The organism is Nocardia sp. NPDC057440 (genome assembly GCF_042802915.1).
Lineage (GTDB): Bacteria > Actinomycetota > Actinomycetes > Mycobacteriales > Mycobacteriaceae > Nocardia.
Map to the genome: position 1 here is coordinate 91,674 of NZ_JBHVDF010000018.1, position 57,093 is coordinate 148,766.

Consider the following 57,093-nt stretch of genomic DNA (forward strand, 5'->3'; position numbering starts at 1 on the left):
CACTTTCGCTGTGCGGGTGGCCCGTTTGTGCTTCTATATCCGCCCCCCCCGCCGCGCGGGGGGGGGGGGGCCCCCCCCCCCCCCGGGGCGGCCCCCCCCCCCCCCCCCCCCCGCTCTGCTGTGCGCTGTCGGGTTCTATCCGCCTTATACGGCGTCGCCCGGGGTGACCCGCGGCTTCGGCGCCCGCATCTTGCGGATCTGGGATGCGCGCACGAAGGCGTACCAGCCGAGCCGGTAGCCGGTGTCGGTGCTGTCGGGGAACCGCTCGCGGACCCGGTTGTTCACGATCCGGCCGAGCAGGAAGCCCTCGGCGATCATGAATGCCATCATGACCAGCATCGCCAGAGTGACGATGGTCTGCAGCGCGGGCGCGACGAACATCGACAGGATCAGCACCAGCGCCATCGGCATGAACAGGCCGACGAGGTTTCGCCTGCCGTCGACGATGTCACGCACAAACGCGCGCACCGCGCCTTGATCGCGTGGCAAGAGGTATTTGTCCTCGCCTGCGAGCATCCTGGCGCGCCGCTCCTGGGCGGCGAGACGCCGCTCCGAGGAGGCCGCTTTGCGGTCTTCCCTGCTGCCGCGAGTGGCCTTGCGCCGGGCGCGAGCCTCCTTCGCGGTGAGTGGTGCGGGAGCGACCGGACCGCGGCGCTTGCCTTGCGCGTCACGACGTTTCGGAGTGGGACGGCCCTTGCCCTCGGTGGCCGGGGCCGCCATCCGGGTGGAGCCCGCGGCCGAGCCGCCGTCCGAGCCCGCCGTCACTTCGGCGCTCTCGTCGGTGGTGCTGGACTCGCCGCGACGGAACAATTTCACAGCGACCAGGCTATTCGATGCGGTACGCGGCAGGAAATGCGGTCGGTTCCGCGAGCGTGCGGGGGGTGTCCGGCGTGCCGCCGCTCACACAGCACAGTCGTGTGCTCCTCCCGCGGGTGATGATGGCAAGATAGGGAATAGCAGCCTGCGGAACGGTGTTGACAGCCACGAGCCGTGTGCTGTTCACGGGTTGAACACAGCTGTCCCTAGGAGAGTTCATGACTGTGCAGAACGAGACCGAAACCCACGGTGCGACGCTGACCGAAGCGGCCGCTCTGAAGGCGAAGGCGCTGCTCGACCAGGAGGGTCGCGACGACCTGGCACTGCGCATCGCGGTGCAGCCCGGTGGTTGTGCCGGCCTGCGCTACCAGCTCTTCTTCGACGACCGCTCGCTCGACGGTGATCTCGTCGCCGAATTCGGTGGCGTCACGCTGGCGGTCGACCGGATGAGCGCCCCCTACGTGCAGGGTGCCTCGATCGACTTCGTCGACACCATCGAGAAGCAGGGCTTCACGATCGACAACCCGAACGCCACCGGTTCGTGCGCCTGCGGCGATTCGTTCAACTGACGACGGAGAGCGGCTTCTCCTGCTGACGAGGCTGGGCTCGCACGCATCCGGGCGCACCATCGGTGCCGCCGGATTCGCGTGGCGGGCCCACCGTCGGTTGTGGGGTAGCTGAGCCGCTGCTGTCGAGCAATCCCCCTTGACACCCGGGCGGCGGTTGATGTTCGACGGATGTTGTTGTTGATACGGTGAAGTCGTCGCCGGGTGTTCTACCTCGGCGTGTCTTCCTGTCGACAGCTAAGGACCGCGAGCCTCGTGACTATCGCAGTATCGGCATCGATTGCCACCGACCACCTGATGCGTTTTCCCGGACGGTTCGCCGACGCGCTGTTGGCCGACCAACTCGACCATGTGTCGCTGAGCTTCCTCGTCGATGATCTGCAGATCCGCCGCGGTGGGGTCGCGGGCAATATCGCCTACGCCATGGGCCTGCTGAACCGGACGCCGCTGCTGGTCGGCGCCGTCGGCGCCGATTTCGCCGAGTACCGCGCCTGGCTGGAAGCCCACGGTGTCGACTGCAGCGGCGTGAAGATCTCCGACCGGGCGCACACCGCGCGGTTCGTCTGCACCACCGACGACGATATGGCGCAGATCGCGTCGTTCTACCCGGGCGCGATGAGCGAGGCCCGCGACATCAATATCGGCGATCTCGCCGCGGAACACGAGCTGGAGCTGGTGCTCATCGGCGCCAACGATCCCGACGCGATGCTGCGGCACACCCAGCAGTGCCGTGAGCTCGGCATCCCGTTCGCCGCCGATCCGTCCCAGCAGCTGGCCCGCCTCGACGGTGATCAGGCCATCCAGCTGATCGACGGCGCCGCTTACCTTTTCACCAACAAGTACGAGTGGGCGCTGCTGCTGCAGAAGACCGGGCTCAGCGAGGAAGAGGTCGCGCGCCACGTCGGCATCCGCGTCACCACCCTCGGCTCGAACGGCGTACAGATCGTCGACCGCGACGGCACCGAGGTGCGAGTGTCGGTGGTCCCTGAGACGAACAAGGTCGAGCCGACCGGAGTCGGCGACGCCTTCCGCGCAGGCTTCCTCACCGGCCATACCGGGGGTCTGAGCCTGGAGCGCAGCGCCCAGCTCGGCTCGCTGATCGCCGTCCTCGTCCTGGAGACCATGGGCACCCAGGAGTGGACCCTGAACAAGGATGATGCCTTGGAGCGCCTCACCAAGGCGTACGGCATCGAAGCCGCCGACGAAATCAAGCCCCTGTTGTAGGCGGGTCCTGGCCCACCCGGATCACGATCCGGCGTGGGCCCGGGTGAATTCGCCGAGCTGGGCGGCATCCAAGTGATCGACCAGGTCGGTTTCGCCGATCGTGCCGATCAACCGCCGATCCTCGATCACCGGGAGGTGCTTGATGTGGTGACTGTTCATCTCGTCGAGCACCTTCGTGAGGTCCGAGTCGGAGGTAACCCAGCGAGGGGTGCCCGAACACAGATCGCCCACTGTGGTCCTGGCCGGCGGCAGCCCTTCGGCGACGCACCGGACGACGATGTCGCGATAGCCGATGACGCCGCACATGCGGTCGTTGTCGTCGCCGACCACCAGCGCGTCGACATCGCGTCTGGCCATAATGCGCGCGGCGTTCTCCACGGTCTGCTCCTTGGAGACCCACTGAGCCCCTGACTTCATGATGTCCCTGGCCGTGGTCACGACGGCACCTCCTGACTGACCGGCCTGCCCGCTCACCCTGAGCAATTCATTCTCTCCCTGCTCGGGCATGCTGTATAGCTTTCGAGCGAACGTCGGGCGCACCGGCCGGTCAGGTGCGAAGAGTTACAGCGAGACCGGGTAGGCAGGCTCCTGGATATCGGGGGTGATGCGGTTCTCGACGAAGATGCCGTGCCAGATCATGAACACCAGCAGCGTCCACAGCCTGCGACTGTGATCGATGCGGCCGGTGCGGTGGTCGTCGAGCATGCCCTTGATGGCGCCCTTGTCCAGCAGATGATCAGTCTGCGATTCCGCGATGGTCTGCTGAGCCCAGTCGTAGAGCTCCTCGCCGCGCAGCCAATGCCGCAGCGGGACCGGGAAACCGAGCTTGGCGCGGTGCAGCACATGCGGGGGCACGATGCCCTCGAGTGCTCGGCGCAGCGCGTATTTGGTGGTCTCGTTGGTGATCTTCTGCTCGAAGGGCACCCCTTCGGCGACCCTCAGCACCTCGGCGTCCAGGAACGGCACCCGCAACTCCAGCGAGTTGGCCATGGTCATCTTGTCGGCCTTGACCAGGATGTCGCCGCGCAGCCAGGTGAACAGGTCCAGATGCTGCATGCGCGCCACCGGGTCCCAGCCGTGCGACTGCGCGTAGATCGGGGCCGTGACGTCCTGGTGGGTCCATTCGGGCCGGAAATCGCGCAGCACCGACCGCAGTTGCGCGTCATTGAAGCTGCGCGCATTGCCGTAATAGCGCTCTTCGAGGGTGAGCGAGCCGCGGTGCAGCAGGCTCTTGCCCCTGGTGCCCTCGGGGATGCGGTCCGACAGCTTGCCCGCGAGCTTGCGCAGCCCGCCGGGCAGTCGCTCGAAAGGCTTCAGCGACAACGGCTCCCGGTAAATGGTGTAGCCGCCGAACAGCTCGTCGGCGCCCTCGCCGGACAGCACGACCTTGACGTGCTTGCGGGCCTCTTTCGCCACGAAGTACAGCGGAACCAGCGCCGGGTCGGCGACCGGATCGTCCAGGTACCAGACGATTTCGGGGATCGCGGCCGCGAACTCGGCGGGAGAGACGGTCTTGATGACGTGCCGTGCGCCGATCGCCTCCGCGGTCTCCGCGGCCACATCCGCCTCGGAGTAGCCCTCGCGCTCGAAGCAGCTGGTGAAGGTGATCAGTTTCGGGTTGTGCCGCATGGCGAGCGCCGCCACCGCAGTGGAGTCGATGCCGCCGGACAGGAATGAGCCGACGGTGACATCCGCGCGCATGTGCTTGGCGACCGAGTCCTCCATGGCCTCGGCGATCTCCCGGTAGCGGGCGGCCGCCGAGCCGGGCGCGAAGGGCCGCACCTGGAATGTCGGCGCGAAGTATCGGGTCACCTTCGGCGCCTCGCCCTGGCGCAGGGTGGCGTGGCTGCCGGATTCCAGCCTGCGGATGTCGGCGTGCAGCGTCTCGGGCTCCGGCACGTACTGCAGCACCGTGTAATGCTCCAGCGCGCGCGGGTCGAGTGCGTCGGTCAGTCCGAGCGCGGGCAGCAGTTCGAGCAGGCTCTTCTTCTCGCTGCCGAACGCGGTGCCGCCGGGGCCGGTGGCAAGGAACAGCGGCTTGATGCCGAACGGGTCGCGCGCCAGGAACAGCTCCTGGGTCTCGGTGTCCCAGATCGCGAAGGCGAACATGCCGCGCAGCCGCCGCACGGCCTCGGGGCCCCAGTAGTGGAACGCCGCGACGATCGCCTCGCTGTCGCCCTCGGTGTCGAAGATCTTGCCGTCGGGGAACTCGGCCGCGTGCGCCTCGGCCAGCTCCGCGCGCAACTCCAGGTAGTTGTAGATCTCGCCGTTGAAGGTCAGCGCGTAGCGCTGCCTGTTCTCCGGCGGACCCCAGCGCAGCGGCTGGTGCGAGTGCTCGATGTCGATGATCGACAGGCGGTTGAAACCGAAGATCAGGTGGTCGTCGTGCCAGGTGCCACGCTCGTCGGGACCGCGGTGGCGGACGCAATGCAGGGCGTTGTACACCTGCTCCACGGTGTCCGGTGCTGCGACGTCAGATGTCAGAAATCCGAGCAGTCCACACACGGGGTCGGCAACCTCATTTCCTGCGGTCGGGGCGCGTGCCCTGATCCATGACGGCACCGCGCCCAGGGGAGGAAGACGCGGCGATCGAAATACAGTGTCCGAGTATGCCGCACGCGCGGAATCCATGCGTCGCACACCCGTGGCCACGTCATTTGGTACCGGCGGAGTGTCGAATGCGACCCGACGACAAAGCAGACGCCGGTTTGGTCTACGCTGCGTAGTACTCAGGCCATTCTCAGGTGGTGCGTGCGTGAAAGCGACGCCCACGTCCGAACGGCTTGAAACGTGCTTAGAACGTAGCGCCGAGGCGATCGCAACCTCGGCGGTGCAATGTCGGAATGTGTGGCGACCAGGAAGGCGTGAGCGTGGCGCACAAGGCGAGCGAAGAGATCGGGGCACGACCCGCGAGGGGTCGGCAGGGCCGGATCCTTCGGCGGGCCGGGCTGGCGGTGTCGTTGGGCATCACCGCGATGCTCGTCTCGGGCTGCTCGATCGACAATGTTTGGCTGCGGTTCGGCTGGCCCTCGGGTATCACGCCGCAGGCCACTCGGATGCGTGAGCTGTGGACCTGGTCCGTCGTCGCCGCGTTGGTGATGGGCGTGCTGGTGTGGGGTCTGACCTTCTGGACCATCACCTTCCACCGCAAGAAGAAGGACTCCCCGGAGTTCCCGCGCCAGACCGGCTACAACGTGCCGCTGGAGTTGACCTACACCGCGATCCCGTTCGTCATCATCGCGGTGCTGTTCTACTTCACCGTCGTCGTGCAGAACTACGTGCACGAGAAGGTCGGCAACCCCGACGTCACCGTCGACGTGACCGCCTTCCAGTGGAACTGGAAGTTCGGTTACCGCAATGTCGACCTCAAGAACGGCTTCACGTTCGACGGCATCGATACCGCGCGTGAGGCCGCCAACCAGGAGCAGCTCGAGGAGTACAAGGAGCGGACCAAGGACGGTCACCCGCAGCCGGGCCCCGTGCACGGCAAGCCGGAGAACGACATCCTGTCCTACCTGCACTACGACAAGATCGAGACCGTCGGTTCCAGCACCGAGGTTCCGATTCTGGTGCTGCCGACCGGCAAGATCATCGAATTCCAGCTGGCCGCCGCCGACGTGGTGCACGCCTTCTGGGTGCCGGAGTTCCTGTTCAAGCGCGACGTGATGCCGAACCCGAAGGAAAACCATTCGGATAACGTCTTCCAGATCACCAAGATCGAGAAGGAAGGCGCGTTCGTCGGGCGGTGCGCCGAGATGTGCGGCACCTTCCACTCGATGATGAACTTCGAGGTCCGTGCCGTGTCGCCGGAGAAGTTCGCCAAGTACATCGAGTCGCGCAAGACGGGCAAGACCAACGCCGAGGCGCTCGAGTCCATCGGTGAGTCTCCGGTCGCCACCTCCACGAGGCCGTTCAACACCGACCGCACGACCAAGAGCGCGGCCGCGGCCGACAGCAAGTGAGGACTGATCTGACATGAAGATCGAAGCGCGGATTTTCGAGCTGCTCACGGTGTTCTTCGTCATCGTGGCAATCGTGTACGGCTACTTCACCGGGCAGTCGCGCACCGGCGTCGAGTGGGCGGGCACCACCGCCACCGTGCTGACCGCCGGCCTGTCGCTGATCATCGGCACCTATTTCCGGTTCGTCGCGCGTCGCCTCGACCTGCGTCCCGAGGACTACGAAGACGCCGAGATCGTGGACGGCGCGGGCGATCTGGGCTTCTTCTCGCCCGGCAGCTTCTGGCCCATCACCCTGGCCGCCGCGGGCTCCATCACCGCACTGGGCTTCGCGTTCTTCCAGCTCTGGCTGATCGCCATCGGCGTGGTGTGTGTCCTCGGCGCCGCCGCCGGTCTGGTGTTCGAGTACTACCTCGGCCCGGAGAAGCACTGAGCTAATCCGCCTCTCCGCGTATTCAGGCCGGATCTGGGTGCCGCGATAGTGGCGTCGGCGGCTGGTGGTCACCTGGTTGGTGAGTTGGCCCGTGCCCGGTGAGTTACCCATGTGCTCGCGAGATCAGTTGCCTTGTTCAGAACGAAGCGCCCCATCGGAATCCGATGGGGCGCTTTGCGTTCGGCTGCCCGTCCCGCATAGCCGAGCAGACCCTCTCGGCGGGCCTCAGATGCCGAAGGCGCGCATGAGGCGGTGGGTGGAGCGTGGAGCGACGCCTGCCAGGCCGCGAAGGGTACGGGCGAAGCGGGGCTCGAGGCGAGCCGGGCGGGTGCGGATGGCGGTTTCGATCCAGTGGGCCGCCGCGGCGGGCTCGCGGGCGGGGTCCTCGCTGCAGTGCGCGATCGTCACGCCGTTGTCCGCGCGGTGCGCGCGATAGTGCACAGAGGTGGCCTGGATGCCGCGCGACACCAGCTCGCCTGCCCACCCGTGTCGGCGATCGCCTCGCAGGCCGCGACCAGTTGATCGCCACGCCGGGCGACGAGTAGTAGCTGGGCGCCCTGCGCGGCGAGTCGCGCCGCGGTGACGCGGCCGAGCTCGGAGGAGGCGTCGGTCACCAGCACCCGAAGACCTTCGAGCGATTCGGCGGGTCGTTGCCGCTTGCGATCGGTGAATCGGGTTGGGGCGGGACGAAATTCGAGCATCGGAACAGCATCCTTCACAGGAGATGAGCTGAACTGACGCATCGACACCCCGCCGACAGTGCCGAAGTCGACCGCCCGGGCCCGCCGACAGCGACGAGCTACCGGCCGGCGACTATGTGCGGCGCAACAGGATTCTAATCCGTGGAGTCGTAGCGCAGGGCCTGTTCGGAGTGGCAGATCTCATCGATTCCGGACACGATGTCGCGCAACAGTTCCGAGGGCAGCGCCGAGGGCCGCAAACGGCAGGTGAAGGTGATCAGACCGTGGTCCTCTGTGGGCAGATTGTGCACCGCGGCCTCCGACTGCAGGTACTTCGAGCGCACGCCGTAGGTCATCGCGGAGATGACGGTGAAGCATCCGGTCCGCTCCCGGTGTCCGGCAAACAGATCGTGCAGCCGGTAGAACACCGAGGTGTAGCTCGACAGCGGCGCGAAAATGGCCACCCGGTAGGCGGGTCCGCGCTCGGACGAACTGATCACCGTATCGGCGAGGTATTCCGCATCGCGCAGCGTCAGCACCTTCGGGGCGAACATCAGCGCGCCCGCCGCGGCGTTGCGCACCGGGGCGCCCGCGCGACCGCCCGCGGCAGAGGCGATGACACCCAACGACTTTCTGGTCTTGGTGCCGACCTCACGCCGCGCGCGCAGCGATCGGGTCGGCGTGGTGGGGTAGAGGCTCGACCACTGGCCGAAGCGCACCGTGCCCAACTGCACATGCCCGGTACCGACCGGCCGCGACACCTTCAGCGGCGCGGTGTCGACCCAGCGGCCCACCTGCAGCGCCGCGTTGCCTGGGCGGGCGACCTCGGCGTAGGCGTGTTCGACGAAGGAGTCGAAATCCAGGAACCGGTCGGCGTTGGTGGTCAGCCAGGTGTGGTCCTTGTCGATGTCGACCGCATCGAGGGTGAGCGCGGTGATGATTCCCGCCCGCCCGCCCGCACCGAGGATCCGGTGGAAGCGCTCGGTGTGGTGGTTGCGTCCGCAGGTGCCGATGCGCCCGTCCGGATCGACGTATTCCAGATCGACGATCTGGTCGATGAACATGCCGTACTTGTGCGAGGCGGTGCTCACACCGCCGACCGACGCGAAACCGCCCGCGGTGATGTCGCGGTGGTCACCGACGATCGGCAGGCCGAGGCCGTGCGCGCCGAGTCTGCGGTCGATATCGGACAGCTTGGCGCCCGCTTGCACCCGCACCGTGCGCCTGCCGAGATTGATGTCGAGCACCGCGTTCATCTGCCGCAGCGAGAGCACCGTGCGTTGATCGGGCAGCGAAAGCCCGTCGTCGAACGGTTCACCGCCGCGCACTGTGAGCCGATCGACCCGGCCGCGTGAATCTCGTACAGTGCGAACGACATCCGCAGTGTCACGGGGTAGATATTCTTCGGCGGCGACAGTGTGCGGCGTGCTCATGGCACGAAAGCTAACCACAGCGTGGCCTCCCCTGCTCGCCCGAAGTCGTCACTTATCCACCCTGCGGGGAAAGCCGCTGGCTGAACAGCACGGATCCGGTCGCGTCGCACAAATTGACCGTCAGTTCCCTTGACTTGCCGTCGATCAATACCTCACCGAAATGTTGGAAGGCGCCGTCGAGCGGTGTGGTGTTCTGGACGGGTGGGGCATGCACGAAGACCGCTTCCGGACCGAAGGTCGCGTCCAGCGGATTCGGGCCGAACGCACCGGCATTCAGCGGTCCGGAGACGAATTCCCAGAACTCGTCGAAGTCGGTGAACGTGGCGCGTTCGGGTGCATAGCGGTGGGCCGCCGTGTAGTGCACGTCGGCGGTCAGCCAGACGACACCACCCACCTTGTTCGCCTTGATCGCCGAGAGCACTCGGGCGATCTCGGTTTCGCGGCCCGACGGCGCGCCGGGATCGCCATTGGCCGGGCCTTCGTAGGCGGTGGTGTCCTTCTGCTCACCGTCCTTGACGATCACGCCGAGCGGCAGATCGTTGGCGATGATCTTCCAGGTGGCCGTGGAGTCGCGCAGCCCTTCGATCAGCCATGTCGTTTGTGCGGGACCGAAGATGCGTCCGCTGGGTCGGTTGTCGATGTCGTTGGTGTCCTTGTAGCTCCGCATGTCCAGCACGAAGACCTCCAGCAGCGGGCCGTAGGAGATCTTGCGGTAGAGGCGTCCGTCGACCGCCTCCTTCGGCTCCAACGGCATCCACTCGTGGAAGGCTTGCCAGGAGCGGGTCGCAAGAGTGTCCATGCCGCGCTCGGCGTAGCCCTTGGACGCCGCGACCAGGCCGCCGGGGTACCAGTTGTTGACCGTTTCGTGGTCGTCCCACTGCACCACCTGGGCGACCGAGCTGTTGAAGCGACGGTAGTTCTGGTCGGTCAGGTTGTAGGCGAAGTTGCCGCGGAACTGGTCGAGGGTCTGGGCGACAGCGCTTTTCGCCTCCGTGACCACATTGCGCCAGGTCCGGCCGTCGGGCAGCGTCACCGATTCCTGCAGCGGGCCGTCAGCGTAGATGGAGTCGCCGGAGTGGATGAACAGGTGGGGGTCGCGCGCGGCCATGACGGAGAAGATCTTCATGCCGCCGAGGTCGGGGTTGATGCCGTAGCCCTGGCCGACGACATCGCCCGACCACTGCAGCGTGATATCGGAAGCGCCGGTCGGGACCGTGCGGAAGACGCCGGTGACCGGTTCGGAGCGCGCGCCGTCCTCGCCTTCGAGGGTTACCCGGTAGTGCACCTGCTGCCCTGCGGGCAGGCCGTTGACACGCACACGGCCGGTGCCGTCGGAGGCCGGGGTCAGCAGCGGACCGGCGAAGCGCTTGGCGCCGGTGAAGGATTCGGTGGCCGCGGTCTCCACGATCAACGTCGCGGGCTGATCCGAACGCGCCCAGATCAGCGCGCCGTCGGTGCGCGGGTCGCCGACCGCGACGCCGTGGGTGAGATTCGGGCGGCTGCGGACCAGCGTGGGACCGTCGTTCGACGAGCAGGCCGCCATCGCGGGAGTCGCGACGAGGCCGACCCCAGCGGCACGCAGCAGGGTGCGTCGGGAGACTCCGAAGTCCGAACCACCGAGAATCATGGGAGCAACCTTTGCGCAATGAGCTCAACGGCGGGTGAACGGGTGTTGTCGGGATGACTCGGCTTTGCACAATGATCACACGGCAAGCGGCCCCGAATAGAGCAGTTGCCCGATATCGGTCCGTCGGCGAGCGCTGGCGCCATTCCGGCCATCGCCCTCCTGGATATGCCCTCAGCTGATGGGATCGGAAAGGGCGGCCACCGCAGCCACACGCTCTGGAATCCATACCGGTTGCGCCCGGTGGCGACCGGTCGATGGAATCCACTGGGCCGGAACCGAACCGCCGGCTTCCGTCAGTGCTACCGGAACGGCGCGTGTGTAGCGGCGAACGCGCTGCGGCCGCAGCTCTCGGGGTTCGATCGCACTCCGAACCGCTTCGATCCGGCCGCCTGGCCGCCGCGTAAAGCCCAATTTGGGCGGGTTCCTCTGCCGCCGAAATGGTTGCGGCGTAACCTCTTACGCGGCGTCGGGCGGTTGCCCGAAGTCTGCGGCCGATGCGACGCCCCGAGCGAGGAAGTCGGGGCGTCTCATCGGTGCCGTCGGATCGCGGCCCGGATCCCGTTGGTGCGGAGCGGGAGTCCTACCGTGCGGGCAAAAGTCTCGCGGCACAGTGCTGCTGCCGCGACGAGCATATGGCGGACTACTCCGCGCGCGGCAGTGGCGGGAGCGACCACGATGGCGAGCCCGCAGGCGGCAGCTTCGACGTGCGGCACGACTCGAGCCGTCGTTCCTCGGTGGCGGTGCGTTGCGGCGGCGCGTCCGAGCCGCAACGGCGTTGCGCATGCCTTCCGCTATCGCGTGCGATCCGGCCCCGGCACTGCTGTAGTACAGCGAGCTGCTCGCTGTTCTCCGCGCGCTCGATCTCGGGCTGCCGCTCGGAGTGACCGAGATCATCGAGCCGCCATCGGAACTGCAAGTCACTCACCACGGCTGTCGAATTCGCGCTCCACATGGTGTGCGGTGGTTTGCGACCCTCGCAGGTCGAGCGCCCGACGGATAGGGTGGGGCCGCTGGATTATTCGGACGAGAACGATTGGGGGGACGAATGTCATCCCCGCACGGGCGCAACCCTGAGCAGCCCTACCCGCCCCCACCCGGGCAGCGATACGCGCCAGGAACGGCCTATCCGCCCGCCCGCCGCCCGGCCGCCGAACCGCCGCATCCCTCCGAGCCGGTCCGCAGGCCGCGGCAGCAGCCCCCTGCCGGACAGCAGGAACCGTCCAGGCCGCCGTATCCGATGCGTCCGTCCGGGGATGAGCCGGGCCGGCCGTATCCTTCCGAGCCTGTGCACCGGCCGCGCGAGCAGTCCGGGAGGAACTCACCCGAGTCCGTCCGCCCCCCGAGCCGGCAGCGTCCGCCTGATCCTTCGTCTCCGGCCGGGCGGCGGCCGCTACCTGGATCCGTCGGTCCGCCAAGAGAACAACCGCAGGCCGGGCAGCCGCCTCGGCCCCAGCAGCCGTACCCCTCCGCCTCCGGGCGACCACCCGGCGCGCAGTCGCCGTCCGGACGCCCGCACCTACCTGGGCCTGCCCATCCACCGAGGCCACAGCCGCCGGTCGAGCCTTCGCCTCCGGCCGGGCCACACCGGGGGTCCTACCGGCCGGGAGCGTTGCGCCCGCCCACGGAGCAGTCCCCGGCCGCGCCGGATCCGAATGGACCTGCGCGTGCGCCGAGGCGGCCGCCTCCGGATGCGCCGCGTGCGTCTCGGCAGCCATATCCGGACGAATCCGAGCGGGTTCAGTTTCGGCGGTCCGCACGGGCGGAGCAACTGGACGAACCGGAGGAGCTGCTCGACGAAAACGATGGCGCCACCGGGTTTGTGGTGGTGTTCGGTTCGATCCTGGTCGGGGTGCTCGCGATCACCGCGATCATCGGTGTGCGTGAGTACCACGAGCAGGCAGGCATCAAAGCCACGGGCGCCGGTGAGAACCGAACCACCACATCGGCCGCCCCCACCTCGGACAAACCGGTAGCTCCCGCGACCGTGGCGGCTACCACCACACCCGTGCCGAACGCCGATGATCGCTGGATCGCGGCCACCTATAACGCGCAGTCCGACAAGGTGTCGTGGGTCCGCAGCCAGGTCAGCGGCGAGGACGCGGCGCAGGAGGCCGAAGCTGCGTGCGGCGCCGGCTGCCCACCCGCCCGCTGGTCGCACAACGGCTGCATCAGCCTCGTCATCGGTTACATCGACGGCTGGGGTTCCGAACGGGGCGAAACCATTGCCGAGGCCGAAAGCAAAGCGATCAGCAACGCCGAAACTGTCTACGGCATTTCCGGGCCTTTCAGCCTCTGGACGAAATGCGCTCTCGAGTAGCCGGCTGCTATCGGGTGTGACCGGTCCGGTGCGCCGCGGTCACGAATGCCGCGCAGGCGTCGGGATTCTTATCGCCCGTGGCTGTTTCGACTCCGCTATTGACGTCCACCGCGAACGGATCGACTCGCGCAATCGCTTCGACGATATTGTGCGGTCCCAGTCCGCCCGCGAGGATCACCGCGCGGCCGAGACCGCGCAGCGCGGTCACCACGGTCGCACTCACCGACCAGTCATGGGTCTGTCCGGTGCCGCCGAGCCGGTTTTCGGTGCGCGAATCCAGCAGCACAGCATCGCAATCCGACGCCGCCCGCAGCGCGGCATCGACCGCATCCGGCCCGGCCACATGGATCGCCTTGATGATCTTGCGACCGCGGGCGTTCACACGCACCGCGCGGAGGGTGTCATCCGATACCAGGCCGTGTACTTGAATCGCATCGACGCCGACCCGTTCGGCCAGCTCCAGAATCGCGTCCGCGGCTTCCAGATGGGTCACCAGTACCCGAGTGACGAAGGGCGGTACCAGACGGGAGAGTTCGGCGGCCCGCTCGGCGTCGAGCGCGTCTTCGCTGACATGGGTGATACCCGAGATGAAACCGACGGCATCGGCCCCGGCCGCCAGCGCAATGCGCAGATCGGCTTCGGACCTGATCCCGCAGATCTTCGCGCGCACCGTCACGGATAGACGATAACGGCCGGGCGCGCGGACTCGTGCGCTCCCGGCCGGACGAAATAGATCAGCTGGCAGCGGATTCCGGAATGCGGGCGGCTTCGCGCAGCTCGGAGGGAACGCGCTTCTTGAGGCTGGCCGCGTAGACATCGACGTACTCCTGGCCGCCGAGCTGCATCAGCTCGTACATGACCTCGTCGGTGACGGCGCGTTCGACGAAGCGGTTGCCGCCCATGCCGTCGTAGCGCGAGAAGTCGATCGGGGTACCGAATTTGACGGTGACCTTACGGCGACGCCAGCGGAACGGTCCTGGCGGGCTGACCTCGTCGGTGCCGATGACGGCAACCGGGATGACGGGGACGCCGGTCTCGAGGGCGAGCCGCGCCAAGCCGGTCTTGCCCTTGTACAGGCGGCCGTCGGGGGAGCGGGTGCCTTCGGGGTACAGGCCGACGAGGCGGCCCTGATCGAGCAGCTTGCGCGCCGCGTTGAGGGCGTCCTCGGCGGCGTCGGCGCCGGTGCGGTCGATGGGGAACTGACCGGAGGTGGTGAAGAACCACTTCTGGAAGGCGCCCTTGATGCCCGGGGTGTTGAAGTACTCGGCCTTGGCCAGATAGTTGATCCGGCGCGGACTCAGCAGCGGCGCGAACAGCCAGTCCGCGAAGGAGAGGTGATTACCCGCCATGATCGCCGGACCGTCGGCCGGAATGTTCTCTACACCCTCCACCGTGGGCCTGTTGTAGAGATGCATGAACGGTCCCAGCAACACATACTTCAGCAGCCAGTAGAACATGACGTCCTTCCCCCGACACCGGGATCGTTGCGGGCACACCTGCTTCTGTTGCCGACTTTACCGCTGGTTACAGATCACATCCAAGCCGAGCGGCGTATCTCACCACATGTTCTCAGTGGCTGATTGGTTTGTTCTCAGTGGCTGGTACGAGCGACTCGCGATCGGCCGCGGCCGGTGTCGGCGAGAGTGGCTCGCGCGAGCTCCGCGGCGCCGATCATGCCCGCGGCCTCACCCAGTTGGGTGGTGCGGATTCTGGCCAGCGGGCGATGGCCCGCGCCGGTGATCGCGCGGGCGTATTCCTCGCGCGCCTCGTCGAGGAACAGCGGTGCCGAACTGCTCACTCCGCCCGCGATGACGACGAGATCCGGGTCGAAAATGTCGCTGACGAAGGCGAGTCCGAGTCCGAGCCAGCGTGCGAAGTCCGCCATGACCTGCACCGCGAGCGGGTCGCCGTCCTGGGCGGCCCCGGCGACCCGACGTCCGGTCAACGAGCCGGGATCGCGGAAGATATCCCTGGCCAGCACCGTCGAATGCACCGGGTCGGTGGCCAGCATCTCGATCGCGGTATCGGCCAGTGCTGTTCCGCTGCAATACCTTTCCCAGCAACCGCGCTTCCCGCACGGGCAGGCCCGCCCGTCCGGCACCACCTGCAGGTGCCCCAGCTCCGGCGCGACACCGTGGGTGCCCCGATATAGTTCGCCATCGATGAGCAGCGCCGCACCGATGCCGGTGCCGATCGCGACGAGCACGACGTTGTGCCCGCCCGCCGCCGCACCGAATCGGTATTCGGCCCACGCCGCCGCATTGGCGTCGTGTTCCAGGATCACCGGAAGCTCGAGACGCTCGCTCAGCCGCCGCGCGACCGGGGTGTCCTTCCACGGCAGGTGCGGTGCGAACCGCACGGTCGAACGGTCGGCGGTGATGAACCCGGCCACGGCCAGCCCTACCGCGCCGATCGGGTGCCGCCGGCACAGTTCGCGGACCACCCGGTCCAACGCGTCTTCCAAAGCGCGTGCCGAATGCGGTGTCGGCGCCTGCACGGTATCGAGCATCTCGCCGTCGCCGTCGACCACCGAGGCGCGAATGTTGGTGCCGCCGACATCGATACCTACAGTCAGCGGACGCGCGCCCGCCATCTGGCGCGTCATGCCTTGATCGTCACGGGAATGCCGACGTACCGAGGACGCGTGCGGCTGGAGCGCTGCGCGGTGCGACCATCGCGCGGGTGCTCTGCTGTGCTGTCGTCGTTCGGCATCGAGTCGTCTCGTGGTGGGTGATTGTGGGACACAGAATTATCGTCCGATGGGGCTGTCGGCGCATCGTCGCCGGGTCGCCCCACTGGCTCGACCGGCACTCCGGCCAGCGCCTCGCGCAGCACCGTGACGATCGCGGTGCCGTGATCCGCGACCGCGGCCAGCACGTCATGGCGCTCACCGCGCACCAGCGCCGCGGCCGCGCACACCGGGCACCAACTGCAACTCGACCATGCGGTCTGGCCCTCGACGGCAGCATGCCGCAGCATCGGTTCGACGCGCTCCAAGACGGCCTCGGCCAGCGATTTCAGTTCCGCCGCGAACTCACCGAGCCCATCGACGTCGTCGAAAGGGCTCGATCCGGGACGGTGGCCGCGGCCGGAATTCGCCTGGGCGCCGCTGTCATCCATGCCGTGCTGTCGTTCGCCGCCCGCGTCATCACTGCCGCTCATGTCGGCCAGGCCTCCGGATCGGGACGAAAACGGACGACCAGATAGCCCCCGTCGAGTTCGGCCGCGTCGACCGTGCACCGCCGCAACACCGGTGCCAGGCGCACGCGGCGGCGGGTCCCGTCCGCTCCCACGATCAAATCGTCCTCCACTCGTCCCAGTCGCAGCGTCGCCGAATCGACGACGGGCAGGTGCATCCGCAACGCGTACACCGAATGCAGCCCGGTGCCCGATTCCAATCGAACCACCGGATCCCCGGAACTTGTGCGAACCTCTGCGGGATTGTCGCGCAGCGCCGAGTCCGCGTCCACCGCATACGACAGCGCCGCCAGCGAAGCGAGCCCGACCGGTTCGGTGCCGCTGTGCTGGGCGATCACTACCGGGATGCCCGAAAGATCACGCTGCAATCGGGCGACGAGGTCCAGTTGTTCGCTGCGCCGGTTCAGATACCAGTGCACGGCGGGATGCGCTGCCTCGACCGGCTCGGCGGGCGCTGGCGTGGGCGGCAGCACTTTGTTCACCACGACAGCGTCCAGTCGCAGGCCGAGTAGGGCGGCTGCCGAGCGAACCCGCTCGGATTCGGCGACCGCGACCTGTTCGGCGACAGTGATCAGCCTGGCCCCGGTGCGGCCGTGGTCGGCGAGCAGATCACGCACCTCGGTCACCGCGGCGACGATCTTCTCGACGGTCGCCGCCAGCACCGCGCGGCGCAGATCGGCGCCGATGGTGCTCATCGCGCGTGCGTGCGGCGGCCACATCCGTTCCACATAGCCGAGCAGCGTGTCGGGCGCGGTGATGATGCGCAGCATGTCCGCCGAGGGCGGGCAGTCCACCACGATCACATCCCAGTCGTCCTCGTTCGCGAACTGGGTGATCTCCACCAGCATCAACAATTCCTGCACGCCGGGCAGCCCGGTCAGCTCGGCGGGATCGAGCGCCGCGAGATCGATACCGTGCTCGTGCCCGGAATCCGACGCCAGCATCCGCACCACCTCGTGGAACCGATCCTCCAGCAGCGCAAGGGAATCCACCTCGATCACGTCGAGGCCGGGCAATACGCTCGCGATCCCGGTCACCGTGCCCGCATCGTGCGGGAATCGGAAACCGAGCGCGTCGCCCAGCGAATGCGCCTGATCGAGGGAGGCCACCAGCACCTGAGAACCGGCCCGCGCGTACGACATCGCGGTCGCGCACGCCAACGTCGTCTTACCGACTCCGCCTTTGCCGATGAACAGCTCGACCCGGGTGCGGCGCACGGTACTGTGCGCGATCAGCCTTCGACCCGTTTCTTCAGTTCTTTCAGCGCGGTATCGGTGATCACCTTCTCGGCCTTGCGTTTGAACATGCCGATCATCGGGATGTTCAGGTCGACGGTCAGCTCGTAGGTCACCTGCGTGGCGCCATCGGGCTGGTCGATGAGTTCGTACGTGCCGTCCTGTGCCTTCTGCAGGTCACCGCTGACGAGGGTCCAGCTGACGGCCTTGTCGTCGGGACGCCAGGTATAGGACAGCACGTAGGTGTCCTTGACGACGCCCGCGTCGAGCACGAACCGTGCGGTGCGAACCCGGCCGTCGGCGGTCTTGTCCAATACTTCGACGGACTTCGCCGCCGAAACCCACTCCGGGTAGGACTCCAGATCGGCGATGACGGACATCACCCGCTGCGATGGTGCCTCGATGATGATCGACCTCTGGGTCCTGTCGGCCATGGCGGACAACGGTTCCTTTCCAGCTACGGTGTTGTGCCTTCTATTGTGCTGTGGCCTTGATGATGTGGTGAGCGAGTGTGTGCGTCAGGACGCGTTCGCGGGTGCGACGCCGGCCGGGCGGCCTGCCTCCAGTCGCGCCTTCACCTCGAAAGACATGTTCTTGCCCGCCACCCGGCGTGCCCGATTGGCCGCGAGCAGCTGGCGCGGCGACATCCGGTTCGCCGACCACGGTTCGGCATGCAGGAAGTAGTGCAGGATCACCCCATCGAGTGAGGGCTCCAGCCATACCTCCATGGTTCCGGTGAGCCCGCCGGTCACCGACCAGCGGATTCCCTTGTCGCCCCGATCCTCTCGGACCTCCAGGGTGAGGTCGGGCCACCAGCGGCGCCAATTGTTCGGTGCCGCCACGACGTCGGCGACCGCGGACCCGTCGGCGGCGACGAAGGTCATATCTGCGACCTGGATGCTGCTCACCTCGCTGAGCGTAATGGATGGCCTGCCAGGGCGATGCTCCGCTCCGCTCGGCTGTCCTCGTGGCAGGCAACCGCTGGCGGTATACCGTCCCGTTGGGCGGTGTTCACCGCAACAAGTGGCGCAATCGAGCGCCGAGGCTGTCCCAGCGCCACTGCTGCTCCACCCACGCTCGGCCCTCGGCGCCCATCTTGGCGGCGGCGTCGCGATCGGACAGGATGCCGACAATGGCCTCGACGATCTCCGAGGTCTTGCGGCCGTCCACTACCCGGCCGGTCTTGCCCTCCAACACCGTCTCCGGCGCACCACCCGAGCGACCCGCCACCACCGGAACACCCGCGGCCGACGCCTCCAAATACACGATGCCGAGCCCCTCGACATCGAGACCGGCGCCGCGCGTGCGGCACGGCATCGCGAAGACATCCGCGAGAGTGTGATGCGCGGCCAGCTCCGACGACGGCACTCGCCCGGTGAACACCACGTCGTCCTCGACACCGAGCGCCGCCGCGAGTCCGTGCAGCTTCTCCTCATACGGCCCGCCGCCCGCGATCACCAACACCGCGCCGGGGATGCGCTCGCGGATCTCGCGCATGGCGACGATCAGCGCATCCTGGCCCTTACGGGGCACCAGCCGAGACAGACACAGAATGGTCGGCCGATCACCGAGCCCATAACGCTCACGCAGCTCCGCGCGCGCCGCCGGATCCGGCCGGAACACCTCGGTGTCCACCCCCGGCGGCAGATACTCCAACGCCGCATTCGCGCCGAACGCGGACGCGAACCGGCCACGCGTGTACCGACTGACATATGTGACGACATCGGTGTGCTCGCCGATCTGCCGCAATGCCTGCCTGGCTCCGGGCACCATCGACCAGCCGACCTCATGCCCGTGCGTACTCGCCAGAATGCGCTCCGCCCCCGCCCGCCGCAGCATCGGCGACAGCAACGCCAACGGCGCCGCCGCACCGAACCAGACGGTGTCACAGTTCTCACTCCGCAATAGCCGCGCCGCTCGCCGCATCACCAGCGGCGTCGGCAACATCAACGTCGTCGGATGACGAACCACCTGAAACTTCTGCTTGGCATCGAATTTCAGATGACTGTCTCCGCGCCACCTCGGCGCATAAACAACCAGATCATCCGGCGGCAGCTCACCGGCCAACGCTTGCAGATACGACTGGATACCGCCTGGCCGAGGCGGGAAATCATTGGTAACCAGCAGAGTTCGGGCCATGCGCACCAACCTACTGTGTTGGATTGGCAGCGCCTGCGGCGCTGCGTGTTCGCGGCCCCCTTGGTCTCGCTTCCGAGCCGTCGGCGCGAAACTCAGGCGGCGCGGGGGCTGAGCCAGGCGCGCCAGTCGGCGATGAACTCTGCTCGGGTGGTGTGCAGGACTTCCTGCAGGATTCGGTCCTCGGAGGCGGGGTCCTGTGTGCTCGCGGCGATGCGGCGGTAGAGGTCTACCAGGTGGGGTTCGTCGTATTTGTCGGCGACGAAGGCGCAGATCGTCCAGGCTTGCTCGTAGGCGAGGACGGCCGGTTTGCCGGTGAATGCGGCTGCCGCGGGGAGGTCGGCGGGGAGTTCGCCGGTGCGGGCTCGTGTGGTGACGGTGGGGGCGATATCGCCGAAGCGGTGGTCCTGGCCGCGGTGGGCGAGGTATTCGGCGAAGCCCTCCAACATCCAGGGGGGAGCGCCGTCGACGGTCTGGGCGCGGGTGGCGACGTGCGTGAGTTCGTGGCGCAGCAGCGTGCGCAGCCCGTCGGGGGACAGGCGGCGGCCCGCGTCGGGGCTGAAAACCACGCGCTGAGCTGCCGGTCGGGTGCCTGGGGCGAACGGATCGGCGATGGAGGCGGCGGCGACCTCCGCGGGCAGGTCGGTGGTGGCGCGCAGCAGCGTGGCGAACTCGGCGGGCGCGGATGCCACGACCACCAGCGCCGACTGCGCCCAGTCGGGTCCCCACAGGTCGGTCACGGCGGTGGTCGCCGCGCCGAGTTCGCGTGCGAGGACGTCGATTTCGATCCGCTGGTCCGGATGGCCGACGATGAGCGACTCCTGCCCGGCTCCGGTGGGCACCACACGCGTGACGAGTTGGCCGAACGGTTCGACGGTGCGGCGCACCTGGGCCAGCCGCGGATCGTCATCGGCGGCCGCGACCTGCCCGAGGCTCTCGGCCCTTGACTGCTGGGCGGCTCGTAGTTTGGGCAGCACCGGGTTCGGCACCATGAGCAGCCCGACACATGTGCCGGTCAGCAGCATCACCATCGCGACGGTGAGCACGAACTGGAATCGCCGCCGGGCCGATAACCACGCGCGGACCTGTCCGACACTGCTGCGTTCGCTCATAGCGACTCAGTATCGTCGAGCGGAGTGGTACGGCGTCGAGCCCATGGGTGCCACGGCCACCGGGACACCGAAAGTGGAAGCGTGCAACATGAGTCCGTTGCCCGCGTAGATGCCGACATGGGAGATGTCGGAGTAGAAGAACACGACGTCGCCGGGTTGCAGATCGTCCTTGTCCACCGGGGTGCCGTAGCGGGCCTGCTGCGAACTGGTCCGCGGCACGTCCTTGCCGACCTGTTTGAACGCCCACTGCACCAGCCCGGAGCAGTCGAACTGGCTCGGACCGGTCGCGCCCCAGACATACGGGTCGCCGATGCGGGTGAGTCCCGCGGCCAGAGCGCTGGTTCCGCTACCCGGCAAGAGGCCGCTCAGCAGCGAGTCGCGGTCGAAGCCGGGCGGGAAGGGTGAGCCCGCCAGCGCGGTCTTGTCCCTGGCCGACAGCGTGCCCCAAGCCGAGACCACCTGCGCGATCGCACCGGACAGGTCGGCGCGCTTGCGTTCCAGCTCGGCACGCACCTGATCCGCTTTGGTCGCGGCGGCGCGAGCGTCGTTGTCGGCGGTGCGGGCGGCGGTTTCCGCCGCGGTGGCGGCGGTGGTCGCCGACTTGTAGAGGTTCAGTTGATCAGAGGTCTTGGCCGACAACACATCCAGTGTGGACATCTGATCGAGCAGTTGCTGCGGCGAGTTGCTTGCCAGCACGGCGAACAGGCGGTTGGTCCGCGCGCCCTGATAAGCGGCGATCACCGTGCGGTCGACCATCGGCTGGAACTTGCGCACCTCGTTGCGCGCATTGTCGGCGACCTCGGTGCTCGCGGATAGTTTGGCGTCGGCGTCACGCTGGACGGCAAGTTTGGCGTCGAGGTCGGCCTGCACGTTCAGCGCTTGCTGGTTGAGCTGCTCGGACTGCCTCGACAGATCGATCATCTGCTGTACGGCCTCGCCTGCCGTGTTCGGCAGCGTGGCCGGATCGGCTCCGGCTGGACTGCCACCGTAGAGCGATGCGGCCAGGATTCCGGCCGTGAGTGCCCCTCCCACCAGACGTTTCGTGCTTTGTCTCCGGTGATGTGCCACAGCCTGCCGTGCCCCGTTCCCTCGTCAAGTGCTCGGACGCATTGCCCTCGATGAGCCGCATCGACTCCGTGAGCTGCGAGAACGGTCGGTCTCTTCCTCGCGGCTCCGGAAGGTCTCATTTAGGTTACGGAATGGCGTACGTCTGTGTCCAGTAGGGCACGAATTGATCACGGACGCCGTCCGGAGGCCCCGCCGTGTCGTAGAGCGGGGGTCAGAAGCGGCGAGCGCCTGCGATCGGCATCGACGAGATCGGGGCGATCATCACCGGGGTGCCGGAGGTCGAGGCGTGGATCACGTTGCCGTCGCCCGCGTAGAGGCCGGAGTGTCCGCCGCCGTAGAACGACACCAGGTCGCCCGGCTGCAGATCGTCGGTCGAGATCGCGGCGCCCGCGGCGAGCTGGGCGCCGCTGGTGCGGGGCAGCTCCATGCCGGCCTGCTGGTAGGCCCACTTGACCAGGCCTGAGCAGTCGAAGGCGTTCGGGCCCGCGGCGCCGTAGACGTACGGCGCGCCGAGCTTGGTCATCGCGGCGTCCAGCGCGACCTCGCCGATGGTCTTGATGGGCGTCATGAAGGGCAGCGCGGGCGGGTTGCCCAGCTGAATGCCGGGGATGTCGGCGGGGATCGGGATCTCGTTGGGAACCTCGAAGGTTCCGATGCCGGGGACGGTCACCGGCTGAGCCGCGGCCGGGGCGGCCGGAAGAAGGAACGCGCCGATGGTGGCAGCGCCGACGGCTCCGGCGGCAACGGCACGCTGCGCCTGTCGCTTGACGGTGTTGATCGCCATGATGCGGTACTCCGAATCTGCCCCACGACGCCGTACCCGGTGGTGCGGCGGACTTCGTTTCACCGGCCCTGCAGCGCGGTGGAACTCCGTGAGGTCTCAAAAAGGTTACGAACACATCACGGTGGTTTGTAAAGTCGAGCCCATCCGAAATGTCGATCTTCAACAAAACGACAGCGCATAAAGTGCGAGATCGATCACAACAATCACGAAACGATAACGGTCGATCGTTATCGAGGGTTGTTCGAGCCGCAACCCGGCGCGTCGGAAGTGCTGTCTGGGTCGGTCGGCCTATCGGATTTTCGCGCGTTTCCCAAGGTCGCGGTGGTGATAGCAGGGGTGATAGCGACTCGACACCGGACGGGCGGTCGACCTCGGTGCGACACGCGGTAGCGCGCCGATGGCATCGATCCGGCACCCTCGGGCCAATCCGACCAATTGATGCAATTCTGATAACAATGTGATCTGAGTCACTTTTGCGAATTGAAGATCATTTCGCGGGTATCAGAACGAAATACTCGGGGATAAATACGGACATTTCGTGTGCGATCTCGCGCGCGTTCTTGTCGGACCCACCCCATACGCTCCAGGCCGTGCCCGACCCCGTGCCGCGCCCGGCCGCAGCGAAGCAGCTGGCCTTCGATGAGCTCGATACCCCGCTCTATGACACCACCTTCGTGGTCGTCGACCTGGAGACCACCGGCACCAGCCCAGAAGGCGACGCGATCACCGAGATCGGTGCGGTCAAGGTGCGCGGCGGGGAAGTACTCGGCGAATTCGCCACCCTGGTCAACCCCGGGCAGGACATCCCGCCCGCGATCGTGCAGATCACCGGGATCACCACCGCCATGGTCTACGAAGCGCCGCGGATCGAGGCGGTGCTGCCGGGTTTCCTGGAGTTCGCGGCGGGCGCTGTCCTCGTCGCACACAATGCGCGGTTCGATATGGCCTTCCTGCGCGCCGCGGCGGTCCGCAGCGCAACCGCGTGGCCCTCGGCGCCGGTGCTGTGCACAGTGAAGCTGGCCAGGCGGGTGCTCACCCGCGACGAAGCACCCTCGGTCCGGCTCGGCCTGCTCGCTCCACTGCTCGGAGCGACCACGCAGCCGACGCACCGTGCCCTCGACGACGCGCGGGCCACCGTCGACGTTCTGCACGCGCTGATCGCCCGCGTCGGCAATCAAGGGGTGCACAGCCTCACCGAACTGCTCGACTATCTGCCGGGAGTGACCTCCCGGCAGCGCGCCAAGCGTGTGTTCGCCACCGATCTGCCCGCCAGTCCCGGCGTCTATCTCTTTCGCGGCCCCTCCGACGAGGTGCTCTACATCGGGACCGCGGTGAACCTGCGCCGCCGAGTTCGCAACTACTTCACCGGTTCCGAAACAAGGGGCCGGATGAAGGAAATGGTGTCGCTGGCCACCCGCGTCGATCACGTGGTGTGCGCGCACGCGCTGGAGGCGGGGGTGCGTGAGCTGCGTCTGCTCGTCGCGCATGCCCCGCCCTACAACCGCCGCTCGAAATTTCCCAAGCGCGCCTGGTGGATCACGCTGACCGACGAACCCTTCCCGCGCTTCGCGATCGTGCGAACGCCGAACCGGGATGCGCTGGGCCCCTTCAACTCTCGGATGGACGCCACCGAAGTGGCGGTCACCGTCGCCGAGTACACCGGGCTGCGCACCTGCACCACTCGGTTAGCGGTTGCGGGCCTGCACGATTGCCCGCATGCGATGGTCGGCGGCTGCCCGGCCGCGACTGGCGCCGGGATCCCTATAGATAAGGAGGAGTACGCGCCCGCGCCCGCGGCTGTCCGAGCGCTGTTCGCCGGCAGCGCCGACGCGCCACTGCGCGCCATGCTCGACCGTATCGAAACCCATTCGCGTGCCGAACATTTCGAAGCAGCCGCCCGACTGCGCGATCGCGTGGTCGCGGTCGTGCGCGCGCTGCACCGCACTCAACGTCTGGCCGCCGTCGCCAGGATCGCCGAACTGATCGTCGCGCACCCGAATGGCGCAGGCGGATGGGAATTCTCGGTGATCCGCTACGGCCGCCTCGCGGGCGCGGGCAACGCGGCGCGGGGTGTCTCGCCGATGCCGGTCGTCGAACACATCGTCGCCGCATCGGAAACCGTCATCCCCACCGGTGGCGACCCGGGCTCCGGTGCGCTCCGGTCTGCTGATGCTGATGCTGATGCTGATGCTGATGCTGATGCTGATGCTGATGCTGATGCTGATGCTGATGCTGATGCTGATGCTGATGCGAGTGCCGGTGCCGGTGCCGGTGCGAGTGCCGGTGTTGTCGGCGGACACGCCGCGGCCCACACGGTGGTCGATGCGGGCCCCGGAGGTTCGCGGTCGCGCCCTGTCGCGGCTCTACGTCGGAACACCGCGTCGACTATGCCTCCGCTACGCGGAGCGTCGCCAGAAGAAGTAGCACTCGTCGCGCGCTGGCTGGCGCGCCCGGGGGCCCGCATCGTGCGCACCACCGACGGCTATCACGAACCCGCCTACGGAGCGGGCCGCTGGCTGGGCTGGGTGGGACTGGCGGATGCCGCGGCACGCGCCAGACTCTCCGAAGAGGAATACGCCGAGCACTGAGGAGGCTGCCTCGCCTGCGCTCGGACCGGCGCGGATTGCTCGCCGACTGTGCTCGTTGTGCGGATTAGGCTGACACTCATGATTACCGCGATCGTCATGATCAACGCCGAGAATGCCCGGATCCCGGAAACCGCGCAGGCGCTCGCCGACACCGACGGCGTCGCCGAGGTCTACTCGTGTGCCGGCGATGTCGATCTGATCGCGATCGTGCGGGTGCGTGATCACCAGCAGATCGCCGAGGTGGTGACCGACCGTATCGATAAGACGCCCGGTGTCGCGCGCACGATCACCCACATCGCGTTCAAGTCCTACTCGAGTGCGGACGTGGAGGCAGGTTTCTCGCTGGGGGAGTGAGCCCGCAGGGGAGCGGGTCAGCCGATCTGGAGCGAGGACCCGCTGGTAGCACGGGCTTCACCCGGCAGGAGGGTTGCCGTCGCATCGCCACGGCAGCCGATGCCGCTGAAGATGGTCACTCTGTTGTCGGTGTGGTTCTCGAGGGTCAGCTGCGCAACCCCGGCGCTGATCTGCATGCAGCCCGACGGCTCGCGATACACGGTGTTGTTGACGACCAGGGTGCCCTGCGCCGCGAAAGCGGCCGGTGCGGCCGCGATCGCCGCGGCCACCGCTAGTACACCGGGTACCGCGTAAACGCCCCGCTTCATGTGTGTGCTCCTTGCGAGTCGAGCCGGGCGGCGCACGCCCGACGCCGAACCTGGGGCGCGGCGCCGGATTGCGTCGTCACTGTAACTGCCCATGGCACAACGGGACTGACGACATGCGGCGCGAAACACAGTTGTCACTACAAGGTGAATCCGGACAAACGGTGCGGCCCATTCAGCTGTCTCCGAGAGTGTTGGTCAGCTTCGACCACCGGTCGAGCAGCGCGGCGGACTTGCCCGCGTCGATGGCGGCGGCGGCTCGTTCGATACCGGCGGCAAGCGCGTCGTGCACATCGGCGTCGGGATCACCGACGCCTTGGGACAGGTCGTAGGCGACGATCGCCGCGGCGGAGTTCACCAGGACGGCATCGCGGACCGCGCCCGGGGAGCCCGCGAACACATCGCGGGCAACGCCCGCGTTGACCTCGGCATCCCCACCGCGCAGCGCGTCGAGATCCACTCGGGCGATACCGAGACGGGCCGGGTCGATCGTCGTCTCCCGCAGTCGTCCACCCGAGACGATCCAGGCGGCGGTGGTGTCGGAGGTGGTGATCTCGTCCAAACCGTCGTTTCCGCGCACTACCAGCGCGCTCGCGCCGCGCTCGGCGAACACACCCGCGATGACCGGCAGCAGATCGGTGAAAGCACAGCCGACCAATCCGGCACGCGGTTGCGCCGGGTTGGTGAGCGGGCCGAGCACGTTGAAAACGGTGGGGATGCCTATTTCTTTCCGCGCGGGTCCCGCGAAGCGCAGTGCGGGGTGGAACAGCGGTGCGAAACAGAAGCCGATGCCGACCTCGCGCACACACTGGGCGACCGCCGCGGGCCCGAGGGCCAGCTTCACACCCAGCGCCTCCAGCACATCGGCGCCGCCGCTCTTGGAGGACGCCGCCCGATTGCCGTGCTTGACCACCGGGACACCGGCCGAGGCCACCACGACCGCGGACATCGTGGAGATGTTCACCGAGCCGGACCGATCACCGCCGGTGCCGACGATGTCGACAGCATCGCCGTCCACGTGGACCAGTCGTGCGTGCGCGAGCATCCCGGAAGCCATGCCCGACAGTTCGGCAGGCGTCGGTCCCTTGATCTTCATGGCGACACCGAACGCGGCGATCTGCGCCTGCGTCGCATTGTCGGTGAAGATCTCGTTGATCACCCACGTCGTGTCGTCCGCGGCCAGGTCGCCACCGTCGGCGAGGGTCCCGAGCACCTGGGGCCAGCTGCGTTCGGTCATGCCTTCGCCTCGCCGAGGCTCGGCTCCGGCCTGGCCGTGCGATGCACGGCCGCGCCGATCGTTCGCTCGCTGCGCGCCCTCATGTCCACTTCTCCCGTCACACTGGTTCGCACACCAGTTTGTCGCGATGCAGCTTAGTGGGCCAGACCTTATTACCGCTGCTCGGTTGGGTGACCGGGTTGCAGCGCGTCCCATCCGTCGGCCGTGCCGTCGTGCCGCTGCGCGAGGCCCGCCATGCGGGAGCGTTCTTGCGAGCAATGCAGCGCATCGAGCACTTGCACCCGTTGCAGGATCAGGGGCGCAAGGTCATCCGAACCCGCTGCCCCGGACTGCCCAGCGGGCGCGTACCCGTCCTGAGCCGCGATGGCGCACACTCGCTCGAGCTGCCCGCTGGGGACACGCAGATGGTGGCGCAGCACCGCAGGCGCGTCGGGCTGCCACGCGGCGGCCCGCGCCAGCACGGCCGAACAGGCCTCGGCGTCGTCGAAACTCGTCGCGACAACCACCAGATCGGCAGCATCCGGGTCCAGGGCCGCGGACCCGGCCTGTCCCCGCAGTCGTCGCCACCACTGTGGGGCCACCTCAGCCTCCTCGTCTCAGGTTCTACTTACCGTCGCCTGCCAGACTGGCAGCACGCAACACGCCCGGCCTTCCCGGCCACCTCGGTGTGAGCCCGGCGAGCGCCGTCCGCGGCCGGCCGTAGGTCCCAGCGGATGCGGCGAAGCGCGAGTCTCGGCTGCTCGGACGTGAAGCCGAGAGCGCTGACGGCACGTCGCGTCGAAGGTACGGCGAATCGAACACGAGAGCCTGTCTGTCCGTGCGTTTTCCGACACGGACGGACAAGTTTCGTACCCGGGTACTTGTGTCGTACTACGACGAGTCATACTTACCCCCGTGACGACCGCAGTAGGGACCCCAGGATCGGCCATTACTCAGCGTGTGCATTCGCTGAACCGGCCAAACATGGTGAGCGTCGGTACCATCATCTGGCTGTCTAGCGAGCTGATGTTCTTCGCCGGGCTCTTCGCGATGTATTTCGTCGCGCGCGCCCAGGCCCACGGTGTCTGGCCGCCGGAGCCGACCGAGCTGAATCTGAAGCTCGCAGTGCCGGTCACGACCGTGCTGGTCGCTTCCTCGTTCACCTGCCAGATGGGTGTGTTCGCGGCGGAGAAGGGCGATGTGTTCGGCCTGCGCCGCTGGTATGTGATCACCCTGATCATGGGCACCCTCTTCGTGCTCGGCCAGGGCTACGAGTACATGAACCTCGTCCACGAGGGCACCTCGATCTCGACCAGCGCCTACGGCTCGGTCTTCTACATCACCACCGGCTTCCACGGCCTGCACGTCATCGGCGGTCTGATCGCGTTCGTGTTCCTGCTGATCCGCACCAAGGTCAGTAAGTTCACCCCGGCGCAGGCCACCGCCGCGATCGTCGTTTCGTACTACTGGCACTTCGTCGACATCGTCTGGATCGGGCTGTTCGCCACGATCTACTTCGTCCGCTGAGCCGGGCACGCAACCCCCAATCTTGTACAAGTCGGTTCCGTCTACTCCAAAGGGACACAGATGAGTTCATCTCCCCCGTCAGCGCCAGAGCCCGTGGGCCCCGATAGCGGCCAGGCCAGCAAGACGCGTAAACAGCGCCGCGCCCGCCGTCGTATCGCGGGTGGGCTCGCGCTGCTGGTGGGTCTGGTCGGAGCTGGCTTCCTCGCCTCGGTTTTCACGCCGGATCCGCAGGTGGCGACCGCGCACGAGGACCAGTCCGCGCTGATCCGTGACGGCAAGCAGCTGTATGAAACCTCCTGCATCACCTGCCACGGTGCGAACCTGCAGGGTGTGGTCGACCGCGGTCCGAGCCTCATCGGCGTCGGCGAAGCCGCCGTCTACTTCCAGGTGTCCTCCGGCCGGATGCCGATGGCGCGCAACGAGGCCCAAGCGCAGCGCAAGCCACCGAAGTTCGACGAGCACCAGACCGACGCGTTGATGGCGTACGTGGCCGCCAATGGCGGTGGCCCGAGCGTGGTGCGCGACGCCAACGGTGAGGTCGCCCAGGAATCGCTGCGCGGCCCGGACATCGCCCGCGGTAGCGAGCTGTTCCGGATGAACTGCGCGTCCTGCCACAACTTCACCGGCAAGGGCGGCGCGCTGTCCTCGGGTAAGTTCGCGCCGCCGCTGGAGCCCGCCAGCGAGCAGCAGATCTACGACGCGATGCTCACCGGCCCGCAGAACATGCCGAAGTTCTCCGACCGGCAGCTGAGCCCGGAAGAGAAGCGCGACATCGTCGCCTACGTCAAGAACGCCACCGAGGAGCGCAACCCGGGCGGGTACGGTCTCGGCGGCTTCGGTCCCGCGACCGAGGGTCTGGCCATCTGGGTGGTCGGCATCGTGCTCGTCGTCGGCGCCGCGATGTGGATCGGATCAAGGTCATGACGGATAAGGAGCCAAACGACATGGGTCGGCCGGATGAGGGCGACGACAGCATCGAGCTGTCGAAAGATGAGGCGACCCCCGCTGTGGCCAAGCAAGACGGGGCAACGTCCGATCGCAGCACTGTGAACCTGGATCCCACCGAGGAAGAGCTCGACGCGATGTCGCGCGACGAGCTGGTCGAGCTCGGCACCGCGCGCGACGGCGTCGACGTCGCCTACCGGCGCGAGCGGTTCCCGATTCCGGGCACCCGCGCCGAGAAGCGGGCCGAGCGGCAGGTGTCGTTCTGGTTCGCGGTGTCCGGCCTGGCCGCCGCGGTGCTCGTCGGTGTGTTCCTGTTCTGGCCCTGGGAGTACAAGGGCAACGGCGAGGACGGCAACGCCGCCTACTCGCTGTTCACGCCGCTGGTCGGCCTGAGCTTCGGTATCGCGGTGCTGGTCATCGGTGTCGCGGTGGTGCTGATCCGCAAGAAGTTCATCCCCGCCGAGCTGTCCATCCAGGACCGCCACGACGGCAGGTCGCCCGAGATCGAGCGCCGCACGCTGGTCGCCGAGCTCACCGACGCGCTGGACACCTCGACCCTCGGTCGCCGCAAGATGATCACCCGCACGGCGGGCGCCGGTGTCGGTGTGCTCGGTATCGGCGCGCTGCTCGTGTTCGTCGGCGGCATGATCAAGAACCCGTGGGCCAAGGGCGACAAGTCGCCGCTGTGGGTCTCGGGCTGGACTCCGGATTTCCCCGGCGAGACCATCTACATCCGCCGCGACACCGGTCGCCCGGAGGACATCGTGCTCGTGCGTCCGGAGGACATGGACGCAGGCGCCATGGAGACGGTCTTCCCGTGGAAGGAGAAGTGGCGCGGCGACGAGCACGCGACGCTGCAATCGCTGCGCGGAATCCGTAACGCCGTCATGATGATCCGGCTGCGCACCGAAGACGCGCAGAAGGCCATCAAGCGCAAGGGCCAGGAGAGCTTCAACTTCGGCGACTACTTCGCCTATTCGAAGATCTGCACCCACCTCGGCTGCCCCACCTCGCTGTTCGAGTCGCAGACCAACAAGATCCTGTGCCCATGCCATCAGTCGCAGTTCTTGGCGACCGAATGGGGTAAGCCGGTCTTCGGTCCCGCCGCTCGCGCACTGCCGCAGCTGCCGATCACCGTCAATTCCGAGGGCTACTTGGTCGCCAATGGCGACTTCATCGAGCCGCTCGGCCCGGCTTACTGGGAGCGTCGTTCATGACCTCAGCACTCGGTCGTAAGGCCGCAGCCCAAGCGAACGCCGCGGACGAGCGGTATCAGGCCGCAGCGTTCATGAAGCGGTCGATCAACAAGGTCTTCCCGACCCACTGGTCGTTCCTGCTCGGCGAGATCGCCCTCTACAGCTTCATCATCCTGCTGCTGTCGGGCGTCTACCTGACCCTGTTCTTCGATCCGTCGATGACCGAGGTCGTCTACAACGGCGCCTACCAGCCGCTGCGCGGCGTGACCATGTCGCGGGCCTACGAAACGTCGCTGAACATCTCCTTCGAGGTGCGCGGCGGTCTGTTCGTCCGCCAGGTCCACCACTGGGCCGCGCTGCTGTTCTCGGCGTCGATCATCGTGCACCTGTTCCGTATCTTCTTCACCGGCGCGTTCCGCAAGCCGCGTGAGGCGAACTGGGTCATCGGCTGCCTGCTGCTGATCCTGGCGATGTTCGAGGGCTTCTTCGGTTACTCGCTGCCCGACGACCTGCTGTCGGGCACCGGCCTGCGGGCCGCGTTCGGCGGTATCACGATGAGCATCCCGATCGCGGGCACCTGGATGCACTGGCTGATCTTCGGTGGCGACTTCCCGGGCGACATCATCATCCCGCGTCTGTACATCGCGCACGTGCTGCTGTTCCCCGGCATCATCCTCGCGCTGATCGCCGCGCACGTCGCGCTGGTCTGGTACCAGAAGCACACCCAGTTCCCCGGCCCCGGCCGCACCGAGAACAACGTGGTCGGCGCGCGCATCGTGCCGGTGTTCGCCGCGGACCAGGGCGCGTTCTTCGCCTTCACCCTCGGCATCGTCGGCATCATGGGCGGCCTGCTGCAGATCAACCCGATCTGGAACCTGGGGCCCTACAACCCGTCCCAGGTCTCCGCGGGTTCGCAGCCGGACTTCTACATGATGTGGACCGACGGCCTGGCCCGTCTCATGCCGCCGTGGGAGCTCTACCTGGGTCGCTACACGATCCCGGCCGTGTTCTGGGTCGCGCTGATCATGGGCCTGGTGTTCACCGTGCTGATCGTCTACCCGTGGATCGAGAAGCGCCTCACCGGCGACACCGTCGGCCACAACCTGCTGCAGCGGCCGCGGGACGTGCCCGTCCGCACCGCCATCGGTGCGATGTCGATCGCGTTCTATGTCGTGCTGACGCTGTCGTGCGTCAACGACATCCTGGCGCTGAAGTTCGACATCTCGCTGAACGCGACCACCTGGATGGGCCGCATCGGCCTGCTGGTCGCGCCGCCGGTCGCGTACTTCGTCGCCTACCGGTTCTGCCTCGGCCTGCAGCGCAGCGACCGGGCGGTGCTGGAGCACGGCATCGAGACCGGCGTGATCAAGCGGCTGCCGCACGGTGAGTACATCGAGGTGCACCAGCCGCTCGGCCCGGTCGACGACCACGGCCACCCGATCCCGCTGGAGTACCAGGGCGCCCATGTGCCCAAGAAGATGAACAAGCTGGGTTCGGCGGGCAAGCCGGGCACCGGCAGCTTCCTGCGGGCCGACCCGTGGCAGGAAAGCGAGCAGGCCTTCGAGATCGAGCACGCGGAGGAGCACAAGCAGCTCGCCGTACTGCAGAAGGCACAGCAGAAGGACAACGGTCACGGCGGCACGAACAGCCACTGATCGCTGGTATCAGCGAAGGCCCCGAGTCGAATCCGACTCGGGGCCTTCGTGTTTCGTCTGCCGGGATTACGAGCGAGCGGCGGCGCGGCGGGCGGCTTCGATCGCCTCGAACTTCGCGAGATTGTGGCGGGCGTCGGCCAGCGCGTCGTGGGCGTCCGCCGGCACGGGAGGCAGTTCGGGGCGGCCGTGCGCGTCCCAGTGCTGGCGCAGTTCATTGGTGTAGCGGGGCAGTGTGCTCGGCAGGTCGACCATCGAGCCCCACAGCTGGCACAGCGCCACGTGATCGTAGGCGCCGACCCAGGCCCACAATTCGGGCTGCACCGTGGAGCGGGGAACCAGGAACTTGTAGAGGTCGTCGCGGATCTGCTTGCGGCTGCGCCAGCGCGGCGAGGACGGTGCGGGCAACTGCGGCAGCACATATTTGCGCACCCAGGGGCCCGCCCGGTCGGGATCGAACTCGGTTGAGACCGCGTAATATTCGCGGCCGTCCTCACAGACGACGCCGATGGAAACGAGGTCGATCGTCGTGCCGTCCTCGATGAATTCGCAATCGTAAAAATATCGCAGAGAGATCGGTCTTCTCCTCGGTAGTCGGAGCGGTTGGGCAGGGACCGGACCCAGCAACCCTATGCCGGTAGCCCGCCGATCGCTCCAGGGGTTCTCGGGTGGGGATCTCGACACCTTCGGTGTACGAGGTTCACCCCCACCTCCGGGTATCTGTGCGACCACATGGTCCGTATTCTGAACTGGTGAACTGGACCGTCGACGTACCCATCGATCGCCTGCCGGAACTGCCGCCGCTGCCCGCCGAGTTGCGGCGACGGCTGGACGACGCGCTCGCCCGACCTGCGCTGCAGCAGCCGTCGTGGGATCCGGAGCAGGCCGCCAACATGCGGACGGTGCTGGAGAGCGTGCCGCCGATCTGCGTGCCCGCCGAGGTGGAGGAGCTGCGCGTGCAGCTCGCCGAGGTCGCGCGCGGCGAGGCGTTCCTGATGCAGGGCGGTGACTGCGCGGAAACCTTCGCCGACAACACCGAGCCGCACATCCGCGGCAACATCCGCACCCTGCTGCAGATGGCGGTCGTGCTCACCTACGGTGCGAGCCTGCCGGTGGTCAAGGTTGCCCGCATCGCGGGTCAGTACGCGAAACCGCGCTCCTCCGATACAGATTCGCTCGGCCTCAGGTCCTACCGCGGCGACATGGTGAACTCGCTCGCACCCGACGCGGCGGTGCGCGAGCACGACCCGTCGCGGCTGGTCCGCGCCTACGCCAACGCGAGCGCGGCGATGAACCTGGTGCGCGCGCTGACCGGCGCGGGCATGGCAGACCTGCACAAGGTGCACGATTGGAACCGCGACTTCGTGGCCCAGTCGCCCGCGGGCGCGCGCTACGAGGCGCTGGCCGAGGAAATCGACCGCGGTCTCGCGTTCATGACCGCATGCCGGGTGAAGGACCCGAGCCTGCAGTCGGCCCGGATCTACGCAAGCCACGAGGCCCTCGTGCTCGATTACGAGCGCGCCATGCTGCGCCTCGGCGAGAATCCGGCGGGCGAGCCGGTGCTCTACGACCTGTCGGCGCATTTCCTGTGGATCGGCGAGCGCACCCGTCAGCTCGACGGCGCGCACATCGCGCTCGCGGAACTGATCGCCAATCCGATCGGCCTGAAGATCGGTCCGACCACCACGCCGGACCAGGCCGTGGAGTATGTCGAGCGGCTCGATCCGAACAACGAGCCAGGCCGGCTCACAATCGTCTCGCGCATGGGCAACGGCAAGGTTCGCGATGTGCTGCCGCCGATCATCGAGAAGGTGCAGGCCACCGGCCATCAGGTCATCTGGCAGTGCGATCCCATGCACGGCAACACCCATGAGGCTTCCACCGGCTACAAGACCCGCCACTTCGACCGGATCATCGACGAGGTGCAGGGCTTCTTCGAGGTGCATCACGCACTGGGCACCCACCCGGGCGGCCTGCACATCGAACTCACCGGGGAGGACGTCACCGAATGCCTCGGGGGCGCCCAGGACATCTCCGATCTGGATCTGTCCGGACGCTACGAAACCGCGTGCGATCCGCGCCTGAACACCCAGCAGTCCCTGGAGTTGGCGTTCCTGGTCGCGGAAATGCTGCGCTGACCTTCTCGGCACTACCGGACGTCACATCGGGCGCACGGCCGATGTGACGTCCGGGGTGGTCAGGGGAGTGCGACCAGCGTGACCGTGGTGCCCGGCTCGACCTTCGACAGCCCGCCGGGGTTCTGTGAGATCACCAGCGACGAGTCCGATGGGGTCAGCTGACGCACCGTCACCTGCAGGCCCAAGCTTTGGAGCTTGGCCCGCGCGTCGGCGACGTTCTGCCCGACCACCGTCGGGATCTTCACGGCATTCGAGACGAGCAGTGTGACACTGTCGCCGGACTGGACCGTGGTGCCCGCGGCCGGGTCGGTGCCGATCACCTTGTCGCCCTCGACGTTCTTGTCGTACTGCATGCGGGTCTCCCGCACCGTGATCCCGGCATCGGTGAGCATCTTGGTGGCGTCGGCGGTGGCGCGGCCACGCACGTCGGGCACTTTGACCGGCTGAGCCCCGTTGCTGCGATACACCTTCACCTGGGCGTTCATCGGAAGCACGGTGCCGGGCGCCGGATCGATCTTCGCCAGCGAGCCCTTCGGTGCGGAACTTCCGGTCTCGCCGGAGTCCACCGGTTGCAGCCCGGCGTCGCGGATGAGCTGATTGACCTTCGAGACGACATCGCCGGGCTTCACCTCCGGGACCCGGGGTTTGCCGCTGGACACCAGCACCGCCACCGTCGTGCTCTTGGTGATCTTGGACCCGGCGGGCGGGTCGCTGCCGACCACGCCGCCGGCCGGGATGGTGTCCGAGGCCTTCTGCCTTATCTCGGTGGAGAAGCCCGCGCTCTGCAGCGCGGCGACGGCGCGTTCCTGTTCCAGCCCGGCGATCGGCGGGACCGCGGAGAAACGCCCGACGCCGAGCCACCAGCCGCCGACACCGACGATCAGCGTCAGGAGCGCCACCACGGCCACCCACACCAGCGTCGTGCGGCGCGAGCGGGAGCGTTCGGAGTCGAATTCCTGATACGGCGAGGGCTGCGGCAGGTGCGAGGGCTGCGGCTCGTAGTCGGCGGGCGGGCCGTAGTCGTCCGACGGGCCGTAGTCGGCGTACCTGGGCCGTGGCGCGGTGACGACCTTGGTGTGCTGCGGCGACTGCGGTGTATAGGGTTCCTGGCGCCCGGCCGCGGGTTGGCCCGCGTGCTGATCCGGCGCGCCGATGCGGTAGCTGGCGCTGAGATGCTCGGCCGATTCCTGCGGCGTGGGCACTCGATACGAGGGCAGGTTCAGCGCGACCGAGATCTGATGCAGGGCGGCGACCATCTCGTTGGCGTCGGCGAAGCGGTGCGCGGGTTCACGGGCGGTCGCGCGCGCGATCAGGTCGTCGAACTCGGGGGGCACTCCGGCGATGAACTGGCTCGGGCTCGGCACGTCGTTCTCGATCCGCTGATACGCCACCGACAGCGAGGTGTCACCGGTGAACGGGACCCGGCCGGTCAGCAACTCGAAGATCAGCACACCGAAGGAGTAGACGTCGCTGCGGGAATCAGCGGTGCCGCTGGTGACCTGTTCAGGCGACAGGTAGGCCGCAGTGCCGAGAATCACGCTCGCCGACGTGGTGTTGGCCGCGGCCACCGCACGGACCAGACCGAAATCGGCGATCTTCACCTCGCCCGCATCCGAGATGAGTACGTTCTCCGGCTTGATGTCGCGATGTACCAGACCCGCCGCATGCGCGACGCCGATCGCGGCGAGCACCGGCTCGGCGACCGCACGCGCCGCGTGTGGCGGCATCGGGCCGCGTTCGCGCAACAGCTCGCGCAGCGTGCCGCCCTCCACCAATTCCATGATGAGGAACGGATATTCGCCGTCCACGCCCTGGTCGTACACCGCCACAAGCGACGGATGCTTCAGCTTGGCGACCGCGCGCGCCTCGAATTCGAACCGCGAAAGGAACTGGGGATCGGCGGCGAACTTCGGGTCCATCACCTTGATGGCGACCGGGCGGTCCAGGCGAGTGTCCACACCCCGGAAGACCATCGACATCCCGCCGCGGGCAATCGGCGCGTCGATACGGTAGCGGCCTTCCAGTATTTGCCCGATCAAGTGATGTCCTCCGGCTTTCACAAAGTTCTCACCCCTCGCTATTACTGCGACAAGCGACATGCCGCCCGGTGCGGCCTCCACGATGGTATCGGCGATTGCGCCCCGGGTGTCTCACGACGTGCGGCGGGGGACCGTCTACCGTTGTCCGGGTGAGTGCATTTCCCTGCAGCGATGATGTCCTTCCCGAGTCCGTGGCCGTGCTGCCGCTGCCCGAGGTGGCCGACAAGCTCGGGCTCGTGGTGACCCGGGTGCATCAGATGCTGCGCGACCATCAAATGCTGGCCGTGCGCCGCGACGGTGTCGCGGGCGTCCCCGAACGGTTCTTCGACGATACGGGTGCGGTGGTCAAACCGCTGCCCGGCCTGATCACCGTGATGAAGGACGCCAAGTACACCGATGAAGAGATCCTGGAGTGGATCTTCACCGAGGACGAGACCCTGCCGGGCAGACCGATCGATGCCCTGCACGGCCCATTGGCCCGAGAAGTCATCCGCCGCGCCGCTGCCGATCCTTTCTGACCCGGTTCGTCCCCGGCCCGCGTCGCAGGGTGGCGCGGGTCAGGGACGTGGGCTCGGCCGGTGCGGGCCGCGGAGCGCGGCGGCGCCGAATTCCAGAGCGGCGACCCGCAGGCGATGCCGCTGTGGCACTACCGCGCGGCTACGGAAGATGGCGTAGTCGGCGTGTTCGATCTGGTCGAGTATTCCCGCATACAGCGTGCTCGCGGTGCGGATGGCCGGTCGGACGCGCGGTTCCAGCAGGTCGATGCCTCGGTCGGCGGCACGATAGATGTCGCGGTTGACCGCGATCAGGTGCGCGAGGGCCCTGCGCACCCGCTGATCGGTGCGCCCGGTGCGGTGACAGTGGATGAGCAGGTCGTGGTCGGCCCCGAACGCCGCGAGTTCGTCGGCGGGCAGGTACACGCGCCCGCGACCGAGATCCTCGGCGACGTCGCGCAGGAAATTGGTCAACTGGAACGCCTCGCCGAGCGCGGCGGCCGCGGGTTCGGCCTCGGCCACCGGTACGACGGTGCCGAGTACCGGCAGTAGCTGCAGTCCGATCGCCGCCGCCGACCCACGCATGTATTCGCGCAACTCGGCCATCGTCGCGTAGCGGTCGCGGTACGGCGGCGTGCCGGCGATGTCCATCCGCATCGCGTCCATGAACGTCCAGAAGTGCTGGTGGGCAATGTCGTAGCGTTCGATGGTGTCGGTGAGGGCGAGCAGGACCCGGTCCCGCTGTTCGCCGATCTGCTCCGGCAGCGGGTTGCCCTCCAGGCGGCTGCGCAGCTGCTTCTCGATTCGATCGAGCAGTCCGGCACAGTCCTCGACGCGGGCGGTCGCCACCGGATCGAGAGTTCCTTCGATGGCGTCCGTGTGGTCGACGATGTCGTCGACCGTCCTCGCGAACGCGTAGAGCGCGTGCACTGCCGGTCTTCGCTCGGCCGACAGCAGCCGGGTCGCCAGGAAGTAGGTGCGGCCGTGCGCCGCGGCGATCCGCCGGCATTCGCGGTATGCCACGGGGAGTTCGGCGGCGGGATCTCTCACGGAACTCGTTACGGCCGCGGCGGAACCGGTCACGGCCGTAACGGCGCCGGTGAATCCGCCGACGTGCTAGCCCGCAAGCGCAGCGGATCCACTTTCCGCAGCGACAGTGCCGCCACCACGGCGACGAAGGTCGCCGCGGCTACGTGCCAGAAGTTGTACAGCCCGATCGAACCGTCGGGCTGGAACACCAGCATGAGCCACGTGCATAGCCCGACCAGCACCATCAGGGTGGTGGTCGACAGCGCGAAGCCCGCGGCGAGGGCGAGCGGCCAGGAGTAGTACCAGGGCAGCGCGGCGGGGGAGAGGATGACGATTCCGACGAACGCGATGAGGATGCCGAGCACGGCCTCGCGTTCGCTGTGGCGGAACCGCCACCAGGTCCACACCAGCACCGCGACCAATGCCACCGCACAGATCGTCCTGGTCACGCCGAGCACCGATTCCATCCGCCACGGGGTGATCCAGGTGGTGACGTGCGCCATGATCGTCGGAAGCGACAGCCAGTTGATGATCTTCTTCGAGCCCGACAGCGCGGTCAGCCAGCCAATGCCGACACCGGCCGCCAGCGAGGCGACCGCGAAGACCACCGCGAAGACGCTGAGCCCGAGTCCGGCGATCTTGGCGAACATCAGTGCGGGGTGGGGCATTTCCTCGCTGGGCTTGGCCGCGTCCGGCTCGCCTTCCAGCGGCGCAGTGGCGCCGGGGGAATTCGCGGCTCGCTCCAGCGCCCGGCGTTCCTTTTCGTGCAACATCCAGATCCACACCAGGAAGGGCAGCGCGATCCCGGCGGTCGCCTTGATGGCCACACCGATCGCCACCACCACGATGCCCGCCACATGGTGGCGTTCCAGCACCAGCGCGATGCCCGCGCACATGAGGCCGACCATCAGCATCTCGTTGTGCACGCCGCCGATGAGGTGGATGAGCACCAGCGGATTGAGCACGGCCAGCCACAGCGCCACCGTCGGCTTACCACCGAGATGTTTGGTCAGATACGGCACCGCCCACATCATCAGCGCGAGGCCGGGAAGCATGACCAGCCGCAGCGCGATCGTTCCGGCCACCACGTTGTCGCTGGTGATGGCGGTGATCGCGCGGCCGAGTAGCAGGAAGACCGGACCGTAGGGCGCGGTTGTGGTGGTCCAGACCGGGCTCACGTTGTCCAGCAGCACACCGGGATTGGCGACCGGGCCCACTTGATAGGGGTCGAACCCGTCACGCAGCAGCGCGCCCTGGGCCAGATAGGAGTAGGCGTCGCGGCTGAACATCGGCGCGGCGAACAGCAGCGGGAAGATCCAGATGCCGACGATCGCGCGTAGCTCGTTGAGCGTGACGCCTGCCCCCGGCCGGTCTCCGAAGCCGATGGTGGTGCGGCCGAGCCGAACCCACGCGGTGATCATCAGCAGCACGCCGACCCAGATGACCATGGTGGACAGTGCGTAGCCGTGGCCGAATCGCAGCCAGGACAGGTGCATCGCCTCGAGTAGCGGATCGCGTTTGCGGACGCTGCCCGCGCCGAATCCGCCGAAGGTGATCATCACTGCGCCGAAGAAACCGAGCAGCGCCGAATGCCCTTCTGGGCTGCGGAGGAAATCGGCCGAGGTCCGCACCCACCACCGGAGTCCGTGCGCGGACGTCACGATGGGCGCGGCGGGCTTGGACGCGCTGCGCCGACTCGGCCGGGCGTCCGGTGTGCTCGAGGTGCGGTCCGCGAGGCTCGTGGTGGTGTTGATGATCGAGTCCTCGGTGTCGGCTGCGGCGCTGGCTTCGGGGGGTGGCATACGGTGTCGGTTCCCCCGGAGTGGTCGGCGGTCGCAACCGCGAGCGAATAGGTCGGCGTTGAGTTTAGTGGTTCGCCGGGAACACTATCCCGGTGGTGCGTGGGGTTTCATCCCGAGCGGGGCTCGGAGCACCGGTGATACGGGTTGCTGCCAGTTTTCCAGACAACAGCGTAGTGGGCACACCCACGCCCGGAGTGGTGCCGCAACCAGCGATAACTACATTGTCGCTAGTGCGGGGGAAATTGCGTGGACGAAATGGTCCGGTCTGCCGGAACAGGTGTGCCGCGGAGAACGGGGTACCGGCGAGCATGCCTTGTTCGCGCCAGCTGCTCGGGGTGTCGAGATGATCGACGGTGAAGTGTTCGGCGATGCCGCGGTAGCCGCGTGATTCCAGGATGTCGAGCAGTTCGCGCAGATAGAACGGGCCGAGCCGGTCCCAGTCCAGTGGCGCCGATTCGAGATTCGGGCATGGCGCGAGCAGCGAGAACGGCTCGTGGCGGCCGTCGGTTCTGTCGATATAGAGGGCGGGGTCGGTGAGCGCGGGCCGGGTCAGCAGCAGCGACGGATCGCTCATCACCCTGCCCTTCCCGCGTCCCGCTGCGATCTCGGTGAACGTCCGATCCCACGCCGCGCCGAAATCGATGGTGTGGTGTGCCTGGACGGGCCACGTCGCGGCGACCCGCGCGGGCACGGTGCCGTGCGCCACGACGGCCGACGGCGCGGCGCGCAGCGGTCGGCGGCGCACCCCGAATCGCTCGATGTCGCCGAGATCGGTGGTGAGCACCAAGGCGTCGCAGTCGAAGGTCCGGCCATCGGCGGTGCGGACCCGCCGTGCGCGCCTGCCCGCGTAGTCGATCGCGGTGACCTCGGTGCCCAGTGCCAGGGTGCCGCCCGCGGCGGTGAAGGCGTCCGCCATGGCGGCGGCGATGGCGCGCATGCCGCCCTCGGGGAAGTAGACGCCCAATGAAGTGTCCATATGGGGGATCGCGCCGTACACGGCGAGCGCGTCGGCGGGCGGCATGCCCGCGTACAGCGCCTGGAAGGTGAACAGGCGGGCCAGCCGCTGATCGCGCAGGAAGCGGCCGACGCGCGGCCCGAGCCTGCCGAACCCGCCGAGTCGCACCAGCGCGGCGAGCGCACGTCGCTTCTCGGGCTCGCGGACCATGTCCAGCGGCGAATCGAAGTTCGTGTCCATGAACTCGCCGAACTCGGCCTCATAGATCTTCGCCAGCCAGGTCCGCAGTCGCCGATAGCCGCGCGCCTCTTCGGGCCCGCAGACCCGGGTCACCTCCTCGGCCATCGCCTCCGGGTCGGCGAACACTCGAATACTGGCCCCGTCGGCGAACCGGGCGTGATAGCTCGGCGCGAGCCGGTGGATGCGCAGTGGCGGCGTGCAGGATTCCGGGGTCCGCCCCACGGCGGCAAGGGCGTCGGTGATCAGCTCCGGCAGCGTCAGCACCGTCGCGCCCGAGTCGATCTCGTAATCCGGTCCGCGATACAAGCCGACGCGACCGCCAGGGTGGTCGGCGCGCTCCAGCAGCGTCACGGTCCGGCCTGCGCCGGTCAGATACAGCGCCGCGGCGAGCCCGGAAAGACCTGCGCCCACGACGACGACCCGATCTGTCGGTCCTGCAACGACTTTCACGCCGCGCGCCTTGTCGCCGCCAACGCCATCGCGCGCAGTTGCTGCTTCGTCGCCTGGGTGGCGGAGCTGGATTCGATGGCGGCCAGGCCCTGTTCGGTGAGGTCGGTGATGCGGCGCTCCACCTCGTCGACCGCGCCGAGCCCGGTCAGTACGGTACGCAGGTGTTCCACCTCATCGGCGGTGAGATCGGTGCCGATGCTCGCGCGCAGCAGGGCGGCGGCGTCCGGGTCGGTGCGGTCGGCGCGCTGTAGCGCCTCGGCGATCAGTACCGTGCGTTTGCCCTCGCGCAGGTCGTCGCCGGAGGGCTTGCCGGTGACGGCGGGGTCGCCGAAGACGCCGAGCAGGTCGTCGCGCAGCTGGAAGGCGATGCCGATGTCGGTGCCGAAGGTGCGGTAGTCCTCGACCAGCCGCGACTCGGCGTCGGCGATGGCCGCACCGAGGTGCAACGGGCGTTCGACGGTGTACGCGGCCGTCTTGTACCGGTTGATGCGGAGGGCGGCGGCCACGGATTCGTCGCCGCCCGCCTCGCCGTTGATGTCGAGCAGCTGCCCGCCGAGCACCTCGGTGCGCATCAGGGCCCAGACCGGCGCGAACCTGGCGATGGCGGCGGGCTCGAGGCCGGAGGCGTGCACCATGTCGTCGGCCCAGGCCAGCGCCAGATCACCGATCAGAATGGCGACGCTGGCGCCGAAGTGCTCGGAATCACCCGCCCAGCCGCGGTCGCGGTGGCGCTGCTCGAAGTCGACGTGCACGGTGGGGAAACGGCGGCGGGTGCGCGAGGAATCGATGATGTCGTCGTGGATCAGCGCGCACGCCTGCACCAATTCCAGTGCGGCACAGGCTTTGAGCACGGCCGCCGCGTCGGGTCCGGTGGGGTCGCCGCCCGCGCCGAGCCACCCTGTCCACGCGAAGGCCGGTCTGGTTCGTTTACCGCCGCGCAGCACGAACAGCACGAGTGCCTCTGCGGCCTGCACGAATACCGGTCCCAGTGGTTCGACGGCGGCGCGGCGGGTGCGGAAGAAGTCGGTGAGCGCCGCTTCGACGGCATGGACGAAGGCGGGTGTACCGGCCTTCAGCGATGCGTAGTCGGTCGTCGATGCGATGTCGCTGGACGCCGTCGACGTGCCTGCATCGGCCGACGGCGTGTCCCGAGGCGTCTGGATACCGGTTCCGGCGGACAGGGGAGCCTCCAAGGTGGTGCGGGTCGTGGACTGCGTCGGGTGCGCTGTCCCGGACGCGGCAATTTTTCGGTGCCGGGCGGGCTGTCGCGCGTGTTGCCCGGCGGTGGCGACCATGCCGCCTGGTCGCAGAATACGCGGCCGCGGGCAACCGCACCCGTGGCGACCCGGCGGGCTCGGGAAGCATCACCACTACACTGGACCGGTGACTTTCGACAACGTACGGGGACGCTCGACCCCTGGCCGACCGTCCCCGACGCCACCGAACGTCTCTGGAACACCTTCGGTTGTGCAGAGCCTGCGGACGCACTCGAGCAGCGCGGTGCCGTTCTCTGTGGAATTCAACCCGCCTCGCGACGCCGCGGCCGAAGCCAGGCTGTGGCGTGCGGTGCGCCAGTTCGAACGGATGCACCCGGCCTTCGTCTCGATGACCTACGGGGCGGGCGGATCCACCCGCGATCGCACCGTGCGGGTGACCGGTGCGCTGGCCCAGGAGACGACGCTGCTGCCGGTGGCGCATCTCACCGCCGTCGAACACAGCCTCGCCGAACTGCGCTCACTCGTCGGCGCGTACGCGGACTCCGGCATTCGCAACATCCTCGTGCTGCGCGGCGATCCGCCCGGCGATCCGCTCGGCGAATGGATCAAGCATCCCCAGGGTGTCGCCTACGCCGAGGAACTGGTGCGCATCGTGCGTGACCTCGGCGACTTCCACGTGGGCGTCGCCTCGTTCCCGCAGGGCCATCACCGATCGCCCGACCTGGACACCGACACCCGGTATCTGGCGGCGAAACTGCGTGCGGGCGCGGAGTATTCGATCACCCAGATGTTCTTCGACGTCGAGCACTACCTGCGTCTGCGCGATCGGATCGCCGCCTGCGACCCGATCGAAGCCGCCAAGCCGATCATCCCCGAGCTGATGCCGATCACCTCCCTGCGCACCGTCGCGCGCGCCGAGGAACTCTGCGGTCGGCCGCTGCCTACCGCGGTCATGGAGCGGCTGCACCGGGCCGCGGGCGACAACCCGGATGCCAACCAGGCCGCGGTCCGCGAGGTCGGCATCGAGATCGCCACCGAAATGGGCCGGCGCCTCATCAACGAAGGCGCTCCCTGCCTGCACTTCATCACCCTCAACTTCGCGAAGGCGACCAGCGAGGTCCTCACCAACCTCGGCTACGGCGTGACGGCCGCGCCGATCAGCGCCTGATCGGTCGAGACTGGATCAGTCGGTCAGGTCCACCAGCGGTCGCGACCGACACCGCATGAAGGCGTTCGGTGCGGTGGCGCAGTACCGAAGCTCGCGGCGATTGATGGTCGCGGCAGATTCGTGCCCGAAGTAGTCGGAGACAGGTGATCCGGCGGCCTCCTCGGTGGAGCCCGCCGGATCGGGCGCCGCGGCTCAGGCGGCGCGTGCGGCGCGCAGCCCCCATGCCTCGGCGAGCAGGCGATGGGATTCGAGGCGGTCCTCGTGGTCGTGCGCGATGCTGGTGACGAGGAGTTCGTCGGCGCCGGTGACGCGTTGCAGTGCGGCGAGCCGTTCGGTGACGGTGGCGGGTGCGCCGACGAACTGGGTGGCCAGGCGGTCGTCGACCAGGCGCTGCTGCTCCGGCGTCAGCGCGGTGGCCAGGTCCGGGTCGAGATAGTCGGCCGCGCCCGCTCCGCTGCGGATGCTGTGCACCCAGTGACCGTAGGTGGAGGCCCTGCGTCGCGCGGTGGCGTCGTCCGGCGCGACGACCACGTCCGCCGAAATCACCACATAGGGTTCGGCCAGTTGGGCCGACGGCCGGAAGGCCGCCCGATAGGCCTCGACCGCGTCCAGCGCGGTGCCCGGCGCGACGTGGTAGGCCGCGGCGAACGGCACACCGAGTCGCCCGGCGAGTTCGGCGCTCTCGCCTGCCGAGCTGCCGAACAGCCATAGCTGCACCTGCGCGCCCTCGCCGGGAACCGCGTGCAGCGCGACACCATCGGCGCTCGTGTAGGTGCCGTCGAGCAGTGCGCGGACCTCGTCGACCTGATCGGCGAAGTCCAGTGGCTGTGCGCCCTCCTGCTGCAGCGCGGCGATCGAAGCGATGAACTTCGACCGGTCGGCGATCCGGCCGGGATCGAACGGCGGCGGGACCACCACACCGTCCCTGATCTCGGTGCGCCCGGTCACCGTGTCGAGCACCGGATGACTCTTCTTCGGATGCTCCGGCTGCGCACCGAACTGGGCGCGGCGGTGCCCGGACCGGCCGAGGCCGAGATCGAGGCGACCCGGGTGCAGGGCATCGATGGTGCCGAACGCCTCCACGATCGACGCGGAGGTGTGGTGCCCCACCTGCACCGCGCCCGAGCCGACCCGGATGCGCGAGGTGGCCGCCGCGACCAGACCGATCAGCGTGATCGACGAGGAACTGGCCACCGAAACGAAATGGTGCTCGGCCAGCCAATACCGGTGATAGCCCCAGTCTTCGGCATGCTGCGCGAGATCGATGGTGTTGCGGATGGCCTGCTGCGCGGTCGACCCGGCGCTGATCGGCGCGAGGTCGAGGATGGACAGTGGGACGCTCATGCCGACCTGCCGAGCCGCGGATTCTGTTCTCCCGCTTCGATGGCCACGCGCAGTCGATTCTCCGCGGGCGCCAGCGGGCACGTCGCGAAATCGGTGAAGGCGCAGGGCAGATTCGCCGCCCGGTTGAAGTCGAGCCGGACGGCGCCGTCGGAGTCGGGTGCGTCCACCGCGAGCGAGCGGGCCGCGGGATAGGTGGTGACACCGCTGGTGGCATCGGTGAACAGCACCCGCAGGTTCGCGGGTTCCCCGAAGGCGATGACCCGTTCGGTCACCTCGCCGACGCGGAATTCGATAGTGCCCGCGGCAGTGTGGTGATGTTCGAGACCGTCGACGACGGCGCCGGTGGTCACCGTCTGCGGTGCGTCGAACGGCACGAATCGGCCCTCGACCACCCAGCGCGGATCGGGCGCGTAGGCCGGAATGCCGTCGAACGTCAGCAGCGTCGGCGCGGCGGGATCGTGCACCCGTACCGCGTACTGTCCGGTGCGGCGAATCACTTCCAGCACTCGATCCTCGTGCAGCACAGTGAGTCCAGGTGCGCCTTCGGCGGGGGTGAGGATCTGCACGCCCGCGACGCCGGTGCCGTCGAACTCCAGCCGATCGGCGGGCTGTGCGGTGATGAACACCTTGTCGTCGGTTACCCACCAGGTTCCTGGCACCCCGGGCAGGCGCTCGGGTCGGTCGGTGAGCCAATGCAGTGCAGTCAGGCTCAGGAAGCCGAGCGGGTCGCGCAGCTGATCCTCTCTGGCATGCTGCCAGGAAGCCCACTCGGTCTCGAAAAGTGTTGTGGTGCTGGTGGTCATGACGCTCGGGCTCCTTCGTGTGCGGTGCTGCGGTGGTTGTGGTGCGGGTGGGGCAGGCCGAGATGGTCGCGCAGGGTGGCGCCGGTGTACTCGGTGCGGAAGCTGCCGCGTTCCTGCAGTTCCGGTACCACGCGCTCGACGAATTCGTCGAGCCCCGCGGGGGTGAGGTGCGGGACGAGGATGAAGCCGTCCGCGGCGTCGGCCTGCACATAGGCGTCGATCTGTTCGGCGACCGCGGCCGGCGTGCCGACGAACTGCTGGCGCGCGGTGACCTCGATGATCAGCTCACGAATGCTGAGCTGCTCCGCCTCGGCCTTCGTGCGCCATTCCTCGGCCACGGCGCGCGGGTCCTTCGCGTGGCGTACTCGTCCGCGGGTGATGGTGGCGTCGCCGGATGGTTCGACATCGGGCAGCGGCCCGTCCGGGTCGTAGCCGGAAAGATCACGGCCCCAGACCTGTTCGAGGAACGCGATGGCGGTCTGCGGGCCGACCTGCTGGAGTCGGATGTGCCTGGCCCGCTCCTGCGCGTCCGCGGCGGTATCGCCGAGTACGAAGGTCGCGGCGGGCAGGATCTTCAGCTCGTCGGGTGTGCGGCCGTATTTCGCCAAGCGGCCCTTCACATCCGCATAGAACTTCTGCCCGGCTTCCAGCGAGCCGTGCGCCGTGAAGATGGCGTCGGCGCTGGCCGCACCGAACTCACGGCCCTCTTCGGAATCGCCTGCCTGCAGCAACACCGGGTGTCCCTGCGGACTCGGTGGCAGCACGAAGCGGCCCGAGACATCGAATTGTGTATTGCGATAGCTGATTTCGGGAACATCGCGGGCGAAAACGCCCGCCTCGCGATCCACCACCAGTGCATCGCTCGGCCAGCTGTCCCACAGCGCGCGGCTGACTTCGACGACCTCGGCGGCCCGCCGGTAGCGCTGACTGTGCTCGAGATAGCCGCCGCGCCGGAAGTTTTCGCCGGTGAACGCATCCGACGAGGTGACGACATTCCATGCCGCCCGACCACCCGAGAGATGATCCAACGACGCGAACTGCTTGGCCAACTCGAAGGGCTCGTTGTAGGTGCTGTTGATAGTCCCCGCCAGCCCGAGCTTCCCGGTGACCGCGGCCAGCGCGTTCAGCACGGTGAACGTATCCGGTCTGCCCACGACATCGAGATCGTGGATCCGTCCGAGATGTTCGCGCAGCCGCAGCCCCTCGGCGAGAAAGAAGAAGTCGAACAGCCCGCGCTCGGCGGTCTGGGCCAGATGCACGAACGACTCGACATCGATCTGACTCTTCGATGCCGGATCACTCCACACGGTGGTGTTGTTCACTCCCGGAAAGTGCGCGGCAAGATGAACCGCCTTGCGAGGTTTCCCACTCATCACAGCGTCCCTTCCGAAGTCGAGGTGGAGGTTTGCGCGTAGCGGCTGGCCGGTCGCGCCAACCCGAGGCGTGACCGCAGCGTTCCTGTGTTTCTGCTGTCCGCGCCCGTTGCCGGGATTCGCACCCCCGCTGGGTGCCCGGAACGGGTGTGGATCCCGAGCGGGGGTGCTGTGGCGAGGAGGCGGAGCGCGGCAGGTGCGGCGAGGGGGCGTAGGACGACGCCGTCGACGGCGGAAGCGTGGAGGGCGGCGATGAGTTCGCGCAGCGTGTCCGGAGTGCCGAGGTGGCGCAGCGTGTTCGGTGCGTTGGTGTCCGCCGTGGAGATCGGGTCGGCCCAGCGGTCCAGTTGGGCCACCTCGTCGTGCGCCGCGGCCGCTGTGCCGGCCAGATGGATGTCGATATCCAGCAGCACTCGGACCTCGTCCGGATCGCGGCCCGCCGCCGCGAGCGCGGTACGCAGCGCCGTGCGCCGGGCGGCCGCCGCGTCGAGATCGGCGGCGGCGACGCGGGTCAGGTCGGCGTGGTGGACCGCCACCGCCGTGCTCGGGGCGTCGGCGGCGCGGACCGCGATGATCGGCAGTCCCTGGGGAGAACGTGGGGTGATCGACGGGCCCTTGACCGAAAAGTTCTCGCCGACGAAGTCGATGTAGTGCAGCTTGTCTCGGTCGATGAAGCGGCCGGTCGGCTGGTCGCGGATCTCCGCGTCGTCCTCCCAGCTGTCCCACAGCCGCGTGACCACGTCGATCGCCTCGTCCGCCTCGCGCCACAGCGCATCGGCCGCTTGGGCGTCCTTGCGGCCGAATGCCCGTGCCTGCACAGTGCCTTCGGAGACGGTGACCTCCCAGCCCGCGCGGCCGAGCGAGGCGAAATCGAGGCTCGCGATCGCCTTGGACAGGTGGAACGGTTCGGTGTGGGTCACCGCCGCCTGCGGGATCAGTCCGATGCCGTGGGTGCGCGCGGCGACCCTGGCGGCGATCGCGACCGCATCGAGCACGCCTCTGGCGACACCGGCCCCGCCCTGCTGCAGGCCGAAAGAGTCGGGCACGAAAACCGCGTCCACCCCGGCGCTTTCGGCGGCTGCGACCGCATCCACCCAGTAGCCGCCGGTGAACAGATCCTCGGCTCGCGAATCGTCGCGCCGCCATGACGCCGGATGCGCACCGGTTCCGGTGAGCTCCACGCCGAGGAAGAAATCCGAATCAGGCATCAGCACGATCCTTTCCAGTCGATTGGAGGGGTGGGTAGTCCACTGCTGTGGCGATCTGTGCGCTGTGGCGGCAGGGCCTGGCGAGGATGGGCATCAGGACGGCCCTTTCGTGACGGCGGAGCGGGCGGGGATGGCCGACAACAGTTCCCGGGTGTACTCGTGCTGGGGGTTGTCGAAAATATCGGCGGTGTAGCCGGTTTCGACGATGCGTCCGTTGCGCATCACCGCGACCCGGTCGCTGATCCGGCGAACTACTGCCAGGTCGTGCGAGATGAACAGGTAGCTCAATCGCAGTTCGGCCTGGAGGCGGTCGAGCAGTTCCAGGATCTGGGCCTGCACCGAGGCGTCCAGCGCGGAGACCGGTTCGTCGAGTACGAGCAGGTCGGGGTGCAGCGCGAGCGCTCGCGCGATGGCGACCCGCTGTCGCTGCCCGCCGGACAGTTCGGCGGGTCGCCGCCGGCTGAACTGCTCCGGCAGCGCGACCTGCCCGAGTAGTTCCCGCACCCGCGCCTGCCGGGCTTTGCGGTCGCCGACTCCATACGCGCGCAACGGTTCCTCGATGATCGACCCGACGCGCCAGCGTGGGTCGAGGGAGGCGTAGGGGTTCTGGTACACCACCTGGAACCGTCGGCGCAGCGCCCGCAGCTCGGTTGCCCGGATCTTGGTCAGCTCGTGTCCATCGAAGGTGACCGCACCGCTGTCGGGTTCGCAGAGCCGCAGAGCGATCCGCGCGGTGGTGGACTTGCCGGAGCCGGATTCGCCGACGAGCGACAGCGTTTCGCCCCGTCCGAGGTCGAAGCCGACACCGGCGACCGCGGTCACCGCCGCACCGGAATGCGCACGGAAGCGCTTGTGCACCTCGCGAACCGAGAGCAGCGGCTTTTCTTCGGTGTGGCGGCGTGGCCGGAACCCGCCGAACGGAGCAAGGCTCGGCGATGCCGCGAGCAGGCGCTTCGTGTAGGGGTGCCGCGGTTCGGCGAGCACCGCTGCGGTGGGACCGGTTTCGACGATCTCGCCGCCGTTCAGCACCACCAGACGATCGGCCCGCTCGGCGGCTACCGCGAGATCGTGGGTGATCAGCAGGACGGCCGTGCCGCGGGCAGCGATCTGCGCGGCAAGCCCATCGAGCACTCGGCGCGCCACCGTCGCGTCCAGCGCACTGGTCGGCTCGTCGGCGATCACCAGCTCCGGCCCGCAGCTCAGCGCAGCCGCGATCAGCACCCGCTGCCGTTGTCCGCCGGACAATTCGTGCGGATACTGCGCGGCCCGCAGCTCCGGTCGATCGATCCCCGCCTCGGTGAGCAACTCCACGGCTCGCCGCTCGGCATCACGCCGGTCGGCAAGACCGTGCACGATCAATGCCTCGGCGACCTGATCACCCACCCGCTGCACTGGATTCAACGACAGCCCGGGATCCTGCGGGACGAATCCGATCCGAGCCCCGCGCAGTCGCCGCAAAGCCCGCTCCGACCCGGTGTCCACGATCTCCCCGTCGAAGGTGATCGTCCCGCCCGTGATCTCGGCATTCGGCCCGAGCAACCCGATCACTGCCTGCGCGAGCGTCGACTTGCCGGAACCGGATTCACCGACCAGCGCGACAACCTCACCGCGTGCCACGGTGAGCGAGGCACCGGCCAACGCGATGACGGGACCGGTGTCGGACCGGTAGTGAACATGGAGACCGTCGATGCGAAGGAGCGCGGAATCGGGCGCCGATGATTCGACGCCGATCGCGCCGGGAGCGGCCGGGCCGGCGCTGGTACGCACCGGCTCCTCGGCGACCGCCACCAGCGGCGGGGCGATGGCTGGCAGGCCGTTTTCGCTGGTTCGTACCGCGCCGTCATCGGCCGTTCGAACGCTGCGGAAATCGTTGTCGCTCATGCGTGCTCACTCCCGCTGACGGTGCGGCCGAGGCGCTGGGCGGCCAGGACGACCGCGATGATCACCAGGCCGGGCAGTGTGGTCATCCACCAGGCGGTGGCAAGGTAGTTGCGGCCCTCGGAGATCAGTGAGCCCCATTCGGGAGTAGGCGGCTTCGCGCCGTAGCCGAGGAAGCTCAACGCCGAGACCGCGAGCACCGCCATGCCGAACTCGACCGCGGCGAGAGCGAGCACCGGCTGGTAGGCGTTGGGCAGCACGTGCCGGGCGAGCACGCTGTACCAGCGGACGCCGGAGGCGTGCGCCGCCTCCACGAACGCTGATTGGCGTACCCGCAGCACTTCCGAGCGCATTACCCTGGCGAAGTTGGCGACCAGCGAAACACCCACGGCGATAGCCACATTGCGGGTGCCGAAGCCGAGCGCGGTGACCAGTGCCAGCGAAAGCAGCAGCGCGGGAATTGACAGCAGCACGTCGACGAATCGCATGATGAGGGTGTCGACGACACCGCCGATCGACCCGGACAGCAAGCCGAGCACCGACCCCGCGACCAGCGCGATCGCCACCGCGGAGAGCGTTGCGGTCAGCGAAAGCCCCGCACCGTGCACCATCCGCGTGTAGAGGTCGCGACCGAGATTGTCGGTGCCGAACCAGTGCTGAGCGCTCGGCCCACGGAACTTCTCGGCGGGCACACCGGTCAGTGGATCGCCGCTGGCGAACACCGACGGCACCAACGCCCACCCCAGCGCGATCAGCACGACCAGGACGGCGATGATCTGCGCCGCGTTGCCGCGCAAGGTCTTCCACCGCAATACCGGCCGCCGCAACCATGGCGCAGCCACGCTGCGCCGCTCGTCGAGCACGTCAACCATGGACGTTCACCTCCGCAATGTTGTCGATGAGCAGCCACGGCGCGAAAGCGAAGCCGAGGGAAGGCCATTCCGGCAGCAGAGCCAGCACGGTGTTGTCACGCACGACGGGAACATCGCGCCACCGCCCTGATCGGCGGTCGGCCGGACAGATGTGTGGAGCCGGCGTCGATGGGGTGGTGCGGCGCGACGATCGCCACGAGAGCACCAGCCGTCTCGGCAACGACGCCGCGGGCAGGTCACGCACGGGCACCCACCTCCTCGGCGGTGGTGATGTCGTCGGTGGTCTCGTTCGGCGCACGACGGGCGCGCCCCGCGATGCGCGGATCCAGCAGCGGATAGAGCAGGTCCACCGCGAGATTGACCGTGACGAAGACGGCCGAGGTCAGCAGCACGATGCCTTGCACGACGGGGATGTCCTGGGCGAGCACGGATGTCTGAGTGAGACGTCCGACGCCGGTGCGGGCGAACACGGTCTCCACCACCACCGAGCCGGCCAGCATGTTGCCGACCAGCACGCCCGCGATGGTGAAGGTCGGCAGCGCCGCCGAGCGCAGCACATGTTTGCGCTGCACCCACCAGCGCGAACCGCCCTTGGCCACGGCCACATCGACGAACGGCTGCCGCCAGGTCGATTCCAGTCCCGTCGCGAGCACCTGGGCGATCACCGCGCCGATCGGGATGGCGAGGGTAATGGCGGGCAGGATGGTTCCTGCGAAGCCGCGGCCACCGAATGCCGGAAAAAGCCGGAACTGGAACGAGAACAGTTGCAGCAGAAGCAGTCCGGTCCAGAAGGTCGGCACCGAGACGCCGAGCGAGGGCAGCGAACGTAGCGCGTTGCGCAGCCAGGGGCGGCGCGAGTAGGTCGCGGCGAAGGCCACCGTGACGCCGCCGACGGTCGCGAAAAGCAGCGCCAGCGACGCCAATCCGAGCGTCGAGGGCAGTGCGTCGCCGATCGCGGCGGTGACCGGTTGGCCGGTCGAGATGGAATGGCCGAGGTCGCCGCGCACCGCGTGCGACAGCGCCGTCCAATACTGCTCCCACAGCGGACGATCCAGCCCATACCTGGCCTGCAGTTCCGCGACCGCGACCTTGTCCACCGCCGTGCCCGAACCGCCCGCGTCGGCGGCGATGGACACCGGGTCGGCGGGCAGGAGGTAGAGCACCACGAACGAGATGGTGAAGGCCGCCCACAGCACACCCACCGCCTGCAGTGCTCGCAGCGTCACGTAGCGCCCCATCACTACCGCCCGCTCAGCCAGGTGTCGAAGAACTGCAGTCGCGCCGAGGCCTCGAACTTCAGATCCTGCACGCTGCCGCCTGCGCCGATGGCCTGCGACAGTTCGACCGTCGGAATCCACAGACCCGAATCGAGCACAGCCTGCTGCGCGGTGCGGATGAGGGCGCTGCGTGCGGCGGCGTCGCCGGTGCTCAACTGTCCGTCGAGGGCGTCGTCCAGCGTCGGGATGCGCTCGCGCACATTGAGATTGCGACTGTCCACGCTGAATGCGGTGCGCAGGATGTCGCCGTCGGCGCGGGTACTGTTGTAGTAGACGCTGTCGTAGTCCTTGGCGTTCTGCCGCGCGGTGTACTCCGCGACCGCAACCAGATCCAGCCGCAGCTCGACGCCGATCTGGCGCAGCTGCTGCTGCACCAGTTCGAGGATCGCCTGATTGCCCGCGAACACCTGGCTGAACAGGACCGAGAAGGCCAGGCGCTCGCCGTTCTTCACCCGGATGCCGTCGCCGCCCGGTGTCCAGCCCGCCTGATCGAGGATGCCACGTGCTCTGGCTTGGTCGAAGGGCAGTGTGGTCGACAGATCCTGATAGCCCGGCGTGGTGCTGGCCAGCGAGCTCGTCGCGGTTTTGAATTGCGGGCCGAGCACGGTGTCGATGAGCTGCTTGCGGTCGATGGCAGGCAGCAGCGCCTGACGGACCGCGGGATCGCGCAGTGGCCCGCGGGTGACATTGGGCTGGAAGCCGAAGGGCACGCCCGGATTCGCGGCGCTCAGCACCCGCCCGCCGGTCGCCTCGATCTGGGGCGCGTCCTGCGGCAGGGCATCGCTGATGGCGTCGAGCTGATTGGAACCGAGACTGCCGGTGCGTAGTCCGGACTCGGGGACGACGGTGAACTCGATCTTGTCGAGGTAGGCCTCGCCGCGGTGCGCGAACACCGCAGAACCCCAGTGGTATCCGGCGCGTTTGGCCAGCGTCGCCGAGGCATCTTGCCGGTAGTTCGCATAGGTGAACGGTCCGCTGCCGACATTGTCGCCCGCGCAGCGTTGTTCGGCGGGCTTCGCGGTGGTGACGTCGGCGAGGATGCCGAGCTGCGCGGTCGAGGTGGCCTGCAGGAATTGGGCATTCGGCTTGCTGAACTCCACGCGGGCGGTGAGCTTGTCCACCGGAGTGGTCGCGACATAGTTGGTGAGGTAGCTCGCGCCGAGCGGTGCCTTCGCCGCGCCCAGCTTGACGACCGAGTCGAAGGTCTTCCGCACCGATTCCGCGGTCAGTGGCGTGCCGTCGCTGAAGGTGACGCCGTCGACGAGGTGGAAGGTGAAGACCTTCGCATCGGGGGTGACCTCCCAGCTCTGCGCAAGCCAGGGCTTCAGTTCGCCGGTCTTCGGATCCTGATCGGTCAGCGAATCCACGATCTGACGGCTGACATACAGCGTCTGGTTGGTGCCCGACTGCGCGGGGTCCGAGCAGGTCGGCGCCACCGACAGGCCGTAGCGCAGCGTGCCGCCCGGCTTGGGCGGCCCCGCGTCGGCGCCGGTCCCTGCCGAATCACTGCCGCAGGCGGCGAGACTCGCGGCCGCGGTGACGGCTGCGGCCACGGCCGCGATTCGATAGCGGGGTCGGATCACTGTGTTACTCCAGATGTTTCGGTGCGGACGAGGTCGCCCTGGGAATCGAGGTCGTAGTCGGTGGTGGGTCGGACGGGATGGTCGATGTCCGTGTTCACGGCCAATGGCCTGCTCCGAATCCGTCTGCGCAGTTCCGGGGCGACCGAGGACTGGAACAGCTCGAGGCTGTCTCGGTGCGCAATCGCGGTGCGTCCGTCGCGATCCGCGGCCAGGTGGGTCACCTCGTGGCCGAAGTGCTCGTGCTGACGGCTGACCTTGTCGATCACCTGCTCCGGGCTGCCGACCAACGCCGAACTGCGGGCGAGGAAGTCCGCGAGGGTCTCGAACACCACCGGCAAACCGAGCTTGCGGGCCAGCGTGAGTCGCGCCTCGAAGATCGGCCGGAACACTTCCGCGGCCTCCTGCGAGGTCTTGGCCACGTGGAATCCGGCGGTACCCGCGCCGACCATGGCATCGGCGGGGTCGTGCCCGTAGAACTCCCACCGCTCCCGGTAGTGGCGCACCAGCTCGGCATAAGGCTCGATGGGATTGGTGACATTCGCCGAGAACAGCGGATCACCGTGGCGCGCGGCCAGTTCCACCGAGTCGCGACTCGTCGCGCTGCCGTGCCAGATGCGGATGCGCGGCTGCCACGGCCGCGGCAGCGCCTTGGCCGCACGGAGTTCGGGCCGGAACCGGCCGGACCATGTCACGCTGTCGCTGGCCCAGAGCTCCCGGAACAGCTTGTAGCCTTCACGATTGCGGTCCCACTGATCGTCGGTGGTGACGTGGAACAGCTCCGCCTGCGCACTGCCGTTGCCCTTGCCGATGATCAGTTCCAGTCTGCCGCCGGAGAGGTTGTCCAGCGTCGAGTAGTCCTCGAAAGCGCGCACCGGATCCAGCAGGCTCAGCGTGGTGACCGCGGTGAACAACGAGATGCGCGAGGTGACCGCGGCGATGTGGCTGAGGATCACCGGCGGTGCGGCCGACAGGAACGGATCCTCGTGCCGCTCGCCGACGGCGAACCCGTCGTAGCCGAGCTCTTCGGCGATGCCCGCCTGCTCGATGACATTGCGCAGTCGCTCCCTGGTGCCGGGCAGCCGCCCGGTTATCGGGTCCGGAACCCGGGTGACCAGGGTGAACAGCAGGAATTTCATGCGTGGGCTCCTACCGGGTCGGAGGCGGGATGTGGGGCGGGCAGGTACTTCTCGAAGGGATGCGGGCCGATCTCGTCCGAGGGGATGTCCGGGTCGTAGAGCGCGGTGTAGCCGTGGTTCAGATACAGGGCGACGGCCTCGGGCTGGCGCGGACCCGTGGTCAGGTAGATGCGGCGGTATCCACGCCGTGCGATCTCGGTCTCCAGCTGTGCGATCACGAAGCGCCCGAGTCCCTGCATGCGGTGCTCACGTGCGGTCCAGATGCGTTTCAGCTCGGCGGTGTCGTCGTCGTAGCGTCGGAAAGCGCCGCCTGCCACGGGCTCGCCGTCGCGGGTGACGACCAGCAGCGCACCGTCCGGCGCCGTGAATTCCGCGGCCGGGTATTCGCGCAGCGAGTCGTGCACCGCACCGACGGTCCGGCCGTAGCGCGTGCTGTATTCGACGGCGAGCTCGGCGAGCAGGGGCGTGGCCAACGGATCGTCCTGAGCGACCGCGTGCACACGCAGCTCGGGTGGTGGTGCCGGGGAGAGTCGCCGATTCGAGGAAAATCGCTGTGTCATCGGGCTGTCACGACTTCTTCGGCGGGCCGGGCGGGTTGATCCGCGAGCTGGTCACCGTTTCGGTCTTCAGCCCCCACCGGTCGATGACCTGCTGGTAGGTGCCCGACTGGATGGCGTGGTCGATGGCCTTGTGCACCGCCCCGATCAGCCCGTTGTCCTTCTTGGTGAGCACGCCGATCTCGCCCTGCAGCGCCTCGCCCGCGCCGGAGAAGGTGGCCACGATCTTGGTCTGATCCGCGGTTGCCGCGTGGTAGATCGCGGTGGGGTTGGGTCCGAGCCACGTCCTCGGTCGCGGTGGTTACGGGCGCACCGCCGACGGCAGCGGCTGCGCTGGATGCGATGGACGCACTCATATCGAGGTCCTTCGAAGAAACGAACGAGACCGGCCCCTCATCAGGCGGTCACATCACCCGGCCAGTGACGGGTGCGCGATCTGGCGGCGCGGTCAGTCGCGACAGCTCGCGGCGGTGCGGCGGCACTGGTCGGCATGGCGGCGGCCCCAACGGGTGCTGTGTTGCTCGGTGATCATGTCGGTTTCCTCCATCGTTCCCGGCGGAAGCACCCGCACCCGGCGAGCGGGGGGTTGCTGCGACGTCGACGAGCCAGGTCTCTCGGTCGCTCTGGATGGTGCGGCCCGCGGCGAGCGCGGGCCGTCGAGGGTCTAGCCGAAATAGCATGCGAAGCAGGGGCACTCCAGAACAAGGTTAGGAATCAGCGTGAGCACAGCCCTTGTCCGAGAGGGCCGGTTCCCGCGATCATTGAGCCCGTCGCCATGAGCAGCGCCCACCTCATGGATCCGAAATCGCGGATCGCGAGGGCGTGCGGCGCGCCAGAAAATTGCTAACTTGAAGATTCCCTGCTTAGCGAGTTTGCCGGAGTACCCTGACCTCGATCGTGCCGACGATGAGGAGGTCCGAAGTGACCGTTGTGCGCCGTCTGACCACGCTGACCGCCATCGCGACGAGTACGGCCGCGCTGGCCCTTGCCGGCCCTGCCACCGCTTTCGGCGCTCCGGCGGCTCCCGCCCCGGCTGTCGCCGCTGAGCGCCCCGGTCTCGCCCGGACAGCCGCACCCACCGATCTGTTCGGCGCGTATCAATCGGCGCTCGAAGCGCTGCGCGCCGTCGGCATGGACCCCTTCCTGTATCCCACCGCCG

Annotated in this window: 51 protein-coding genes, 1 pseudogene and 1 riboswitch (1 of these 53 cut by a window edge); of the genes and pseudogenes, 15 read left to right on the top strand and 37 right to left on the bottom strand. The window is 67.9% G+C overall.

Features of this window, described 5'->3' with window-relative positions; all coding sequences use genetic code 11:
• Window positions 1-144: 144 nt before the first annotated feature.
• A complete protein-coding gene (locus ACFU4Z_RS29970; protein WP_379069556.1) occupies window positions 145-816 on the bottom strand; it encodes a DUF3043 domain-containing protein in 672 nt (223 codons plus the stop codon).
• Between the two features lie 218 nt (window positions 817-1,034).
• Between ACFU4Z_RS29970 and ACFU4Z_RS29975 the strand changes: the two genes are divergently transcribed.
• The gene (locus ACFU4Z_RS29975) at window positions 1,035-1,385 is read left to right on the top strand and encodes a HesB/IscA family protein (RefSeq protein ID WP_379069559.1); all 351 of its coding nucleotides are present in this window, start codon (window positions 1,035-1,037) and stop codon (window positions 1,383-1,385) included.
• A gap of 252 nt (window positions 1,386-1,637) precedes the next feature.
• Window positions 1,638-2,606, top strand: coding sequence for a carbohydrate kinase family protein (locus tag ACFU4Z_RS29980; protein ID WP_379069562.1), 969 nt, complete (start codon window positions 1,638-1,640; stop codon window positions 2,604-2,606).
• Between the two features lie 21 nt (window positions 2,607-2,627).
• On the opposite strand, the gene ACFU4Z_RS29985 is transcribed toward ACFU4Z_RS29980, so the two are convergent.
• Both ACFU4Z_RS29985 and asnB read right to left on the bottom strand, forming a co-directional pair.
• Window positions 2,628-3,044 carry a CBS domain-containing protein gene (locus ACFU4Z_RS29985; protein ID WP_379069564.1) on the bottom strand — a complete coding sequence of 139 codons (417 nt, stop codon included), beginning with the start codon at window positions 3,042-3,044 and terminating at the stop codon, window positions 2,628-2,630.
• 123 nt (window positions 3,045-3,167) lie between these two features.
• The gene (gene asnB, locus ACFU4Z_RS29990; RefSeq protein WP_379069567.1) at window positions 3,168-5,111 is read right to left on the bottom strand and encodes an asparagine synthase (glutamine-hydrolyzing); all 1,944 of its coding nucleotides are present in this window, start codon (window positions 5,109-5,111) and stop codon (window positions 3,168-3,170) included.
• 470 nt (window positions 5,112-5,581) lie between these two features.
• On the opposite strand from asnB, the gene ACFU4Z_RS29995 reads away from it, so the two are divergent.
• Both ACFU4Z_RS29995 and ACFU4Z_RS30000 read left to right on the top strand, forming a co-directional pair.
• The gene (locus tag ACFU4Z_RS29995) at window positions 5,582-6,568 is read left to right on the top strand and encodes a cytochrome c oxidase subunit II (RefSeq protein WP_379069711.1); all 987 of its coding nucleotides are present in this window, start codon (window positions 5,582-5,584) and stop codon (window positions 6,566-6,568) included.
• 13 nt (window positions 6,569-6,581) lie between these two features.
• The gene (locus ACFU4Z_RS30000; protein WP_378679352.1) at window positions 6,582-6,998 is read left to right on the top strand and encodes a cytochrome c oxidase subunit 4; all 417 of its coding nucleotides are present in this window, start codon (window positions 6,582-6,584) and stop codon (window positions 6,996-6,998) included.
• A 404-nt stretch (window positions 6,999-7,402) separates the two neighbouring features.
• Here the strand turns inward: ACFU4Z_RS30000 and ACFU4Z_RS30005 are convergent, their stop codons facing one another.
• The 3 genes from ACFU4Z_RS30005 to ACFU4Z_RS30015 form a co-directional block, all read right to left on the bottom strand.
• Complete coding sequence (locus ACFU4Z_RS30005; protein ID WP_379069569.1) at window positions 7,403-7,699, bottom strand: hypothetical protein; 297 nt, start codon at window positions 7,697-7,699, stop codon at window positions 7,403-7,405.
• Window positions 7,700-7,833: 134 nt separating this feature from the next.
• Entirely contained in the window at window positions 7,834-9,111 is a 1,278-nt protein-coding gene (locus tag ACFU4Z_RS30010; RefSeq protein WP_379069572.1) for an FAD-binding oxidoreductase, read from the bottom strand.
• A gap of 52 nt (window positions 9,112-9,163) precedes the next feature.
• Window positions 9,164-10,738 (bottom strand): alkaline phosphatase D family protein, encoded by a 1,575-nt coding sequence (locus tag ACFU4Z_RS30015; protein WP_379069575.1) that lies wholly within the window; start codon window positions 10,736-10,738, stop codon window positions 9,164-9,166.
• Window positions 10,739-12,563: 1,825 nt separating this feature from the next.
• Here ACFU4Z_RS30015 and ACFU4Z_RS30020 point away from each other — a divergent pair.
• Window positions 12,564-13,055, top strand: coding sequence for a DUF4189 domain-containing protein (locus ACFU4Z_RS30020; RefSeq protein ID WP_379069578.1), 492 nt, complete (start codon window positions 12,564-12,566; stop codon window positions 13,053-13,055).
• 7 nt (window positions 13,056-13,062) lie between these two features.
• Here the strand turns inward: ACFU4Z_RS30020 and ACFU4Z_RS30025 are convergent, their stop codons facing one another.
• The 11 genes from ACFU4Z_RS30025 to ACFU4Z_RS30075 form a co-directional block, all read right to left on the bottom strand.
• The gene (locus ACFU4Z_RS30025) at window positions 13,063-13,731 is read right to left on the bottom strand and encodes a phosphoribosylanthranilate isomerase (protein WP_379069581.1); all 669 of its coding nucleotides are present in this window, start codon (window positions 13,729-13,731) and stop codon (window positions 13,063-13,065) included.
• A gap of 58 nt (window positions 13,732-13,789) precedes the next feature.
• Complete coding sequence (locus tag ACFU4Z_RS30030; protein ID WP_379069583.1) at window positions 13,790-14,512, bottom strand: lysophospholipid acyltransferase family protein; 723 nt, start codon at window positions 14,510-14,512, stop codon at window positions 13,790-13,792.
• A 134-nt stretch (window positions 14,513-14,646) separates the two neighbouring features.
• Window positions 14,647-15,660 carry an ROK family glucokinase gene (locus ACFU4Z_RS30035; protein ID WP_328411316.1) on the bottom strand — a complete coding sequence of 338 codons (1,014 nt, stop codon included), beginning with the start codon at window positions 15,658-15,660 and terminating at the stop codon, window positions 14,647-14,649.
• A complete protein-coding gene (locus tag ACFU4Z_RS30040) occupies window positions 15,657-16,217 on the bottom strand; it encodes a hypothetical protein (protein WP_379069587.1) in 561 nt (186 codons plus the stop codon). Before ACFU4Z_RS30040 ends, ACFU4Z_RS30035 begins: the two co-directional genes overlap by 4 nt.
• A complete protein-coding gene (locus ACFU4Z_RS30045; protein ID WP_379069590.1) occupies window positions 16,214-17,470 on the bottom strand; it encodes an ArsA family ATPase in 1,257 nt (418 codons plus the stop codon). The genes ACFU4Z_RS30040 and ACFU4Z_RS30045 overlap by 4 nt, the downstream gene beginning before the upstream one ends.
• A 14-nt stretch (window positions 17,471-17,484) precedes the next feature.
• A complete protein-coding gene (locus tag ACFU4Z_RS30050) occupies window positions 17,485-17,922 on the bottom strand; it encodes an SRPBCC family protein (protein WP_379069593.1) in 438 nt (145 codons plus the stop codon).
• 84 nt (window positions 17,923-18,006) lie between these two features.
• Window positions 18,007-18,396, bottom strand: coding sequence for a polyketide cyclase / dehydrase and lipid transport (locus tag ACFU4Z_RS30055; RefSeq protein ID WP_379069596.1), 390 nt, complete (start codon window positions 18,394-18,396; stop codon window positions 18,007-18,009).
• Between the two features lie 103 nt (window positions 18,397-18,499).
• Window positions 18,500-19,627 (bottom strand): glycosyltransferase family 4 protein, encoded by a 1,128-nt coding sequence (locus ACFU4Z_RS30060; RefSeq protein ID WP_379069599.1) that lies wholly within the window; start codon window positions 19,625-19,627, stop codon window positions 18,500-18,502.
• A 92-nt stretch (window positions 19,628-19,719) separates the two neighbouring features.
• Entirely contained in the window at window positions 19,720-20,736 is a 1,017-nt protein-coding gene (locus tag ACFU4Z_RS30065; RefSeq protein WP_379069602.1) for a hypothetical protein, read from the bottom strand.
• Between the two features lie 6 nt (window positions 20,737-20,742).
• Entirely contained in the window at window positions 20,743-21,768 is a 1,026-nt protein-coding gene (locus ACFU4Z_RS30070; RefSeq protein ID WP_379069605.1) for an NlpC/P60 family protein, read from the bottom strand.
• Window positions 21,769-22,015: 247 nt separating this feature from the next.
• Window positions 22,016-22,588 carry a C40 family peptidase gene (locus ACFU4Z_RS30075; protein WP_379069608.1) on the bottom strand — a complete coding sequence of 191 codons (573 nt, stop codon included), beginning with the start codon at window positions 22,586-22,588 and terminating at the stop codon, window positions 22,016-22,018.
• Between the two features lie 590 nt (window positions 22,589-23,178).
• Here ACFU4Z_RS30075 and ACFU4Z_RS30080 point away from each other — a divergent pair.
• Both ACFU4Z_RS30080 and ACFU4Z_RS30085 read left to right on the top strand, forming a co-directional pair.
• Window positions 23,179-25,176 (top strand): DEDD exonuclease domain-containing protein, encoded by a 1,998-nt coding sequence (locus tag ACFU4Z_RS30080; RefSeq protein WP_379069611.1) that lies wholly within the window; start codon window positions 23,179-23,181, stop codon window positions 25,174-25,176.
• 78 nt (window positions 25,177-25,254) lie between these two features.
• Window positions 25,255-25,530, top strand: coding sequence for an Lrp/AsnC ligand binding domain-containing protein (locus ACFU4Z_RS30085; protein WP_366530392.1), 276 nt, complete (start codon window positions 25,255-25,257; stop codon window positions 25,528-25,530).
• A 17-nt stretch (window positions 25,531-25,547) separates the two neighbouring features.
• On the opposite strand, the gene ACFU4Z_RS30090 is transcribed toward ACFU4Z_RS30085, so the two are convergent.
• The 3 genes from ACFU4Z_RS30090 to ACFU4Z_RS30100 form a co-directional block, all read right to left on the bottom strand.
• Window positions 25,548-25,838: a hypothetical protein gene (locus ACFU4Z_RS30090; protein WP_379069615.1), complete on the bottom strand. Its 291-nt coding sequence runs from the start codon at window positions 25,836-25,838 to the stop codon at window positions 25,548-25,550.
• 172 nt (window positions 25,839-26,010) lie between these two features.
• Window positions 26,011-27,072 carry an anthranilate phosphoribosyltransferase gene (trpD, locus tag ACFU4Z_RS30095; RefSeq protein ID WP_379069618.1) on the bottom strand — a complete coding sequence of 354 codons (1,062 nt, stop codon included), beginning with the start codon at window positions 27,070-27,072 and terminating at the stop codon, window positions 26,011-26,013.
• Between the two features lie 152 nt (window positions 27,073-27,224).
• Window positions 27,225-27,653, bottom strand: a complete 429-nt coding sequence (locus tag ACFU4Z_RS30100) for a hypothetical protein (protein ID WP_379069620.1) — start codon at window positions 27,651-27,653, stop codon at window positions 27,225-27,227.
• Between the two features lie 313 nt (window positions 27,654-27,966).
• On the opposite strand from ACFU4Z_RS30100, the gene ACFU4Z_RS30105 reads away from it, so the two are divergent.
• The 4 genes from ACFU4Z_RS30105 to ACFU4Z_RS30120 are packed head-to-tail and all read left to right on the top strand — an operon-like array spanning window position 27,967 to window position 32,374.
• Window positions 27,967-28,578, top strand: a complete 612-nt coding sequence (locus ACFU4Z_RS30105; RefSeq protein WP_379069623.1) for a heme-copper oxidase subunit III — start codon at window positions 27,967-27,969, stop codon at window positions 28,576-28,578.
• A gap of 60 nt (window positions 28,579-28,638) precedes the next feature.
• Complete coding sequence (locus tag ACFU4Z_RS30110; RefSeq protein ID WP_379069625.1) at window positions 28,639-29,502, top strand: c-type cytochrome; 864 nt, start codon at window positions 28,639-28,641, stop codon at window positions 29,500-29,502.
• A 20-nt stretch (window positions 29,503-29,522) separates the two neighbouring features.
• The gene (locus ACFU4Z_RS30115; protein WP_379069628.1) at window positions 29,523-30,740 is read left to right on the top strand and encodes a ubiquinol-cytochrome c reductase iron-sulfur subunit; all 1,218 of its coding nucleotides are present in this window, start codon (window positions 29,523-29,525) and stop codon (window positions 30,738-30,740) included.
• Window positions 30,737-32,374 (top strand): cytochrome bc complex cytochrome b subunit, encoded by a 1,638-nt coding sequence (locus ACFU4Z_RS30120; RefSeq protein ID WP_379069631.1) that lies wholly within the window; start codon window positions 30,737-30,739, stop codon window positions 32,372-32,374. The genes ACFU4Z_RS30115 and ACFU4Z_RS30120 overlap by 4 nt, the downstream gene beginning before the upstream one ends.
• A gap of 66 nt (window positions 32,375-32,440) precedes the next feature.
• On the opposite strand, the gene ACFU4Z_RS30125 is transcribed toward ACFU4Z_RS30120, so the two are convergent.
• Entirely contained in the window at window positions 32,441-32,941 is a 501-nt protein-coding gene (locus tag ACFU4Z_RS30125; protein ID WP_379069714.1) for a polyadenylate-specific 3'-exoribonuclease AS, read from the bottom strand.
• A gap of 182 nt (window positions 32,942-33,123) precedes the next feature.
• On the opposite strand from ACFU4Z_RS30125, the gene ACFU4Z_RS30130 reads away from it, so the two are divergent.
• A complete protein-coding gene (locus tag ACFU4Z_RS30130) occupies window positions 33,124-34,509 on the top strand; it encodes a class II 3-deoxy-7-phosphoheptulonate synthase (protein WP_379069634.1) in 1,386 nt (461 codons plus the stop codon).
• Window positions 34,510-34,568: 59 nt separating this feature from the next.
• Here the strand turns inward: ACFU4Z_RS30130 and pknB are convergent, their stop codons facing one another.
• Window positions 34,569-36,608, bottom strand: a complete 2,040-nt coding sequence (pknB, locus tag ACFU4Z_RS30135) for a Stk1 family PASTA domain-containing Ser/Thr kinase (RefSeq protein WP_379069717.1) — start codon at window positions 36,606-36,608, stop codon at window positions 34,569-34,571.
• 89 nt (window positions 36,609-36,697) lie between these two features.
• Here pknB and ACFU4Z_RS30140 point away from each other — a divergent pair, with 89 nt between their 5' ends.
• On the top strand, window positions 36,698-37,066 hold the full coding sequence (locus ACFU4Z_RS30140; protein WP_379069637.1) for an Rv2175c family DNA-binding protein: 369 nt from the start codon (window positions 36,698-36,700) through the stop codon (window positions 37,064-37,066).
• 39 nt (window positions 37,067-37,105) lie between these two features.
• Here the strand turns inward: ACFU4Z_RS30140 and ACFU4Z_RS30145 are convergent, their stop codons facing one another.
• The 4 genes from ACFU4Z_RS30145 to ACFU4Z_RS30160 form a co-directional block, all read right to left on the bottom strand.
• Complete coding sequence (locus ACFU4Z_RS30145; RefSeq protein WP_379069640.1) at window positions 37,106-38,092, bottom strand: phytoene/squalene synthase family protein; 987 nt, start codon at window positions 38,090-38,092, stop codon at window positions 37,106-37,108.
• A 29-nt stretch (window positions 38,093-38,121) separates the two neighbouring features.
• Window positions 38,122-39,873 (bottom strand): alpha-(1->6)-mannopyranosyltransferase A, encoded by a 1,752-nt coding sequence (locus ACFU4Z_RS30150; RefSeq protein WP_379069643.1) that lies wholly within the window; start codon window positions 39,871-39,873, stop codon window positions 38,122-38,124.
• A gap of 64 nt (window positions 39,874-39,937) precedes the next feature.
• Window positions 39,938-41,518, bottom strand: a complete 1,581-nt coding sequence (gene crtI / locus ACFU4Z_RS30155; RefSeq protein WP_379069646.1) for a phytoene desaturase family protein — start codon at window positions 41,516-41,518, stop codon at window positions 39,938-39,940.
• Window positions 41,515-42,711: a polyprenyl synthetase family protein gene (locus ACFU4Z_RS30160; RefSeq protein WP_379069720.1), complete on the bottom strand. Its 1,197-nt coding sequence runs from the start codon at window positions 42,709-42,711 to the stop codon at window positions 41,515-41,517. The genes crtI and ACFU4Z_RS30160 overlap by 4 nt, the downstream gene beginning before the upstream one ends.
• A 190-nt stretch (window positions 42,712-42,901) precedes the next feature.
• On the opposite strand from ACFU4Z_RS30160, the gene ACFU4Z_RS30165 reads away from it, so the two are divergent.
• Window positions 42,902-43,903: a methylenetetrahydrofolate reductase gene (locus tag ACFU4Z_RS30165; protein ID WP_379069649.1), complete on the top strand. Its 1,002-nt coding sequence runs from the start codon at window positions 42,902-42,904 to the stop codon at window positions 43,901-43,903.
• Between the two features lie 192 nt (window positions 43,904-44,095).
• Here the strand turns inward: ACFU4Z_RS30165 and ACFU4Z_RS30170 are convergent, their stop codons facing one another.
• The 11 genes and pseudogenes from ACFU4Z_RS30170 to ACFU4Z_RS30220 all read right to left on the bottom strand — a co-directional run.
• A complete protein-coding gene (locus tag ACFU4Z_RS30170; RefSeq protein WP_379069652.1) occupies window positions 44,096-45,247 on the bottom strand; it encodes an LLM class flavin-dependent oxidoreductase in 1,152 nt (383 codons plus the stop codon).
• Window positions 45,244-46,050, bottom strand: coding sequence for a DUF1684 domain-containing protein (locus ACFU4Z_RS30175; protein WP_379069655.1), 807 nt, complete (start codon window positions 46,048-46,050; stop codon window positions 45,244-45,246). The genes ACFU4Z_RS30170 and ACFU4Z_RS30175 overlap by 4 nt, the downstream gene beginning before the upstream one ends.
• A complete protein-coding gene (locus ACFU4Z_RS30180; protein WP_379069658.1) occupies window positions 46,047-47,423 on the bottom strand; it encodes an NtaA/DmoA family FMN-dependent monooxygenase in 1,377 nt (458 codons plus the stop codon). Before ACFU4Z_RS30180 ends, ACFU4Z_RS30175 begins: the two co-directional genes overlap by 4 nt.
• Complete coding sequence (locus ACFU4Z_RS30185; protein ID WP_379069660.1) at window positions 47,423-48,631, bottom strand: LLM class flavin-dependent oxidoreductase; 1,209 nt, start codon at window positions 48,629-48,631, stop codon at window positions 47,423-47,425. The genes ACFU4Z_RS30180 and ACFU4Z_RS30185 overlap by 1 nt, the downstream gene beginning before the upstream one ends.
• Before the next feature lie 93 nt (window positions 48,632-48,724).
• Window positions 48,725-50,512, bottom strand: coding sequence for a dipeptide ABC transporter ATP-binding protein (locus ACFU4Z_RS30190; protein ID WP_379069663.1), 1,788 nt, complete (start codon window positions 50,510-50,512; stop codon window positions 48,725-48,727).
• Window positions 50,509-51,381 (bottom strand): ABC transporter permease, encoded by an 873-nt coding sequence (locus tag ACFU4Z_RS30195; protein ID WP_379069667.1) that lies wholly within the window; start codon window positions 51,379-51,381, stop codon window positions 50,509-50,511. The genes ACFU4Z_RS30190 and ACFU4Z_RS30195 overlap by 4 nt, the downstream gene beginning before the upstream one ends.
• Before the next feature lie 236 nt (window positions 51,382-51,617).
• Complete coding sequence (locus ACFU4Z_RS30200) at window positions 51,618-52,619, bottom strand: ABC transporter permease (protein ID WP_379069670.1); 1,002 nt, start codon at window positions 52,617-52,619, stop codon at window positions 51,618-51,620.
• Window positions 52,620-52,621: 2 nt separating this feature from the next.
• Complete coding sequence (locus ACFU4Z_RS30205) at window positions 52,622-54,241, bottom strand: ABC transporter substrate-binding protein (protein ID WP_379069672.1); 1,620 nt, start codon at window positions 54,239-54,241, stop codon at window positions 52,622-52,624.
• Window positions 54,238-55,377, bottom strand: a complete 1,140-nt coding sequence (locus ACFU4Z_RS30210; protein WP_379069675.1) for an LLM class flavin-dependent oxidoreductase — start codon at window positions 55,375-55,377, stop codon at window positions 54,238-54,240. The genes ACFU4Z_RS30205 and ACFU4Z_RS30210 overlap by 4 nt, the downstream gene beginning before the upstream one ends.
• Window positions 55,374-55,937 carry a GNAT family N-acetyltransferase gene (locus tag ACFU4Z_RS30215; protein WP_379069678.1) on the bottom strand — a complete coding sequence of 188 codons (564 nt, stop codon included), beginning with the start codon at window positions 55,935-55,937 and terminating at the stop codon, window positions 55,374-55,376. The genes ACFU4Z_RS30210 and ACFU4Z_RS30215 overlap by 4 nt, the downstream gene beginning before the upstream one ends.
• Window positions 55,938-55,944: 7 nt before the next feature.
• Window positions 55,945-56,217 (bottom strand): annotated as a pseudogene (locus ACFU4Z_RS30220) (ABC transporter substrate-binding protein); the annotation flags it as partial.
• A gap of 257 nt (window positions 56,218-56,474) precedes the next feature.
• Window positions 56,475-56,568, bottom strand: a riboswitch (SAM riboswitch).
• 287 nt (window positions 56,569-56,855) lie between these two features.
• Between ACFU4Z_RS30220 and ACFU4Z_RS30225 the strand changes: the two are divergent.
• Window positions 56,856-57,093: the beginning of a hypothetical protein gene (locus ACFU4Z_RS30225; RefSeq protein ID WP_379069681.1), read on the top strand. The gene runs 479 nt beyond the window's last position; the window shows 238 of its 717 coding nt (coding positions 1-238); the start codon lies at window positions 56,856-56,858; the stop codon falls past the right edge of the window.

Bases quoted from the DNA above. Each gene is read 5' to 3' on its own strand.
- ACFU4Z_RS29975 (WP_379069559.1), top strand. From the start codon at position 1,035: ATGACTGTGCAGAACGAGACCGAAACCCACGGTGCGACGCTGACCGAA.
- ACFU4Z_RS29995 (WP_379069711.1), top strand. From the start codon at position 5,582: ATGCTCGTCTCGGGCTGCTCGATCGACAATGTTTGGCTGCGGTTCGGC.
- ACFU4Z_RS30000 (WP_378679352.1), top strand. From the start codon at position 6,582: ATGAAGATCGAAGCGCGGATTTTCGAGCTGCTCACGGTGTTCTTCGTC.
- ACFU4Z_RS30005 (WP_379069569.1), bottom strand. From the start codon at position 7,699: ATGCTCGAATTTCGTCCCGCCCCAACCCGATTCACCGATCGCAAGCGG.
- ACFU4Z_RS30010 (WP_379069572.1), bottom strand. From the start codon at position 9,111: ATGAGCACGCCGCACACTGTCGCCGCCGAAGAATATCTACCCCGTGAC.
- ACFU4Z_RS30015 (WP_379069575.1), bottom strand. From the start codon at position 10,738: ATGATTCTCGGTGGTTCGGACTTCGGAGTCTCCCGACGCACCCTGCTG.
- ACFU4Z_RS30030 (WP_379069583.1), bottom strand. From the start codon at position 14,512: ATGTTCTACTGGCTGCTGAAGTATGTGTTGCTGGGACCGTTCATGCAT.
- ACFU4Z_RS30035 (WP_328411316.1), bottom strand. From the start codon at position 15,660: ATGACGCGCCAGATGGCGGGCGCGCGTCCGCTGACTGTAGGTATCGAT.
- ACFU4Z_RS30040 (WP_379069587.1), bottom strand. From the start codon at position 16,217: ATGAGCGGCAGTGATGACGCGGGCGGCGAACGACAGCACGGCATGGAT.
- ACFU4Z_RS30050 (WP_379069593.1), bottom strand. From the start codon at position 17,922: ATGGCCGACAGGACCCAGAGGTCGATCATCATCGAGGCACCATCGCAG.
- ACFU4Z_RS30060 (WP_379069599.1), bottom strand. From the start codon at position 19,627: ATGGCCCGAACTCTGCTGGTTACCAATGATTTCCCGCCTCGGCCAGGC.
- ACFU4Z_RS30065 (WP_379069602.1), bottom strand. From the start codon at position 20,736: ATGAGCGAACGCAGCAGTGTCGGACAGGTCCGCGCGTGGTTATCGGCC.
- ACFU4Z_RS30075 (WP_379069608.1), bottom strand. From the start codon at position 22,588: ATGGCGATCAACACCGTCAAGCGACAGGCGCAGCGTGCCGTTGCCGCC.
- ACFU4Z_RS30085 (WP_366530392.1), top strand. From the start codon at position 25,255: ATGATTACCGCGATCGTCATGATCAACGCCGAGAATGCCCGGATCCCG.
- ACFU4Z_RS30090 (WP_379069615.1), bottom strand. From the start codon at position 25,838: ATGAAGCGGGGCGTTTACGCGGTACCCGGTGTACTAGCGGTGGCCGCG.
- trpD (WP_379069618.1), bottom strand. From the start codon at position 27,072: ATGACCGAACGCAGCTGGCCCCAGGTGCTCGGGACCCTCGCCGACGGT.
- ACFU4Z_RS30110 (WP_379069625.1), top strand. From the start codon at position 28,639: ATGAGTTCATCTCCCCCGTCAGCGCCAGAGCCCGTGGGCCCCGATAGC.
- ACFU4Z_RS30115 (WP_379069628.1), top strand. From the start codon at position 29,523: ATGGGTCGGCCGGATGAGGGCGACGACAGCATCGAGCTGTCGAAAGAT.
- ACFU4Z_RS30120 (WP_379069631.1), top strand. From the start codon at position 30,737: ATGACCTCAGCACTCGGTCGTAAGGCCGCAGCCCAAGCGAACGCCGCG.
- pknB (WP_379069717.1), bottom strand. From the start codon at position 36,608: ATGTCGCTTGTCGCAGTAATAGCGAGGGGTGAGAACTTTGTGAAAGCC.
- ACFU4Z_RS30150 (WP_379069643.1), bottom strand. From the start codon at position 39,873: ATGCCACCCCCCGAAGCCAGCGCCGCAGCCGACACCGAGGACTCGATC.
- ACFU4Z_RS30170 (WP_379069652.1), bottom strand. From the start codon at position 45,247: ATGAGCGTCCCACTGTCCATCCTCGACCTCGCGCCGATCAGCGCCGGG.
- ACFU4Z_RS30175 (WP_379069655.1), bottom strand. From the start codon at position 46,050: ATGACCACCAGCACCACAACACTTTTCGAGACCGAGTGGGCTTCCTGG.
- ACFU4Z_RS30180 (WP_379069658.1), bottom strand. From the start codon at position 47,423: ATGAGTGGGAAACCTCGCAAGGCGGTTCATCTTGCCGCGCACTTTCCG.
- ACFU4Z_RS30185 (WP_379069660.1), bottom strand. From the start codon at position 48,631: ATGCCTGATTCGGATTTCTTCCTCGGCGTGGAGCTCACCGGAACCGGT.
- ACFU4Z_RS30190 (WP_379069663.1), bottom strand. From the start codon at position 50,512: ATGAGCGACAACGATTTCCGCAGCGTTCGAACGGCCGATGACGGCGCG.
- ACFU4Z_RS30195 (WP_379069667.1), bottom strand. From the start codon at position 51,381: ATGGTTGACGTGCTCGACGAGCGGCGCAGCGTGGCTGCGCCATGGTTG.
- ACFU4Z_RS30200 (WP_379069670.1), bottom strand. From the start codon at position 52,619: ATGGGGCGCTACGTGACGCTGCGAGCACTGCAGGCGGTGGGTGTGCTG.
- ACFU4Z_RS30210 (WP_379069675.1), bottom strand. From the start codon at position 55,377: ATGAAATTCCTGCTGTTCACCCTGGTCACCCGGGTTCCGGACCCGATA.
- ACFU4Z_RS30215 (WP_379069678.1), bottom strand. From the start codon at position 55,937: ATGACACAGCGATTTTCCTCGAATCGGCGACTCTCCCCGGCACCACCA.